Below are 50443 nucleotides of genomic sequence, written 5' to 3' on the forward strand. Positions count from 1 at the left end.
ACAACCCGCTGAAAGCCGGCGGGTCTGGATTAAAGCGTTTACTGCTGCAAGTTCGTCCATCACCTGTATATCAGAGGCGTCAACGTCAAGTCTCGCTCATCAAGACTTCGTCACCAAGGCTTGGTCAAGACTTGATCAAGGCTTGGTCTTCGGCGCGAACCACAGGTTCGAAAACTTTGCATAAGCGAGGAGACCGCCAATCAAGATCGCCAGCACCCCCAGGTAGATCGGAACGGTTTTAACCCATCCACGGCCCACCGAAAACGGAAACTGCGACACATAGACCTGACCGTGGTCGTTCCGTACGGTGACGATCCCAATATATTTTCCCGCTTCGGTGAACACGTGTTCGAAATTCACGGTCCCGCTGGGATAGCGTTTCGCGGGCAGATGCGAAACTGTGAGCGGATCGAGGTTTTCGCTTGATAATTCGTTGTCGGCCAGGACCGGCGTCTTTGCGACGATGCCGCCGACCGTATCCCTGATGACCCGTATTTCCGTGGTCATATCGCGCAGCTCGGTGTCTATGGCGTCGAGCACGATCACGGTTGGCCCTACCACCGGGATATCTTCGCAGAATTCCTGCTGGGTCTGATTTGGCTGATATCCGGTGAAGTGCATGAGGTCGCTCCCGATCCTCAGCACGCAACGATCCTTGTCTAAACTCACCCCGCCATGGGCGTAGGCCGAAGCGCCTGACATGAAAAACGTGAGAAGGAGGCCGCCCGCACCGCGCACATGCATTTGAACAAGCTCCCAAAATGCATTTCCCCCGCCTACGCGCTAAGGCCTAAGCGGGGGAAACAAGAGTTGTTTAACTAACCCACCACATCAAAGCGAAGTTGCTTAGACGGGGAGGAAGGTCGGGATAACGAACCCGCCGGTTTCGATCGGGTAGCGCTCGCCGCTCGGGGTGAAGAAGAACATCAGACCCGCGAAGGAGCTGTCAACGTCATAGGCGAGACCCGAGAGACGTTCCGTGTCCCAACGAGCGTCCTTGATGGTGACGGTGATGTTCTTGGTTTCGCCCGGACCGATCGGAGCGTTGTCGCTCAGCGTCAGACCCTTGTCGGCAAGCAGATAGTCGGGATATTCCGGCTTCTGCGTGAAGACGTCAGGGTTGAGGAAGCGAAGGCCGGCAGTGCCGAACTCGCCGATACGCACCGGCTCCTTGCCGTTGTTGGTGATGATGTATTCAGCCACCAATTCACGGCCGGGAACCTGATAGGATCCGCGAACATACTTCACCTTGAGGCCGCTATCGAGATCCGGAAGAGCGGTCAGGTTACGGATGTTGCCGGCCTGCAGCGGGATCGTGTTCGGATACTGGCTCGAGGTGACCGCGTAGGAAACAATGATGACCAACAAGGTCACCGCGAGAACAACGGCGCCAGCCGTCCGTTCCTGGGGCGAAATGATGGTGTCTTGTTCGCCATTGGCGACCGCATTGAACCGGCCGACAAAGCCGCCCTTCTTGAACCACCAGCCGATGTAAACGGCGCCGGCGAGCATCCACAGGAAGTGCCACACGTAGATCTTGTTGATCCCGTAGGTTTCAAGGTCGATGGTCTCGCCATTCAGCAAGGTGACCGGATTGGTGAAATCCGCCATGCTGCCCTTGATCTCGATATATTGGCCGGGACCGGGGATCGGACCGCCGGTCTCAACCGACAGCTGAACATGAACGTGCCAACGGCCCGGACGGCGGCCGCGGGCCGTCATCGCGAACGCATAGGTCTTCGCCTTGTCGAGAGCGATCGAACGGGGAACGAACTGTTCGCCGATGAAGGAGGTCTTACGAACGGCGACGGGACCGGGCATGCCCATGTTCAAGAACGCGACGCGCGGTTCAGCGACAGCCGCGGGCCAGGCGTTCATGATATGAAGCTTGCCCGAGATCGTGAACTCTTCGTTGACGTTGATCTGCGTCTTGGACCACTTGAGATCGTACCAGTTCAGCGTGCGCATGCGAAGGAACGCCGCTTGCGACTTCTCACCATGCGCCTCGGCCGTACCAGCCGAAGCCATCGAGGCGACGACGCCAACCGCCAGACCCAAGGCGAAGAGCCTTCCGGCCTGGCGCTTGACCTGGTGCGCCAGTGTTTTGAACAACGATGTTTTCATCTAACTCTCCCACACGGCTAAGCCGTGGCATTGTTTGAATTATACTGGCCTTTGGCAGGCCATTTTCTTGGATTTATTAGATCTTGGCCATGTACTTGGTGGTCGAGAACAGCTTGCCGACATACCACCACATGAAGAACACGAGGATCGAGACGAAGCCGGAGAAGAAGGCCGCGACCGGAACGACGTCCTTACCGAAGGTCCTCATCGTGCCGCGCTCGACGATGCGGATATATTCGGGCATCGAGGTGCGGACATACTCGTAACCGATCAGATCGGCGAGGCTCATCACAAGGCCTTCACGCTCCATGGGGAGATGGTACGGGGCAAGGATCGGCCAGTTGGACGGATAGAGGAGAAGACCCCAGCCCATCGCGCCGACGATCATCGTGATGATCCAGCTGCCGCTGATCAGCATGACGAGGTCGAGGAACAGCGCCATCGGAACAAGCGCGGTCGGCCACACGAGGCTGATCGGGAAGTAGGTCCAGCCCCAGAAGTTGACGTAACGGTTGATCCATTCGCCGACCAAAAGGCCGAGAACGCAGAACGTCGCGCCGAAGGGAAGGCGGAAATGCTCCCAGAAATAATAGATGGCGGCGGCGGGGAAGGTCACGAGAACGATCGGAAGAACGGTCGGCCAGAAGCGGCGGTCTTTCCAGTCGATCCAGAAGTCCCAGTCGCCCATGGTGAGCATGGCGTGGATGTGATAGCCGCCAAGAACGATCAGGAACAGCGAAATCAGCAGAAGCGTATCAGCAGCGCTGACGAGGAAGGTCGCCTCGGCACGGTTCTTGAAGGGGGTGCCGGTCACGGGCCAGCTTCTGTCAGCGGCGCCGGCGTCGGCGGCGCGCACCGGAGCGCTGGCTCCAGCTCCGCCTTCGATGCCCGGCGAAGCCGAGATCGATTCGGTCACCGGACCTGCTTTTGTTGGTTTACCTCTAAACATTACTATCCTCCCAATTGCTCCACCGGACTCGACAGCCGGACTAAAGGAGCAAGATTACAGTGACTACAGACGGCGCAAGCCGTATCCAGGCCGGCGGAACCAGCACGCTGATAAATCTGATTTTGAATCTTTAAGAAGCGCGAAGGGTCAACCGGTTCTTAGGTATGCGGCGGACCGGAGAACCGGCCCGCCTCCAATCGGTCGATATTATTCCGCAGGAATGGGGGCGCCTTCGGCGAGTTCCTTGACGCGGCCAAGGACCTGAAGCGACACGCCGAACACGGCGAGAGCGAACCAGCCGAAGAACACGAACATCCAGTGCAGCGGAGCAACGAACAGCTCTTCCATGAACCAGAACGTGTGGCCCCATTCATTGAGCGCGACGTTCGGGAAGATCATGAACGGGCCGACGAAGAGCAGCACGTAGGCGACCGACCAGCCCTTGCAGGCGAAGGTCGGAAGACGGGTGCGGGCGTACATGAAGCCGCCGACGCCGACGATGATGTACATCGGGTAGCTCATGTAGAACTCGATGATGTGGCTGGGCGTGAAATCGTTATCGCGGATAACGGTCTGATGCCAGGTGCCGTCCTGCTCCGTGAAGAAGCTGGCGCCCCAGTAGATCGCCACAGCGTAGACGAGGATCCACGACAGCAGGTTGAAGATGCGGCGCAGTTCTTCACGCGGCGCAACGTTGGCGACGTCTTTGTCGCGGGTCTTCCAGAGATAGCCGACGAGGGCGAGGAAGGAGATCAGTTCGACCGGCTCCTCGATATAGAGAATCGTCATCCAGTAAGTCTGGAATTCGGGGGTGAACGAGTCGAGACCCGCGTACCAGCCGAAATATTGCTCATAAATACGAACGAGCACGTACCAGATGCAGATCGCCGCGGAGCCAATCGCGAGCGGCACCGGATTGAAAATCGGACGCTCGGCGGAGGAGGCTTCGGCCCCCGCGCGTGCGGCTGATGTTTCCGAAATTAAGCTCATGTGTTTTGCCTCTCAGATTTAGAAGAGATTTATTCTTAACATTGGGGATCATTGACCATGACGCCACACGGGCCGGAGTTCTGCCCTCCCAAGAATCCTCGCATTGGCGTTTGTCGCGGTCGATTTGACCGAAGATGGTCGATCGTCCGGCGATACGATTAGAGGCGCGTAATGATATGAACAATACTCTGACAGGCGGGCTTAGATGACCTTCTATCAGGTAGGTAACGACTACCCGAAAGGATTGATTTTGCCTTTGTGCGCTGCACAATTAGGGGCCTTTGTCTAAATTTTCAGCCGCTCTGGCTTCACCCGGCGGCGCCAGTTCGATCCAGCTTTTGGCTTCCTCTAGACGGCTTAACAAGGGCTTTTGCCGCTCAACCAATCGAAGCACGCCCCCATTGCATTGCACAAAAAAATCAATGACCAATATCCCAACCTGCGATAGCGATATTCCCCCGCGCGAACGCAAAAGGAGAAAAAAATCCTGAACACCGCCACGAAATCGCCATTAGCGGCGAAATGCCGCGGCGTTCGCAGTGGCGCTCTCTTCGGTTGTCTCGCCGCCGGCCTCCTTTGCGGGAACGCCGCGGGCGCGACGCCAGGCCGCGAGGGCGCTCCCTGCGCCTATGACGGCGGCAGTCTCGAACAGGGCGAGGCCGATCGTCTCGATATCGGGCTGGTGATGTCGGTCAACGAAAGGATCGATTTGACGCTCGAAGACGGCAGGATTCTAAAATTGGCGGGGCTTGATCCGCCCCGGCCAACCCCGTTGGATCCCTACCTTGACATCATGACGCGAGACAAAGTCGCGGATTGGCTGACCGGCCGCGAGATCTGGTTCCGTCAGGTCGAGGGGCGGCGCGACCGGTGGGGGCGCGTCACGGTCGAGGCGTTCGCGCGCGCCGGCGCGCCGGGATCGCCCATCATGCCGGTGCGCCGAGCCGTTCTCGAAGCTGGCCTCGCCCGGTACGAGGCCGATTCCGCCCGGCCCTGCGGCGCTCAGATGCTGGCCGCCGAAGCTTCGGCGCGCGCCGGCCGTCTTGGACTTTGGGCCGATCCGTATTATGCGGTCCTCAAGCCGACCGACCGCGGAGCGTTTACGGAAAGGGCGGGAACGTCCGTGATCGTCGAAGGCGAGGTGTCGGGCGTCGATGTCGGACGCTATCGCTCGACGCTCTTCTTTGGACCGCGCCGGAGTCGGGATTTCGCCGTCACCGTCGCGCAACGTGCGATCAAGCTCTTCGAATCGGCGGGACTGGATTTAGCCGCTTTAAAGGGCCAGAAGATCCGGGTTCGGGGCCTGTTGGACCTGCGTTTTGGACCGCAGGTCGAAATTTCTAACCCCGATGAGGTCGAGGTGATCAAGACGGTTCAGGGCGATGGCGCGTCAGACCCCTCCGTCGAGCGGCGATGAGACGGCCGCCGCGTATTATTTGAGAGTGTCAATGACTGCCGTTGTGTCAAATCTATGGTCGAGGCTCCGCTCTCCTCGAGAGCGGCGGCTTAGCCCGGGATCAGCGATCGCCTTCGCGGCCGCGCTGACCTTGACCGCGTGCGCATCGCTGGAGCCGCCCGGCAACGAACCGATGAATGCGGCCCCGACCCCGCCGCTGCCGCCGCCGCGCGCGGCGGGCCTCGAGACCAAAACCTCCGCCGAACACCGGCGGATGGTCGCTCTCTTCAATGGCGAATATAAATATCCCTCCGCAGAGCATTACCTCAATAAAATTCTGGTCAGGCTGGCGGACACGGGGGAAACCGCGAGCGACCCCTACCGCGTCACCATCCTGAATTCGCCGATCGTGAACGCCTTCGCCCTCCCGCCGGACAATGTCTACGTCACGCGCGGCCTTCTGGCGCTCGCCAATGACGCGTCCGAGGTCGCCGCGGTGATGGCGCACGAGATCGCCCATATCACGGCCCGGCATGCGCTCCGCAGGGAAGAGGAAGAAAAGCGCGCCGCCGTGATCAGCCGCGCCGCGAGCGTCATCCAGAACAAGGAGAAGAGCGAAGAGGTCGAGGCTACGGCGCGCAGGACGATCGCCAGCTTCTCCCGTCAGCAGGAACTGGAAGCCGACGAGATTGGCATCAGGGCGATCGCGCGGGCGGGCTTTGATCCTTATGGCGCGGCGAGGTTCCTGAGCGCCCTCGGCCGTTCGGCCGCGATGCGGACGTCGCTGATCGGCCAGAACGCCAGCGCCGACCGGCCCGATATACTGGCGACGCATCCTTCCACCCCGGAGCGCGTCACCCAGGCGATCGCCGCCGCCCGCCAGATCTCGGCTCCCGGCATCGGCGCGACGGATCGGGCCGCCTATCTCGCGGCGATCGAAGGCATGGCCTTCGGCGACGATCCCTCCGAAGGCGCCATTCGAGGACGACGCTATGTGCACGGGCGTCTTGGCTTCGCCTTCACGGCGCCGGAGGGCTTTGTTCTCGAGACCTCATCCCAGGCTGTTCTTGGCGTCGCCGGCGGCGGAGCTGAGGCTTTACGGCTTGACACAGCCAAGGCTCCGCCGACCGTGACGCTCGAAACCTATCTCGCGTCGGGCTGGATCGAAGGCCTCCTGGCAAGCTCCATCGAAACGGATTCCGTCAACGGCGCGCCGGCGGCGATCGCGACGGCGCATGCGGGAGAGTGGAGTTTCCGCGTCGCCGTGATTCGCCTCGAGCCCACCGAAGTGTACCGGCTGATCTTCGCGACGCGAACCCTCGGCGCGGAAAGTGAAAAGCGCTTCCGCTCCGCGCTCGACTCCTTTCATCACGCCTCGGCGGAGGAGATCCGCGCGGTCCGGCCGCTGCGCGTCGGAATCGTCACGGCGAAGGCCGGGGAAGACGCCGACGCCCTCGCCGCCAGAATGGCGGTGCCCGATCGCCAGCTCGATTTCTTTCTGCTGATCAACGGCCTCGAATCGCAGGCCGCGTTGCAGACCGGCGAGCGCTACAAAATCATTACCGAGTAGAAATTCAGGGGTGTATCGACCCTCGCCCGAATGACGACGGGCGCGCCGCCCGCGGCCAGACGCGATTGATTCTGTGCTAATAGTTACGCTAAGCATGACCGAATCGCGGATCGTGGACGCTCGAGAGAAGCCTTGGAACGCATGAAATCGAAAAGACGCGTCCCATGCGGCTGATCTGGCTGTTGCTCCTTGTTCCGTTCGCCGCGCTGGCGTGGGTTCCGTTTTACAACCGGATTTCACCCGAAGCGTTCGGATTTCCGTTTTTCTACTGGTACCAGTTGGCGCTTGTGCCGATCACCTCCGTGCTGACCTGGATCGTCTACCGGCGGACCCGCCATGACCGCTGAGATGAATTACCCGGCGCTTGCGGTTTTCCTGTTTTTCTTCGGCCTCGTCACGGTCATGGGCTTCCTCGCCGCCCGCTGGCGGCGGCCGAAGACGCTGGCGCATCTCGACGAATGGGGCCTTGGCGGGCGCCAGTTCGGCACCTGGATCACCTGGTTCCTCGTCGGCGGCGACATTTACACCGCCTATACGATGATCGCCGTCCCGGCTCTCGTCTATGCGGTCGGCGCCTACGGCTTTTTCGCCCTGCCTTACACGATCATGATCTATCCCTTCGTTTTCGTCGTCATGCCGCTGCTGTGGAAGAATGCGAAGGACAATGATTACGTCACCGCGGCGGACGTCGTGCATGGCCGGTACGGCTCGCGTCCGCTCGAACTCGCGGTGGCCCTGACCGGCGTGATCGCGACAATGCCCTACATCGCGCTTCAGCTGATCGGCATGGAGACCGTGATCCACGCCCTGGGCCTCAAGGGCGAGATTCCGCTTGTCCTCGCGTTTCTGATCCTCGCCTTTTACACTTATTCATCCGGCCTGCGCGCGCCGGCCCTGATCGCCTTCGTCAAGGACATCATGATTTATATCGTCGTGATCGCGGCGACCGTGCTGATCCCGGCGAAGCTTGGCGGTTACGGCGCCATTTTCCACGCCGCCGACGCCGCCTTCAAGGCCAAGGGATCGGGCGGCATCCTGCTTCAGCCAGCGCAATTTCCGGCCTATCTCAGCCTCGCATTCGGCTCCGCGCTGGCGCTTTTCATGTACCCGCACGCGATCACGGCGGTGTTCGCCAGCTCCGGCGGCGACACGATCCGCAGGAACGCCATCCTGCTTCCGGCCTATTCCGTCCTGCTCGGCCTGCTCGCCCTGATGGGTTACATGGGCCACGCGGCGGGGCTGAAGCTCGCGAACAACAACGACGTCGTTCCGGCGCTTTTCCAGTCCTTGTTCCCCGGCTGGTTCGCGGGGTTCGCCTTCGCGGCGATCGCAATCGGAGCGCTCGTCCCGGCGGCGGTCATGAGCATCGGCGCGGCCAATCTGTTCACCCGCAATTTCTGGAAAGCCTATGTCGACCCCGAGGTCTCGCACGCGGGGCAGACGAAGGTCGCCAAAATAACCTCGCTGCTCGTCAAGGCCGGGGCGCTTCTCGTTATCCTCTTCCTGCCGACGCAATTTGCGCTCGATCTGCAATTGCTGGGGGGCCTTTGGATCCTGCAGACCTTCCCCGCCGTGATTTTCGGGCTTTACACGGGCTGGTTCCGGGCGGGCGGCCTGCTGGCGGGCTGGGCCACGGGTTTTTTTGGCGGCACCTGGCTGATCTGGCTGAACAATTACAAACCCTTGCACACCCTCGCGTTCGGCGACGCGAAGATCACCCTCTACTCGGGCCTGATCGCACTCGCCGCCAACATCGCCGTCGCCATTGTCGTCAGCGCGGCGCTCAGGTTGCGGCCGGAGCCGATTCCGGCTCCGCTCAAGGATTCTCGCTTCAAGTAAAGCCCCCGCCACCACGCCGCTTGCCTGGCCGCGGGTGACAAACCCCAGGGCGCAAGTTCGCTTTAATTTAAGGCCTTCATGCTATCTTCCCGATTCGGCGCATAGGAGAAGCGGCGGAGCCATGACCGAAAACGAGCCTTTAACGGCGGATTCGCTCTCCTGCCGGTGCTGCATCGTCGGCGGCGGCCCGGCGGGAATGATGCTTGGCTTGCTTCTCGCCCGCGCGGGGATTGATACAATTGTGCTCGAAAAGCACGCCGATTTCCTGCGCGATTTTCGCGGCGATACGATTCACCCCTCGACGCTCGAGGCGATGAACGACCTCGGGCTTCTCGACGAATTCCTGAAGCTGCCGCATCAGGAAGTCCCGCTTCTTTCGGGCAAGATCGGCGATGTTACGATTCCCCTGGCCGATTTCTCCCATCTGCCGACGCGAGCGAAATTCATCGCGATGATGCCGCAATGGGATTTCCTCGATTTCCTGGCGGAAAAAGCCAAACGCTACAAAACCTTCCGGCTCCTCATGTCCACGGAGGCGACCGGTCTTGTCGTCGAAGGCGGCGCCGTCGTCGGCGTCAATGCCAGGACAAGAACCGAGACAAAGGACGACCTTTTGACGATCCGCGCGGATCTGACCGTCGGCGCGGATGGGCGTCATTCGATCGTGCGCGAGGCGGCGAGCTTCACGCCGCACAACATCGGCGCGCCGATGGATGTGTTCTGGTTCAGGCTTTCGCGGAAAGCCGGCGACCCCACGGAATCGTTCGGGCGAATCGACGCGGGACAGATTTTGATTCTCATCAATCGCGGCGAACATTGGCAATGCGCCTACGTCATCGCGAAAGGCTCGGCCGAGAGAGTGAAAGCGGAGGGAATCGGGTTTCTTCGCGCGCAGCTTTCAACCCTCGCGCCCTTTCTTTCTGACCGCAGCGAAGAATTGCAGAGCTTCGACGACGTCAAGCTGCTGACCGTCGCCGTCGACAGGTTGCCGGTCTGGAACAGGCCGGGCCTGTTGTGCATCGGCGATTGCGCGCACGCGATGTCTCCGATCGGAGGAGTCGGCGTCAACCTCGCGATCCAGGACGCCATCGCGACCGCGAATCTTCTGTCCAGACCATTGCTCGGCGAGGGGCCTCTTTCGAACGAGACGCTGGGATTGGTTCAGGCCCGCCGCGAACGGCCAACCAAAATCACCCAGGCGATCCAGGTCTTTATTCAAGACCACTTTATCTCAAGAGTGCTGGGCGCGACTGGAAAGATCGCGCCGCCGTGGTTCCTGCGCCTCTTTATCCGTTTTCCGATTCTTCGCCGGTTGCCGGGCCGCATGATCGGGCTCGGCGTTCAACCCGAACGGATCCATTCGCCGGAGGCGTAAAAGCCACGCTTCAGGCGACGCAATGAGACGCCGGGAGACCGGGCAAGACCGCCGCGCGCCCAAAAATCGGGATCGGTCTGGCCAAGACCACATTTAGGCCATGAGAATGAACTAACGCTCGATGGCGTAAGGCAAAGCTCGGACGTAGCCAGCTTCAGCGATTTGACCTGTTCAGGCAAGTTTCGTTGGAGTAACGTGAATAATTCAAAGCACATCAACCTGGTTTTCGATTCCTAGGTAGAGTTTTCCTTCCGGATTCGGCTGAGTTTCAAACGTCGTTTTTTCTAGATCGGCCTGGAGCATCCCTTGATCGAGTCGGCGCAGGCCCGCGTGTCGAGCCGGAACCCAAAAACAGCCGCGCTGGCGCGCCGCGTCGCCGCTTTCGCCGTCGCGGCCCTCCTGTGCGGCGCGACGCAATCCGCTCGGGCGAACCCCTCTCTCTTGATCGACGCCGACACGGGCGCGGTCCTCTACCAGGATCACGCGACGCAACCCTGGTATCCTGCGTCGGTGACGAAACTTATGACCGTCTATGTCTCGTTGCAGGCGGTTCGCGATCATAAGATCGGTTTTGACACTCCGCTCGTCGTGTCCGCCCGCGCAGCGTCCATGCCGCCCTCGAAAATGGGATTTCGGCCCGGCTCGATGGTGACGCTCGGCAACGCCTTGAAAATGCTGATGGTGAAGTCGGCGAACGACGTCGCCATTACCATCGCCGAGGGCGTCGCCGGATCGGTCGAGGCCTTCGCCGAGGAAATGAACGCCTCGGCCGCATCCCTTGGTCTGGCTCAATCTCACTTCGTCAATCCGAATGGCCTGCCAGATCCCAACCATGTGTCTTCGGCGCGCGACCTCGCCGTCCTTGCGCGCGCGCTGTACCTGACCTTTCCCGATCAGGCGGATCTTTTTGGAATCGGGGCCTTGCGGCTCGGAAACAAGATCATCGCCAATCATAACAACCTCCTCGGCCGGTATCCGGGCGTTGACGGGATGAAGACGGGCTTCACATGCGCCGCCGGATTCAACGTGGTCGCAAGCGCCAGTCTCGGGGGCCGGCGCCTGATCGCGGTGGTTCTGGGCTCGCCCACCGCCACCCAGCGCATGATCAAGACGGCGGCCTTGCTAGACCGTGGATTTGCTGGCGTCGATCAGCCGACCTTGTCGCTGGCGAGCCTGCCGCAGCAGCAGGGAACGGCCGCGCCCGATATGCATGATTCGGTGTGCCGCGCTCGCGCCAGGGCGATCGCCGAATCCTCCGCCGAGGTGGAGGCTCTCATGGCGCCGCTGGCGGCCGCCAAGGCTCAGGATTTCACCGCGCCCGACCGCACCTATTTTTATAATTCCCGGGCGCTCGCCGGACTCTCGCCCATGGCGAGCCGGATCGCGATGACCCCGCCGACGCCGTTCGAGCCCGTTCCCGTCTTCGCCGGCCCGCCGGCCGATTACGCAGGACCGATCGCCCAGCCGCGCCCGCCGCATTCTCCCATAGGGACGCCGGGACCGGCGATCGCCTACGCCCCGAGCGACCCGCAGACGCTCGAAGGGAGCGTCGCTCCCCTCGCGTCCCGACCGGACGCGCTTCCCATGCGCCGCGGCAAGGCCAGGGGCGCCGCGGCCCTGGCGCATCTGCCGCCGCCGATGCCGGCGGCGTCTTCGACCAAATTAATCGAAGGCGACGATGAATCCGGGGCCTCGGCCGCGGTGAAGACATCGCAAACAAAGGCGGTCAAGGGCCGGACCGCCAAGGGATCCCGCCAAAAGCCCGCGCCGCATGTCGCCTCGAAGGCTCATGTCCCCTCGAAAATTCATGGCGTGAGCAAGGCCGCCGGCGCGGCAGGCAAGGCGAAGGCGTCGAAAATCGAAAAACATGCCAATAAATGAGGCGCTTGCTGCTTCTCCTGATCTAGTCGGTCGACGAAGCTCCCGCCCGCCGCCGCCCCTTCCGCTGACGCTCATCACCGGTTTTCTCGGCGCGGGAAAGACGACGCTGCTCAATGGCCTGCTGCGCGATCCGCGCCTCGCCGACACGTTGGTCGTCATCAATGAATTCGGCGAAATAGGCCTCGACCATTTGCTGGTCGAGAGAAGCGGCGACGGCATGCTGCTGATGAATTCGGGTTGCCTTTGCTGCTCGATTCGCGGCGATCTCATCACAACGCTGGAGGATGCTCTGCGGCGGCGCGACAATGGCCGCATCGCGCCGTTCGAGAGGGTTGTGATTGAAACCACAGGTCTCGCCGATCCTGCGCCAATCCTTCATACGATTATGACGCACCCCTATCTAATGCTGAGATTCCGCCTTGACGGAGTCGTCACCCTTGTTGACGCCGTGAATGGAGCCGCGACGCTTGACGCCCACGAAGAGGCGGTGAAACAGGCGGCTGTCGCCGACCGGATCGTTCTGACGAAGACGGATTTGTCGGGCGCCTGCGATCAGAACGGTTTGCGCCGCCGCCTCGCGGACTTGAATCCGGGAGCTGGCGTCTTCGACGCCGCCAAGGGCGAGGCGACCGCGGCGGTTCTTCTTGACTGCGGACTCTATGACCCGAACCGCAAGTCTCTCGATGTGCGCCGATGGCTGAACGCGGAAGCGTTCGCCGCGAACGCCCATCATGATCATCATCATAATCATGGCCATGCGGCGAGCGGAAATGATCATGGCCATGATCACGCCGCCAATCAAAGTGACGTCAATCGCCATGACGAACGCATCCGGGCCTTTTGTCTTCGCCGTCAGCCGCCGATCGACCCGGCCGCCTTCAACATCTTCCTGGAACTGCTGCGCGCCGCGCATGGGCCGGGCCTGCTCCGGGTGAAGGGCGTCATCGCCCTCGCGGACGATCCCTTGCGGCCGGTCGTGATTCATGGCGTGCAGCATGTCTTTCATCCCCCCGTGCGCCTTGAGGCATGGCCCGACGAGGACCAAGACACCCGCATCGTCTTCATCTTGCGCGATATGAGCCCGGATTTTGTCGAACGGCTTTGGAACGCCTGTTCGGGAGCTCCGGGGATCGACGACGCGGACGGCGCCGCCCTCGCCGCGAGCCCCTTGACTCCTTCCCGGCGCGGGCTTCTCGCCTAATAAGCCGTCGCGCCTTGAATAAAAGTTCGGGCCGATTACTTTATGGCAGTCTCCTCTTGAATCGCTGAGGCATGATCGAAAAGCAGCGGATCGACAAATGGTTGTGGTGCGCGCGCGTTGTAAAATCGCGAAGCCTCGCCGCCCGGCTGGTCTGCGACGGTCATGTCCGCCTCAATGCGAGGCGGATCGAAACCGCGGCTAAGCCGGTGCACCCTGGCGACATCCTGACAATCGCTCTCGATCATCAGGTGCGGGTTCTGAAGGTCGTCACTTCGGCCTCCCGCCGCGCCGCATTCCCTGAGGCGCAATCATTGTTTGAAGACTTAACCTTCGCTCCGTCGCCCGAGACCTGAGCCCGCCGTCACGCCGCCCTTTTTGTACTGCGGCGTCAAATGTTCAACGTCGCGGCTCAAGCCGGACAGCGAAGATCCTTGATTAACTGAGCCAAAAGCGCTAGTGAACGGTCCCTGCGATGCTTGGCGTTAGCAGAAAAAATAACTGAATCAATCAGTTGCGGCTAAACGTCTTCCGCCGGCCCCCAGTCGGGCTGCAAGGTGGGCGGCATCGCTATCCCGCTGCGGCAAAATCGGCGGCCTCAGCCGGCCAAAGGAGCCAGTCATGACCTATGTGGTCGTCGAAAACTGCATCAAATGCAAATACATGGATTGCGTCGAAGTCTGCCCGGTCGACTGCTTCTATGAAGGCGAAAACATGCTCGTGATCCATCCGGACGAATGCATCGATTGCGGCGTTTGCGAACCGGAATGCCCCGCGGAGGCTATAAAGCCGGATACAGAGACGGGACTTGAGAAATGGCTTCAGCTTAATCTGGACATGTCTCAAAACTGGCCCAACGTCACGGTCAAGCGGGACGCACCGCCGGACGCCAAGGCTTTCGACGGCGTTCCAGGCAAATTCGACGCCTATTTTTCCCCGACTCCAGGGCAAGGCGATTGAGGCAGGGCGATTGACGAAAAACAATTCGCCTCGTTCAACCAAAGGCAAGATGAATTCCGCCGTTGAAAAAAGCAACATGTCTTTGATTTTCACCCTATTCCGTGTTATATAGGTTTTGTGCCCTCTCTGTAGAGGGGTGGGCGTTTGACCGACGTCCTCATCCTCATGGGGGCCCCACGAGACGCAAGATGGCTTTTTCTTGAAGCAATTGCGCGGCGCCGGGGCCTTATTTTCTTTTGATCTTAAGTTGAGCCAATCAACTAACCATTAGGAGTTCTTCGTTTCCCGCCTTTCCAGAGTGGGAAATCGAGTTCTCTGAGCGGCGGAAACTTCGCCGTTTATAGACGCCCCGTCTCCAAAGCGGGGCAACAAAAGGAGCGCTTATGGCGTCCGTTAAAAAGAGCGATAATCCGTCTGCGACCGTTAAGCCGTCTGCGACAAAAACGCCCCTCCGTCGGGGCGAAAGTCTGAAGCGAACGCCAGCAAATCCAGCGACAATCGCCGCCAGGGAAGCGATCGAATCGAGATCAAAGCCGCGCGCTCAAGCGGTCCGGGCGAGTGGACAGCATAGACGCGATAAGTCCGATTCCAAGGGCGGGACAGCCGGTCTTCCCGTTAAGGGCGGCGGTAAAGACGCAGGCGTCGAGACCCTGGTGAAGGCCGAATCGGCGAAGGCGGCAAAGGCGAAGGCGGCGAATAGCGGCGCCAAATCAGGCGTTCGTTCAGACCCTGTCGTAGCTGCGGTTCGAATTGGGGCGAAGAACCTCCAAGGCCGCGTCTCCGGGAGAAACGTTGAATTTAGAGGGGTCGAGAACATCTCTCCGGAGTCCGGCGACGGATCTGCGGCGAGGTTAAAGGGCGCGGTCGCCGTTGCGCCGCTGAAAAAAGCGTCGCTTCACAAAGCGCCGGCAAGGCCGCATGGAACGGCTCGCAACGTTGACGAAGGAGACAAGACAGCCCTCCCTGCGACCACAGCGGACGCCCCGGCGGTTGCTCCGCTTGTCGCTAGGCAGAAGCAGACTTTGAACCCGGCGGCGATCTCCGGATCGGTTGCCGAAACCTTAAATTCGACCTCCGGGTCAAGGCTACACGATCGGACGACGGTGACAAAAAAAATCGAGAAGAAAAAAACTGGTGAATCGACGGCTTCCTCAGTCGAGCCGGCAATCGAGGCTGTGACACCGAGCCCGGCGCGCTCGAAGACGCCCGTTCGCCGGGAGTCCAATGTCGAATCCCTGATCAAAACGCAGAAAGAGGCGACGAAAATACGAACAGCGCCTCCGGCCGACGTTCAATCGCCTGTAATGGCTGACGATCCCGTATCCTCCGTCTCCGGAGAAGCTGCGATCGACTCTCCTCTCGTCGACAAGCCGGTCGTCCCCGCCCGCCCCGCAAAGACCCCGAGCGGCGCCCGGCAAGGATTCAAGCCCCTGGAGTATATCGTCTACCCCGCCCATGGCGTCGGTCAGATCGTCGCGATCGAAGAGCAGGAAGTCGCGGGCTTCAAGCTTGAGCTTTTTGTGATCATTTTTGTCAAGGACAAGATGATCTTGAAAGTCCCCGTTCCAAAAGTGGCGAGCGTCGGGATGCGGAAGCTCGCCGAAGCCGACGTCGTCAAGAAAGCGCTCAATACCTTGGCCGGCCGGGCGCGCATCAAGCGCACCATGTGGTCGAGGCGCGCCCAGGAATACGAGGCCAAAATCAATTCGGGGGATCTCGTTGCGATTTCGGAGGTCGTTCGTGATCTCTATCGGTCCGAGTCACAGCCGGAACAGTCCTACTCCGAGCGTCAGCTTTATGAGGCGGCGCTTGATCGGATGGCCCGGGAAGTGGTCGTCGTTCACAAGTTGACGGAAACAGAATCCCTCAAACTGATTGAGAGCCAACTTCAGAAGGGCCCGCGCCGCGGCAAGGCGGAAGACATCGAGGGTGACGACGCCATTGAAGAAGCGGCCTGACCGCCGCTTTCTTCGCTGACGCGAGTCCCGTGTCGAGCCTGTTTTTCTGTGCGCCCCTACGGCGACCAGTTTCGAGTCGGACCGTCGCCCTTGAAGTCAGGGCGGCGGGGGCCATATGATTTAAGACGGAAGGCGCAGAAATTTTCGTTCCCGCAGAGTGGGGTCGCGATTTCCGCAAAAGCCTGCGCACATACAGCGCTCAAGATCGATTGTTCCAGAAACCTAGATCAAGCTTTCCGGCGCGTTTCTGAGCGGCCGGGTCTTGTTGCTGTCAGGATCATTGAGACGGGAAAATCTGAATGACTGTCGGTCGCCTTGGCCAAGATCATGATGTGAACAAAAGATCAACACTACGGTGCGAGACTTAAAAGTTCGCAGAACGCGGGTCGCATGACCGCAGAGGAGACATGTTGATGTTCAACGAAACAAAAAACGAGTCGGCGCTGCTGACCAGCGATCAGCTTGCGCGCCTGGGCGGCGGCAGAGTCGCGTATCTGAAGCCCATTCGCTCGGAGGATTTGGTCAAGCTCCTCCCACAGGCGCCCGAGGTTCAGCCGGGGCTGCAGCTCTTCGCCCTGCTTGGCGCGGACGGAAGCCCGATCGCCGTGACCGACACCCGCAACGCGGCGCTCGCCAACGCCATCGAGCAGGAACTCGAGATGGTAAGCCTTCATTAGGGGAGGCCAAGCGTTTCAATCGCGAGGCGGCGCCTCCTCAGATGTAGTCAAAATTGTGGCGGAATATCGGATATTCTTTTCGGGTCGTCATTGGGCGAGCGCTTTGACAGATTGGCGACTTTTTTATCCTTGGCGCGTTTTCTCCAACCATTTAAGGTCTCGCGTGTAAGATCATGCAGGTGTAAGGTCGCGCACGAGCGATTCGGTGATTTGTCATTGACCACCCAATAGGTCTCTAGCGGCAATTGGTCGTGAGTAGGCCTTTCCGCGTAAACGACAGTAGAACGTTTCGGGAGCTGCAAATATAATTTGATTTTTGATCGCATGCATGCTTGTGATCGACGACGGTAAAACACATAACGCCTGCCCACGTTCGTTGCGGATCAAATGAATGGCCGGGCCATGGTGGCGGTCAATGAGTTGCGGGGCAATGAATTCGGTCAGCGCGTTCGGCGACCGAGTTGTGTTCTTGCAATCTTGCCTTGTTAAAGTTGCTTGGGCCCGGAATCCTCCCGTGCAAGGTTCTAGCGCGCCGGTAAAGAACCCCTCCCGTCGAGATGAACTTGAAACTACAACAGTAAAACGACAACAGCATTGAAGATGCGAAATCCTCGGTCCCGAAACGCTGACTCGCAACGAGCATCGAAATAACGGGGAAACAATCTGAACCAGCGCGCCGACTCGATGCAAGATCGAGTTCCGCACTTTCCTTGTGATCTGCGCGCCGTCTTTTTAGTGGACAAAAATGTTCGTGGACAAAAAATGAAACGTCAGCCCAAGCCTTTTTCGGTCGAGATCAAGCGATCGCGCCGCTCCCCCGGCGCACCCGCCCCGTCGCAGGCCAGCGCGCTTGAACTGGAGATCGACGAAGCCGCACCGCCGCAATTCACGCAGCGCTCCGCAGAATCCGATCTCGTCGTTCCCGCATTTTTGCAGACGCCGAATGGAAGCAGACGGCTTACATCCAAGGAAAACTCGGACGCGGCGGCCAAAGATCGCGACAAAGTCTTCGCGTCCCTTCCCGCTCGACAACCAAGCGACGCCGATCAATCCGGCAACCGGACTGCTCCCAGGGTCTTGCAGAGTCTCGTACAACCGGAGATCTCCGATCTCGCGATCGAGGCCAAGCCGATGAGGCGCGTGTCGGCAAAAAAAGGAAAAAGCGATAAGCCGATTGCCAGGAAAACCCCCGCGACGTATGAGCCAAACGCCAGCGTCATCAATATCGCAAACCGCGAACCCACTCCAAGCCGGAAGCCCGCTTCCGTTCGGGTCGCCGACGAGGCTTCCGACGCCAAACTCATAACAATCCAGACAGCGCCTCAGCTGACCAGACCGCGTGTCTTCCTCGGCCGCGCGGACGCATCGACGCTTCCCCCGGGCCAGCGCTGGAAACGCCGGCTCCACCCCCGAGCCTGGTAATTCACCGCTGCGGGTCTGATCAGGTTTGTTCAGCGTCGCGGGATCGACGACGTCAGATCCCAATCTCTTGGATTTGCTTCTGGAACAAAGGCCCCGTCCTCGCGCAACGTTCCGCCTACAGGCTCGGGAGGGATAGGCGCCCGGTCGATCGCTGCAGGCCGCGCGGCATAGGCCGACGGAACGCTTGCAACCGGAACACTTGCAACAGGCGCGGGTCCCGGTCCCGCATGCGCCGTGAGCGCGCCATCAGACGGAATTTTTCCCTGCGCCATATCCACGTCATCGTCGAATTCGGGCGCATCCGGCAAACTGTCGCGCGGATTTTGCGGGGCCGGCGCGATTTGTGGTTCCGGCCGGCAGATTCGGCGCGGGCCAGACGATGAGTTTCCGTGCATCGCCAGGTCGAAATGGATGTGGTTGTAGTGGAAAACGTTGGCGCCTGGTCCCAATACGGTTGTGAAATGGGCGCATCCGCCCGCGTGCACATCTTGCAGAAAAGCGCGCGCCTGATCGTCGCCGCGCGTCCAGTCCCGCACGATCAGGATCTCGCGTCCGTCGGCGAGACGAAAGCCGCCGATATCGAGGGCGTTGCCGAAGGCGTGTTCCGAAATTCGAGCCCCGCGCTGATTGTTCATCGAGCGGCAACTGTAGGCGCCCATCGAATCGATTTGCGCCACCGGCTGCCCGAATCGCGCCAACGCCGCAGGCTGCACAACCGTGCTGATCCAGCCATTGAGCGCGGCGATCATCGGGCAATCGAGAATGGCGTTGGTGTTAATTTTGACGGTCCCCTCGAGCAGCGCGCTGACCCTGAACGGCCGCGTCAACCCGCAAATGCCGGGACCGTCAATTTCGCGCGCCGGCTGGACGAATTGCGAGACGCGGATCAAATTCTGCGCGATGCAAGCGTTTTCGGCCTGGCTTCGCCAGGCTGGCCGGCGGGGCCTCTCGTAGTTCGAGCAGCCCGCCAGGGTCAAGATGAACGCCGTCAGGGCGGCGAGAGGCAGGAGACGAGGCGCCATCGCGCAGATATGCGCGGAAAATGTTAAGTGGCGCTAAACCATCGAGGTTAAGGATGTCGTAACGCGTCTTGACCCCAAGGGCGGCGCCAGGACGAAGCAATTGCCGACATGCCAAAGATTGAAGTGACGAAAGACATCGCGCTCGAGGAGTCCGAACTCGAGTTCTCGTTTCTGCGCGCCAGCGGCCCCGGAGGTCAGAACGTCAACAAGGTCGAATCGGCCGTGCAGTTGCGTTTCGATATCGCCAATTCTCCGTCCCTCGGGGAGGCGGTCAAGCGCCGTCTGGAGCGGCTCTCCGGACAGCGCTGCACCCGAGAGGGCGTGCTGGTCATTTTCGCGCAGACGCACCGCTCGCAGGACTTGAACAAGAAAACCGCGCTGGCGCGGCTGATCGGCCTGATCGCCGAGGCGGCCGAAAAACCCAAGCCGCGTATCAAAACACGCCCCAGCCTTTCGGCGCGCAAACGCCGGGTCGACAAAAAGGTGCAACGCGGCGAGACCAAGAAGCTGCGCAATTCTCCGACCGAGTGACGCGCCGGCGCGTTCATGCAATGTTACGCGGCGCCCCCGGTTCCCTGTCCGGATTGCCGCTGCGCCATGAAGCGGTCGAATTCCTCCCGATCCTTCGCCCGCCGCAGATTCTCGATATACGCGCCGAATTCCCGCTCCGCCTGAACGAGTTTGTCGCGCTCCTCCTCAAGCCGGGCCAGTTCGGACGACCGCCAGTCATCGAAGGCGGAATTCCCCGTCGGGCCCATCGCGGAAGAGCGGCAGTTCGTCCACCACGAGCTGCGCCAGGCCCCGCCCTGCCCATAAGCAGAGGTCCAGCCTGATCGCCCGTCCCATTTTGCCTGCGCGTAGGACACGAGGTCGCCCTGATAGCCGCTGTTCTTCTGCCAGATCTTCCATCCGATGACCGCGAGGCCGATCGGCCAGAACAGGACGAACCCGAGCACCATCGCGACGATCTCGGCGGGGGTCCATCCCGGACCGCGGCGGCATCCGCGCCACTCGTCGGGTCTGCCGGCCCCGCTCGAAAACGGTTGATAGGAATGTCCTGTCTCCGCGCTCATTGATATGCTCCATGATCGCGCGCCGACGAATTCTTGGCCTTGGCGCGCGAGCATAATATACGCCGCCCGCAATCTTCTTCGAGGCGCCGGCCATCACTTTATTGCGATGCCGATGACTTCATGCTGCCGAACGAACGAGCTCAAGCAGCTGACGGTGAATCGCGTCGTTGCCAGCGCAGACGGAGCCTTTGGCCAGCATGTCAGGACCGCCGTCCGCGTCGGTGACGAAGCCGCCGGCTTCCTTAATGATAATGATCCCGGCGGCGATGTCCCAGGGCTTCAGGTTGCGCTCCCAGAATCCATCGTAACTGGCCGAGGCGACGAAACAGAGATCGAGGGCGGCGGCGCCGAGGCGACGGAGATTTCCGGCGCGTTTCATCACCGCCGCGCACTCCGCCATGAAGCGGGGATGGTCCTTGAGTTTGCCGATATGGGGAATGCCGCAGCCGATGAGCGCGTCGGCCATGTCGCGCCGCGCCGCGACCCGCAGACGCCGGTTGTTGTAATAGGCGCCCTGCCCTTTTTCGGCGATGAACAGATCGTCGTTCGCCGGATTGTAGACGAGGCCGGCGACGATCTGGCCCTCGCGCGCAAGCCCGATCGAAATCGCGAACAGGGGCAGCCCGTGTAGGAAATTCGTCGTTCCGTCGAGCGGATCGATATACCAGGTGTGGGTCTTGTCGGCCCCTTCGACGATGCCGCCCTCCTCGAGAACGAATCCATAGCCGGGGCGGGCTTTGGAAAGTTCCTCGAACAAGACGTTTTCGGCCCTCCTGTCAGCGAGAGTCACGAAATCGCCCGGACCCTTCACCGAAACCTGAAGGTTCTCGACCTCGCCGAAGTCGCGTTTCAAGCCGCGTCCGGCCTTGACGGCGGCCGCCTTCATCACGTTCATCAACGCGGACCTGATCATGCATTCGCCTCGCTCGAATTCAAAAAGCCGGCATGCCCGATGGAAATTCAGGACATGCCCTCCCCGCCGCGACCTTCAGTCGGCCCGCCGCATATAGGCGACTTCGCTGGTGTCGACGACGATCCGTTCGCCACTGGCGATGAATGGGGGCACCAGGATGCGCAGGCCGTTCTCAAGCACGGCGGGCTTGTAGGACGAGGCCGCGGTCTGGCCTCGCACCACGGGATCGGCCTCGACGATGGTCAGCGTGACATAGGCGGGAAGTTTGATGCTGATCGCGCGCCCGTCATGCATCTGCAAAGTGACCTTCATCCCGTCCTGAAGAAACGCCGCGCGTTCGCCGACCCAATCCGCGGCGAGTTCGATCTGCTCGTAGGTCTCAAGGTCCATGAAAACGAGCGCGTCGCCCTCCTTGTAAAGAAAGCTGAAATCCTTGAGTTCGAGATCGATCGCCTCGACCGTCGCGTCGGCGCGGAACCGTTCGTTGAGCTTGCGCCCGTCGATCAGGTTCTTCAGTTCGACCTGGTTGAAGGCGCCGCCCTTGCCCGGCTTCACGGCGTTGGTCTTGACCGCGACCCAAAGCCCGCCGTCGTGCTCGATGACGGCGCCGGGCGAGATCTGGTTTCCGTTGAGTTTGGGCATGAAAGGGTTTGCTCCGGGGACTGGGGCAGGAACTGGTGCAGGAACTGCGCTCGAAGCCGCCAAGTGCCCGTTCGGCGCGCGATCGTCAACCCGCGCGCAGGCGTCTTGCAAGCCTTCCCCTCGAAGTCTCAAGACTTAGGTATATTTACCTTAAGCGCCAAATCTTCGAACTGTCTTTTGCAGGATTTGGCGATTGACCTGCGACCTGGAAGCGAAACCTCCGAGCGGCGGACTCTTTCGAAAGCGGAAACAGCTGCTGACGAGCATATTACGAGAAGGGCGATAGGATTTCGAACTTCTCATCATGAAGGAGATTGAGGCTTTCTGGAAAAAGAGCATTAACTTACATCATGATTTCGGCGTCGCCCTTAGAGCGTTTCCGGCCGAATGTGATCATTCGGTCGATCAGAAATCGCTCTGGATTCAAAAGTTTGAGCATAGTCTTGTCGATTGGATGGTTTCACTCCAATCGGAATACGCTCTAAGCGCTTGCAGAGTTCGCGACCAGCCGCATCGTTTCCCGGAAAGGCAGGGCTTATGCAATGGATGATCTACGGCGCGAATGGATACACGGGGGAGCTGATCGCGCGCGAAGCGAAAAGGCGCGGCGCCGCTCCGGTTCTTGCCGGCAGAAACGGCGTCAGTATCGCCGCCCTTGCGACGGAATTAGACCTTCCCTCGAAGGTGTTTTCGCTCGACGCGCCGACTGACCTCGCGGCGGCGCTGGACGGGACTGGTCTTGTGCTGAATTGCGCCGGACCGTTTTCGAAAACCGCCGTCCCGCTCATGCGGGCCTGCCTCGCCGCCAGGGCCCACTACCTCGACATCACCGGCGAAATCGAAATCCTGGAGGGCGCGCACCGCTTCGACGCGGAGGCGAGAGCGGCGGGCATTATCCTCTGCCCCGGCGTCGGATTTGACGTCGCCCCGACCGATTGCGTCGCTCTCATGCTCAAGACGGCGTTGCCGGACGCGCATGAGCTCGCGCTGGGCTTCGAGACCGCTCACAAGATGTCGCAGGGCACCGCCAAGACGCTCATCGAGTCGCTGGGAAAAAGCGGCAAGGTCCGGCGCGACGGCAAGATCGCCGATCTGCCGATCGGTCAAGGATTCCGTCAGATCGACTTCGGTTGCGGCGTAAGGCGGGCGATGCCCATTCCATGGGGCGACGTCGCATCGGCCTATTACACCACAGGCGTCCCCAACATCATGGTCTACACGCCGATCTCGCCGGCGCGGCTGGCGATCGCGCGGCTGACGAATGTATTCGGTTTCGTCATCCAGCGGCCGCGCGTTCAAGCCTGGCTTGCGGCGCGCATTGAACACAATGTCGTAGGACCGGACGCGGCGGCGCGCGAGGCGAGCCCGACCTGGATCTGGGGCGAAGCAAGGACTCCGGGCGGACAAACGCGGGAAGTCCGCTTCCAATGTTCGAACGGCTATACGTTCACCGTCTTCAGCGCATTGGCGATCGTCGAACGGCTGCTCGCGACAGAGTTTCCGCCCGGCTGCTGGACCCCCGCCGCGATCATGGGACAGGAATTTATCCTCAGTCTGCCGGGCACGACGAAAATCGATTAGAACCCCGCGCTTGGCGCCTCTGCCGCGCCAGCGAAAAAATTGCCGTGGAAGCCGAACGGAATGATGTGCGGCGCATAGGCGCGGGCTTGCTCCTGCAAAGTCGCGGCGTCGAGCACGGCCAGAAAAGACCGCCCCTCGTTGGCGTCGAGAACGACGGTCAGGACGACGCCGTCGTCCTCGCCCCGCCCGTCGGGAGCCGCCACGAACACGGGTTCGCCCGGATAGGCGCCTGCTTCGCTCCAATGCGCCGCCTCGCCGGTTTGAAGATCGCATTTCGTGACGCGATCCATGAAGTCCTCTCCGGCTTGCCCCGCGCCCCAGACGAACCGATAGGCGCGACCGGCGCGGCGCTCGTCGAACCGCGGCATCTCCAACGGCGCCTCTGACAAGATCGTCCTTGTCACGGCGCCTGGGTTCAGCGGAATCCGGAATCTGGCGAGACGGCCCATCGCCTTGACGCCCGCCCGCCGCAAACGATCGAGAGAGAGGCTGGCGACGATGGCCGCGTCGGAATAGGCGACGAGATCGAGCGCGAGGTCGCCGTCCTCCTCAAAGGCGTTGACGAGATGGAACCCGAAGCAGGGATCCGTTTCGGCGCGACGGACGATGTCGCCCGATTCCTTGTCCACGATCGTGAACTTCACGCCGCGCTCGGGCCGCCAGCGAAGGTTGTCGATGAAAGCCCCGCCGCTGAACAGCAGCCGCAGGGGGAGGACCACAAGGGGAAATTCGGCCAGAATCAGGTAGCGCGCGCTCATGCCGAAACTGTGGATCCAGACAGGCTGATCCGTTTCGATCTCCGCGACGAGGCGGCGCGTCCGCGATCCGGCGGCGACGCTGGTGAACCGGTAAAGATTGCGACGTCCGAAAGCCGTTTCGAAATTATAGATCAGACGCCGCTCAGCGTCCCAAAGCGGATGGGCGGTCGTGAGCTGGCTGCCTATGTCATCGGTCCATTTGAATTCGCCGTCGGCCTCGAGCGTGCGCGGATCGAACCTGACCGGATGCGGCGTTTCAGTCAGCGCCACGAGATCGCCGGGACCATAGGATATGATGTTCACGCTGCCGTTGTCGGTCATCTCGGTCGACGCCGCGCCGGACAGTCGCGACCAGAACGTGCGGCGGCACGCGGTCCCGAACTCGTCGCGGGCGATATGGCCCGCTTTTACCGATGCGAGGAAAGCTTGGCTGTGGAGAAAACGGTTGCTGTATCGAACGGCGCCGTCGCGTAGCTCGAATTTGTGCAGCATCGCCAACCCGTCGAACCAGTGACGGTAAGCGTCCTTCCCCACCTCGAACCTCGCCGGGCCGGTGCGGAACAATCGGCCGTTCAGCCATGGCGGCGGTCTGCCGCGCCAGGCGAGTTCGACATCCTGTCTCTCCTGCGCCAGCGTCTCGAAACCGACGCGAAAGCTTGTTCTTGTCGCGGACGAGGTCATGGCTTGGCATCCGGGCGCCCGTGTACGCTACCATTGCCCAGTGTTCGCTTCCATTGCAATGCCTAGTTTCACTCAGGCGGCGCAAACAATAAGCCTTTCGGCGCCGGTCGCGAGGCGCGCCCTGAAGCGCAAAAGAGCCGCCGAACTTCAGCGGAAGAACGACAATCAATGAGCGCCGGCGACTGCGCCGAAGTTCGTGACGAGGCTCAGCATCAACAGAACCCGCGAAAGCGTTTTCGGGAGCGATGACGGCGCGCTTTCCGAACCACTTGAACTGCCGCACGGACCAGAAATGCACTGCGCGCGCGATCGCGACGTCATCCATTCTCAAGACCTCTGTTGTTGGTTTTGACGCGCTCGTATGTCTGAATGCAGACGTCTTTGTCTGGATGCTAACGTCATTGTCTGATGCAAGCGCCGCCAAAGATCTCTCGAACCTCTTATTGCGCACTCTGTTTTAATAATTCTAATTAAACAACATTATGTAAGGCAGCGTTCTAGCTACAAATGTTGTGATAGCTGCTGCAATGCATTGTTTTCGTCTTTCGAAACCTCTAAAGACTCTTTGCGCGGCACGAGCGAGCTCATTCGGCTACGGAAAAGCGGCGCAGGCGCGAAGAAGGTTTGACACCCATGAACCAGGCGGCATCGGCTTTGAATCGTTTCAGAGGCGGCGAAATCGGCGCAATCGGATTGTTGGCCGCGTTCGCACTTTTGTCCGTCGATATCGCACTCCATGCGTACACAACCGCCTATGCGTTTCATTGGTGGATTTTCGCGGCCGCCAGCGCCGGCGCGATCTACATGATTTACGATCGCTCCGCCACGCGTCCGCTTGCGCTTCCCCCACGCATGATCGACGGCCGTCCAAACTACAATTTCGCGCCTGTGAAATTTGCGGCTATAGCGGCGATTTTCTGGGGAATCGCCGGTTTCGCGGTTGGCCTTTATATCGCGCTCGAACTGGCCTTTCCGGCGCTCAATCTCGACATCCCCTGGATCGGCTTCGGACGTCTGCGGCCCTTGCATACGTCGGCGGTCATTTTCGCGTTCGGCGGCAATGTTCTGCTCGCGTCGTCCTTCTATATCGTTCAAAGAACCTGCCGCGCGCGTCTCGCCGGAGACCTTGCGCCCTGGCTGGTCGTCCTCGGCTACAATCTGTTCATCGTGATCGCCGGCACCGGCTACCTTCTTGGCATTACGCAAGGTAAGGAATACGCAGAGCCCGAATGGTACGCTGATCTTTGGCTGACCATCGTCTGGGTTGTCTATCTGCTCGTGTTCGTCGCGACTCTGCTGCGGCGGGAGGAGCCGCACATCTATGTCGCGAACTGGTTCTTCCTTGCTTTCATCTTGACCATCGCGATGCTTCACGTCGTCAACAACGCCGCGATCCCGGTGTCGCTCTATTCGTCGAAGTCCTATGTCGTCTGGTCCGGCGTTCAGGATGCGATGGTGCAATGGTGGTACGGCCACAACGCCGTCGGGTTTTTCCTGACGGCGGGCTTCCTTGGGATCATGTATTATTTCATTCCCAAACGCGCCGACCGGCCGATCTATTCATACCGGCTTTCCGTCATCCACTTCTGGTCCCTGATCTTCCTTTACATCTGGGCCGGTCCGCATCACCTTCACTACACGGCCTTGCCGGATTGGGCCCAAACCCTCGGGATGGTCTTTTCGGTCATGCTGTGGATGCCGTCCTGGGGCGGCATGATCAACGGTCTCATGACCCTGTCCGGCGCCTGGGACAAGCTGCGCACCGATCCGGTCCTGCGCATGCTCGTCGTGTCGGTCGCCTTCTACGGCATGTCCACTTTCGAGGGGCCGGTCATGTCGGTGAAGTCGGTGAACTCGCTTTCCCATTACACGGACTGGACCATCGGCCACGTCCATTCGGGGGCCATGGGGTGGGTCGGCTATGTGTCGTTCGGCGCGCTTTACTGCCTCGTGCCCTGGCTCTGGAACCGCTCCAGGCTCTACTCCCTGCGCCTCGTCAACTGGCACTTCTGGATTTCGACGATCGGCATCGTCCTTTACATCACGTCAATGTGGGTCGCCGGCATTCTTCAGGGGCTGATGTGGCGCGCCTACACAAGCCGCGGCTTTCTTGAATATTCATTCATCGAAACGGTCGAGGCAATGCACGTCTTCTATATGATCCGCGCGATTGGCGGAGGGCTCTTCCTGGCCGGAGCCCTCATCATGGCCTGGAATCTCTACAAAACGATCGTTTCGCCCGAGACCTCCCCTCTTCCCTCGGCGGCCCCGTCGCTCGCGGCGGCAGAGTGAGATTGACCATGTCCCTGTGGAACAAATCCGTCATCTTCGAAAAGAACGCGCTGATCATGCTGATCGGCGTCCTCATCGTCGTCTCGATCGGGGGATTGGCTCAGATCGTGCCGCTGTTCTATCTGAAAAGCACGATCGAAAAGGTCGATGGCGTGCGGCCCTATACGCCGCTCGAACTCGCCGGTCGCGACATCTACGTGCGCGAAGGCTGCTATCTGTGCCATTCGCAGATGATCCGCGCGCTGCGCGACGAGGTCGAACGCTACGGGCATTATTCGCTCGCCGCGGAAAGCATGTACGATCATCCGTTCCAGTGGGGATCGAAGCGCAACGGACCGGACCTCGCGCGCGTCGGCGGCAAATATTCAGACGCGTGGCACCAGCAGCATTTCAACGATCCCCGCTCCCTTGTTCCGGCCTCGATCATGCCGGGTTATCCCTGGCTCGCCACGACGGAACTCGACTACAGGCATATCTCGGAGAGCATGAACGCGCTTGCGAACGAGGGCGTGCCATACACGCAAGAGATGATCGAAAAGGCCGGGCTGGATCTGGAGGCGCAAGCCAAGGACGGCTCGGCGGGTTCGTCTGACCTTGCGAAGCGCTATCCCAACGCCATCTCGCGGAATTTTGGCGGACAGGCCGGCGCCGTGACGGAGGCGGACGCCGTCATCGCCTACCTCCAGATGCTCGGCACGCAGGTTGATTTCAAAATCTACGACGACAAAGCCAATATTCGGTAAGGCCAAGAACATGGATCTCGACGCCCTTCTTCATGATGTGGATTTCCTGACCCTGATCGCCCTTTGCTTCGTCTTCACGGGGATCGCCGCCTACGCCTTCTGGCCGGGATCGCAGGCTGCATTCGACGAAGCTGCACGCCTCCCGCTCAAAGAGGACTAAGAGACCATGTCCCCCGACCCGAAAACTCCAGTGAAAATCGATGCGCTCAGCGGCGTCCCGACAACGGGGCACGACTGGGACGGCATCAAGGAACTCAACACGCCGCTGCCGCGGTGGTGGGTCATCATTTTCGTCGGAACGATCGTCTGGTCGATCTTCTATGTCATCGCCTATCCTGCGATTCCCCTCCACTCATCGTTCACGAAGGGCGTCCTTGGCTGGAGTTCGCGAGGCGCCGTCGGCAAGGACATCGCCGCGCTTCGCGCCACGCGCGGTCCGATGACGGCGGCCCTGGCCAAGGCCTCTCTGCAGGCCATTGAAAAAGATCCCGGTCTGCTGGAATTCGCCCGCGCGCAAGGCAAGGCGGCGTTCGCCGACAATTGCGCGCCGTGTCATGGCGCGGGCGGAGGCGGCGGCAAAGGCTATCCCAATCTGAACGACGACATCTGGATCTGGGGGGGCGCGCTCGACGCCATCTTCGCCACCATCAGCCATGGAATCCGCTCCGGCGACCCGCAGGGACACGACAGCGCCATGCCGGCCTTCGGCCGGGACGGCGTGCTGTCGAAAGCGGAAATCTCGAACGTCGCCGATTATGTCCACACGTTGTCGGGCCAGCCCGCGGAGCAAGGGGCGAGCGTCGCCAGCGGCGCCAAGCTGTTCGCGGAGGATTGCGCGCCCTGTCACGGCGTCAAGGGCGCCGGAAACCAGGAACTCGGCGCGCCGAACCTGACCGCTCACGGATCCCTTTACGGATCGGACAAGGAAATGATCGTCCAGACGCTCACGAACGGGCGCGGCGGCGTCATGCCGGCGTGGAGCGGCCGTCTCGATCTCGCGACTCTCAAGGCGCTCACGGTTTACGTCCATACGCTCGGCGGCGGCCAATGACCCGCGGGAGGCGCGAAAGCCAACAATGAGCCTCAGGCAACAACAATCGCGCGAAATGGCGCTGGAGGCGGCCGGCGGCTCCTCTCCGATGCATGCGCCGCGGCAGCAGATCTACCCCCAAAGCGTTTCCGGCGTTTTCCGCAACATCAAATGGGCTCTGCTCGTCGCGACTCTCGCCGTTTACTACCTGCTGCCCTTCGTGCGCTGGCATCGAGGGCCTTCTGAACCTTCGCAGGCGGTTCTCGTCGATCTCGACCACAGCCGGTTCTATTTCTTCTTCATCGAGATCTGGCCGCAAGAAGTCTATTATTTCACCGGCCTGCTCATCCTCGCCGCGATGACCCTGTTTCTCATGAACGCGGTCGCGGGCCGTCTCTGGTGCGGTTATCTGTGCCCGCAGACCATCTGGACCGACCTGTTCCTGCTCGTCGAACGCTCCATCGAAGGCGATCGCCGCGAACGGATGAAGGCGGCGGAGGGTCCCTGGACGCGCCAGCGATTGACCAGAGCCGTCAGGAAGCACGCGACCTGGCTGCTGATCGCGTGGTGGACCGGCGGCGCATGGGTGCTCTATTTCAATGACGCACCGACACTGGTTCGGCAGCTCGCGACGTTCACCGCGCCCCCGATCGCCTGGATCTGGATCGGCATTCTCACCTTCACGACCTATTTCCTCGCCGGTCATATGCGTGAGCAGGTCTGCACCTACCTCTGCCCCTGGCCCCGCATCCAGGCGGCGCTGACCGACGAATGGGCTCTCAACGTCGCCTATCGCTATGACCGTGGCGAACCACGCGGATCCGCCAAGAAGAACGACGCTCTGAGGCTCGCGGGCGCGCCGGCGGGCGATTGCGTCGATTGCCATCAATGCGTCGCCGTCTGCCCGACCGGAGTCGATATCCGCGATGGCCTGCAACTCGACTGCATCCAGTGCGGCCTTTGTATCGACGCCTGCGACGCCGTTATGTTGAAGGTCGGCCGTCCCGAACGGCTGATCGCCTATGACACCGACGTCAACATCCGCCGCCGCGCCGCCGGTCTGCCCGGCCTGCCGACGCGATTCGTGCGGGCGCGAACCGTGCTCTACGCCGCGATGATCGCCATTGTCGGATCAATCATGTTGTACGCGCTCACGACCAGGGGATCCCAGGGACTCGCTGTGATGCATGATCGCAACCCTATGTTTGTGCAATTGTCGAATGGCGCGATCCGCAACGCCTACACTGTGCGCATTTCAAACAAGAATACCGAGCCCCGCCGCTTCATGATCAATGTGGGCGGACTGGAAGGCGCGCAAATCGAGGGGATCGGAGCGGCCGTGGAGAAAGACGGCGCTCTGATCCTGACAGCCGGTCCCGATCAGACTCTCGAAACGCGGGTTCTCGTGACGGCGCCTCTCAACGTTCAATTGCCGCCTTCGCAGAATATCGTATTCTCGATGGTGGATCTCAAAACCTCCGAAACCGTCAAAGTCGCCGATCATTTTCTTGCGCCCTAGAGTATATTCAAGAATATGCTCACGCTTTTGAATCCGGAGCGATTTCTGATCGACCGAATGATCACATCCGACCGGAAAGCGCCCTAGCATCCTTGGAGATCAGCATGTCTTCGGTCTCGATCAAATCGTCGTCCCCGCACCCATTGCAGGAGCGTCCCCTGACGGGCCGCAAGGTGCTTGCGATGCTGATCGGTTTTTTCGGCGTGGTGATCGGCGCGAACATGGCCCTGATCCATTATGCGACGTCAACATTCGCCGGCCTCGAAAGCGATAGCGCCTATAGCGCCGGCATCGCCTACGGCCGCGAGATCAAAGCCTCGCACGCGCAGGACAAGCTGCATTGGAAGGTCGACGCCGCGATCCGCAGAGACTCCTCCGGCACTCTTGAAGTGACCATAAAGCAGGCCGATGAATCGGCGTCGCCGACTGACGGACTGTCGGCGCTCGTTCAATTTGAGCACCCCGCCAACCGCAGTCGCGACCGCAGCGTCGCCCTCGCGCAAGCCGCTCCGGGAATCTTCACAGGCGCGCTCGATCTCGATCCCGGACGCTGGGATCTCGTGATCGATCTGCGACGCAACGGCGAAACGATGTTCCGCTCTAAAAACCGGGTCGAGGCGCCGTAAAGAGCGTTACGGAGTTCTCATGGCTGACACGTTCGATTTGTCGCATTTCGTCATGCCCGCCGAGGATCAGACGGCGCGCATTGATCTTGCGATCGAAGGAATCGACTGCGCCGCGTGTATCGATGACATCGAAGGCGGGCTGAGGCGGCTGGCCGGAGTGGAACGCGCCCGCCTCAATTTCAGCAACCGGCGGCTGTCCGTGACATGGCGCGAGGGCGAAACAGGTCCCGCGGAGATCATCGCCGTTCTGGCGAGGATGGGTTACCGCGCTCATCCTTTTCGCGCCCGGGATATCGAAGACGAGGCGAGCCGCCAGACCCGGCATCTGATGAAATGCCTCGCGGTCGCGGGTTTCGCGGCGATGAACGTCATGCTGCTTTCCGTGCCGGTCTGGCTCGGAAGGAGCGACGACATGACTCCCGAGACGCGCGATTTCTTCCATTGGCTGTCGGCGCTGATCGCGCTTCCGGCGGCCGCCTATGCCGGACAGCCGTTCTTCGCCAGCGCGCTGCGGGGACTTCGCGCGAGGTCCATGAACATGGACGTTCCGATTTCGCTCGGCGTCATTCTGGCGCTGGGCATGTCGCTCGTCGAGACGATCAATCATGCGGATCACGCCTATTTTGATTCCGCCCTGATGCTGCTGTTCTTCCTGCTGTGCGGGCGCTATCTCGATCACGCCATGCGCCGCAGGATGCGGATGGCGGCGGGCAATATCGCCGCGCTCAAGGGCGAAATGGCGCATCGGCTGAGCGATGACGGGACGATCGTCACGATCAACGCGGAGGCGGTGCGTCCGGGCGACCTCATCCTCGTGCAGCCGGGCGAAAGACTCCCCGCCGATGGCGAGGTTCTGAGCGGTCGGTCCGATGTGGACGAGGGTCTGATCACCGGCGAGACCGCGCCCCGGCCCGTCCTTCCCGGAACGACGGTCTACGCCGGAAGCCTGAATTACGGCGGCGCCCTGACGATCCGCGCGGGCGCCGCGGGCGGGGGCATGCTGATCGACGAAGCCGAGCGGCTCGTCGCCGCCGCCAGCGAGGCGAAATCGAAATATGTGCGGCTCGCCGATCGCGCGGCCCGCCTCTATGCGCCGGTCGTTCATGTCACGGCGGCGCTGACGGCGATCGGCTGGCTGGCCGCTGGCGCCAGCGTTCACGATGCGGTCGTCACCGCCATCGCCGTTCTCATCATCACCTGCCCGTGCGCGCTGGCGCTCGCCGTTCCCGCCGTGCAGGTCGTCGCATCGGGCGCCCTTTTCAAGGCGGGCGTCTTCCTCAATTCGGGCGACGCGATCGAGCGGCTCGCCGGCGCCGATACTCTTGTCTTCGACAAGACGGGCACGCTGACCTTGCCCCAGCATCGAGTCGCGAATGCGGCCGCGATACCGGCCGATCTCCTTTCGATGGCCTCTCGCCTCGCCCTTTCCAGCAGCCATCCTCTCGCTATGGCCGTCGCCGGAGAAACCCTTGGCCAGGCTCCCTATTCCGGCGTTGAGGAAGAGCCCGGACAGGGCCTCAGCGCGATCGTTGACGGAATCGAGGCCCGGCTCGGCAGTCCCGCGTTTTGCGCGGCGGAAGCGCTCGCGCGCGACGCCGGCTTCGACGCGCCGGACGCCTCCGTCATCTGTTTCCGGCACGGCGCCCGGAACGCCGCTCTGATCGTGCGGCAGGGCTTGCGATCGGACGCCGCCGAGACGACGCGCGGGCTCGCCGAAGCGGGCTATGAACTTCACATTCTTTCGGGCGACCGTCGCGCGGCGGTCGCGGGCGTCGCCAACGCGCTCGGAATCGGTGCGTGGCGCGCAAGCTGCAAACCGGCGGACAAGATCGCCTATATCGAAGCCCTCAAAGCCGGAGGCAGGAAGATCCTCATGATCGGGGACGGGCTCAACGACGCGCCGGCTCTCGCCGCCGCCGACGTATCGATCTCGCCGGTCACCGCCGCGGATTTCGCGCAGGCCCAGGCGGATCTGGTCTTTCTGGGGGAAAGGCTCGCGCCTGTCGCCACGGCCCTCGCGGCGGCGCGGCGCGCGCACGCGCTGATGCGGCAGAATCTCTGGCTCGCCGTGATCTACAATTGCATCGCGGTTCCGCTCGCCATCGCGGGTTTCGTCACGCCGCTGATCGCGGCGGCGAGCATGTCCGCATCCTCGGTGCTTGTGACGCTGAACGCATTGCGGGCGTATGACGCGCGGGCGCGAGGCGCTGCTCCCGGAAAGCAGGCGCCCGGAACCGTACTTGAGCCAAGCGCGGAGACGCCATGAACGTGCTTGTCTTTCTGGTTCCCGCCGCTCTGGCGCTCGGCCTGACCGGGCTCTGCGCCTTTTTGTGGTCGCTGAAAAGCGGCCAGTACGAAGACATGGAGGGCTCCGCCGCTCGCATCCTGTCCAACGAAGACCTGGAAAAATGACGTTTCCAGCCCCTTCCACGCGCACGCTTCGAGCCGGTCAGATCGCCTGTTCCTGCCCTTCTACGGGGGCGGACATTCTGGATGGCGGCGGCGGTCGCGGCGGCCTTGCCTCTATGGCGGCGGGATTTGCGTTCGCCGTCCTGTCGCAGATCCTCGCCAACACGATGCTTCCGCTCGGCGGCGCTTTCCTGTCGTCCGACCCGTCTCTGGCGACCATGCCTTACGCGGCTTTTCTCGTCGGCGCGGCGGCCGCGACTTTTCCCGCCTCGCTGCTGCTCGACGCCTTCGGACGCCGCGCCGCCTTCGCGCTTGGCGCAAGCCTTGGCGCCGCCGGCGGGCTGACGATTCTCTGGGCCCTGGCGCATCATCAATTTTTCACCTTCGTCCTCGGCGCGTTCTGGCTCGGGATCGCCAACGGGTTCAGTCTTTTTTACCGGCACGCCGCGGCCATGCTGGCGCCGGGCCGCCCGGCCGCCGCAATCGCCGTGGTTTTTGGAAGCGCGGCGGCAGCCGGTTTGCTGGCCCCGACGCTGGCCGCCCTCGCGGAACAGATCGCGGCGCCTCATCTGTTCGCGGGACTGGCGGGTCTTTCCACAATCGCTCAACTGTGCGCGCTCATCGCGGCGATGCGATTGCCGCCTCGAACGAGTCCGCTGGAGCATATTCCGATCGGATTGAATCCATCCAATCGACAAGAATATGCTCGAGCTTTTGACTCTGGAGCGATTTCTGATCGATCGCATGACTTCATGCGATCGGAAAGCGCTCTCGAACATCAAGTCGCGCCAAACCGCCCATTGGATTGGCGGGTATTCGCTTGCGCGTCAATTGCCGGAGGCCTCGCCTGGTTCGCGATGGCGGCCCTCATGGCGGCCGCGCCGCTCGCGATGGCGGGCTGCGGTTTCGCTTCGACGATTGTGGTCGGCGCCATCGCCTGGCATGTCGTGGCGATGTATGCGCCTACGCTGATTTTCGCCCGGCTGCCGTCGGGACTGGCCCCCGCGTGGCCAGCATTCGCAGGCGCCATCGTCGTCGCGCTGGCTGCGGCGCTCTTTCGATTTTCAACAACACCGGCGTCCTTTTCGGCTTCGCTCGTCCTGCTGGGCATAGGATGGTCGTTCGCGACGACCGGCGCCACGCTCTGGATTCACCGGGGCGGACATCCGGGACCGTGGGTTTTGCCGGCGCATGATTTTATCCTCTTCGCGAGCGCCGTCGCCGGAGCGGTATTCGCCGGCAGGATCGTGTTTTAGGCGGTGAAACGCGGCGCAAAGCGATGGAACCCACATTCAGTCCGATCGGACCGGGGGAAGCGCTCCGGTGCGACTTCACGCCGCGCAGACCAGGGTCTAGATCTGTTTATCTACTGAAATAAAATAGTATTTTGGTTTTGCCCCTCATTCGGATCCCGCCTATTCATTGTGCATCGCACAATAATTTTACTGCAACGCAATAAAATGACCACAGATCCGGGGTAAGCTCTTGCTCATCGCCAGATCGGATGTGTCGGGGGCCACGCCCCGGACCCAATTCGACTGGCCTCATAGGAGTAGGAGGCCACACATGCTCAGACACAGGACCATCGCCGTCATCGCCGTCGCCGCCGTATCGATGGCCGCGACCGCGGCCATGACCCGCGCCGCCGATCCCCTTTCCGCAGCGGTCATGACGCCGATGCAGGGGATCAGTTTCGACATCGGGACCAAACGCGCGGTGAGTTATTTCCTCAGCGACGCCGACGCCTGCCAACTCACCGTGACGCTCGCCGAAACGAGGGGTGACAACGTAGTCAACAGCGCCACGGCCATGCGGATGACGGTCGCCGTCGAACCCGGGAAGGTCGCGCATCTCGACACCGCCGCGGGCAAGGGGCTCGACTTCAAGTGCCAGGCGGGGGCGAAGCAGATGAACGTCAACGAGTCGGACCTCGCCGCGTACTAAGAGCGCTTTCCGACCGAATGTGATCATTCGGTCGATCAGAAATCGCTCCGGATTCAAAAGCTTGAGCATATTCTTGTCGATTGGCTTAATTCACTCCAATCGGAATATGCTCCAGGGATCGCGAGGCGCTTTGCTCATCGCATCACGATAACCTGGTCGCCGCCGCGCCTTTTTGCGCGGACGCCGGAGGGCGCAGTTCGCCCTCCGGTCGTGCGGGGCGCCCGCCGGATCAAGAAAATATAACAATGAGCCAAGGATTCCCTCCTCGAAGGAAATCAATTGTAAGTGCGCGCCGCCCAGCCGCAGGCAAGCCGTTAAAACGTTAGGCGCCGCTCCAGCCACGACGCCGCCACCCGGTCATGCCACGGCACGCGGCCGCCCCGGCTGTGAAAGCCCAAATGGCCGCCGTGCGGACTGAGCAAAGCCTCGATCATCGGCAGGCGCGGCCAGTCGACCGCCGTGTAGCAGCCGGCCGGAATCCAGGGATCGTCGAGCGCGTGCAGAATCAAGACCGGACGCTCGATCGCCGCGAGGAAACGCCGGGCGGAATTGCTCTCGTAATAATCGAGCGCGTCTTTGAAGCCAAACCGCGGCGCGATGAAGCAATCGTCGAACTCGAAGACGCTGCGGGCGGAGACGATGGCGATTCGCTCATCGGCGCTCAGCACCGCGCCCGGAGCCAGGGCGTCGCGTTTCATGGCGGCGAGCACATAGCGCTGGTAGAACACGTTTCGCGGGGCCATCATCCGCGCAGCGGTCGCGGCGAGGTCGATCGGGGCGGAAACGGAGATCGCGGCGAGGACCGGCAGTCCATGACCGCCTTCGCCCATGAATTTCAGCACGAGATTGCCGCCGAGCGAATGGCCGAGGAGGACGATACCTCGCCGTGTCAGATCGTCGGGGAGGCCGCGGAGAGCCTGCGACAAGTCCGCTGTTCGACCGGCGTGGTAATGGCCTGCGGAGGTGGCGCGCGACGGACCCGCGCCGCGCAGATTGAGGCGCAGGACCGGCCAGCCCTCGGCCACAAGATGGCGCGCCGACTGAACCACATAATTGCTCGTCTCCGAACCGGCGAGGCCGTGCGCCAGTACGACGAGGGGACGGGCGGCGGCCACCCCGGCCGGACGATCGAGCCGGGCCGCCAGCCGATCGCCGGCGGAGACCTGGAGCAGCCGCCGCTCGCCGCCCGACAGATCCGGCGGGCCGCCGCAAATAATATTGCGCAACGTCTGCAGATCGCCGCCGAACCAGGGCGCGCGCTGCCGGAACGGCGGAAAATTCGAACCGGCCTCCTCATCATCATCTTGCATATGCAGATGCTTTCCCCCGGACGCGGGCCAAGCTTCCTGGCGCCGGAGCAAAACGCGGAACCACGCTGGCGGTCACGTGAAGAACATATATATATCCCTGCCTGAACAATTGCCTTGCCGCGACGGCGATCCGGCGAAAAAATTTAAAAGAGGGTATGGATGGACGAGGCGGCGCGCGAAAAACCGCAAAGGGATCCTCGGGGCTGGCACGCGATGTCCTTCGAGGAGGTCGCGAAACAGCTGAACGCCAACCTTCGGGCGGGTCTTGATAAGGGCGAGGTGTCGGCGCGGCTCGATAAATACGGAGCCAACCGTTTGCCGGAAGCGGGCAAGCAAAGCTCGTTCATGAAATTCCTGGCGCAGTTCAACAATATCCTTGTCTACGTCCTCCTTGGCGCCGGATTCGTGAAAATGATGCTCGGCCTCTGGGTCGACGCTTCCATCATCCTCGCCGTCGTCTTTATCAATTCGCTGCTTGGCTTCATCCAGGAAGGGAAGGCGGAGAAGGCGCTGGATTCGATCCGCGACATGCTTTCCGCCGAAGCCAGAACCCTGCGTGACGGCGAGGCGCGCATGATCGCGTCGGAACAGCTCGTGCCCGGCGATATCGTGCTGCTCGAATCCGGAGACAAGGTTCCCGCCGATCTCCGGCTGATCGACGTCAAGAATTTGCGAATGGAGGAGGCCGCGCTCACCGGCGAGTCCGTGCCGACGGACAAATCCATCGAACCCGCCTCCGCGGACGCGACCGTCGGGGACCGCCACGGCATGGCCTATTCCGGCACGCTCGTCGTGTCGGGGCGCGGGACCGGCGTCGTCGTCGCGACGGGCAGCGAAACGGAGCTTGGACGCATCAACCAGATGCTGGCCTCGGTCAATGCGCTTGAAACGCCGCTTCTGCGCCAGATCAAGAAGTTCGGCTACGTCATCACGGCCGTGATTTTTGTGGTTGGCGCCATCGTGTTCGCCTACGGCCGCTGGGTCGAGGGACTGCCGTTCGTCGAGATTTTCCAGGCGGTCGTCGGCATCGCGGTTTCGGTCATCCCCGAAGGCCTTCCCGCCATCATCACCATCACGCTGGCGATCGGGGTGCAGCGCATGGCGCAGCGCAACGCCATCGTGCGCCGGCTTCCGGCGGTCGAGACGCTCGGATCCGTGTCGCGGATCTGCTCCGACAAGACCGGCACGCTGACGCTCATGGAAATGATGGTGGTGTCGGCCGTCACCGCCGAAGCCGCCTATACAGCCACGGGAGATGGTTACGCCCCGGAAGGAAAGGTGCTCCGAGACGGCGAGCCCGCAGGGAAAGACCCGGTTCTCGACCTGATGGGCCGCGTCTCGTTGCTGTGCAACGATGCGGAGCTGCGCCAGAAAGAGGGCGTCTGGAAAGTTGAGGGCGATCCCACCGAAGGCGCGCTTTATCCCTTCGCCGCCAAGCTTGGTCTTGACCGGCGCGCGGAGCAGGAGGCCTTCCCCCGGCTTGACCTCATTCCGTTCGAATCCGAACACAAATTCATGGCGACCCTCCATGGCGCGAACGCAGGCGGGCAAATGCTCCTCGTCAAGGGCGCGCCGGAGGTGATCCTCGACCATTGCGACCGTCAGCAGACCGCGGGCGGCGAGCCGCAACCGATCGACCGTGATCATTTCATGAAAGCCTCGGACCAACTCGCGGCGCAGGGGGAACGCGTGCTGGCGCTCGCCTGGCTCGAAAATCCCGGAATCGCCGCCGGGAGCCTGTCCGCCGCGGATCTGCCGCGAACCCTGGTTCTGCTTGGTTTGATCGGCCTTCTCGATCCCCCAAGAAAGGAAGCGATCGAGGCGGTGAAGGAATGTCACGCGGGCGGCATCCGCGTGACGATGATTACCGGCGATCACAAGATCACCGCCGCCGCCATCGCCAAAATGCTCGGCATCGGCGACGGAGTGACGGCGGTCACAGGCGCCGAGATCGAGCGGATGGATACGGCCTCGCTTCAGAAGACGGTCCGCAACGTCGATGTTTTCGCGCGGGCCAGTCCCGAGCACAAACTCCGCCTCGTCAAGGCGATGCAAGCAAACAATCAGATCGTGGCCATGACGGGCGACGGCGTCAACGACGCGCCCGCGCTCAAGAAGGCCGACATCGGCGTCGCAATGGGAATCAAGGGCACCGAAGTGACCAAGGAAGCGGCCGAGATGGTGCTCGCCGACGACAATTTCGCCTCGATCACCGCCGCTGTGCGCGAAGGGCGCACGGTTTACAACAACATCGAGAAGGCGATTCTTTTCATGTTGCCAACGAACGTCGCTCAGGCGGCGGTCATCATGGTCGCTATTTTCCTCGGGTTCACCCTGCCGATCACGGCCCCCCAGGTGCTCTGGGTCAACATGGTGACGTCCGTCGCGCTTGGACTTGTGATTTCGTTCGAGCCGCATGAACGAGGCGTGATGCGCCGCCCGCCCGCCGCGCCCGGACGCCCGATCCTGAACGGCTTCGGACTCTGGCGGGTCATTTTCGTCGGCTCCGCCCTGCTCGCGCTCACCCTCGCCGCATTCTTCTGGATGAAGTCCGACGGCGCTTCGGACGCGCTCGCCCGGACGGTCGCCGTCAACACCCTAACGATAGGCCAGGTGTTTTATCTTCTGAATTCGCGCTTTCTGCGCGAGTCGTCGCTTTCGATCAAGGCGCTTTCCGGCAACAAATACCTGCCGATGGGCATCGGCGCCGTCGTTGTCTTGCAGCTTCTGTTCACTTACGCGCCTCCCTTGCAATATCTGTTTGGCAACGAAGCGATCCCGCTGGCCGTCTGGCCGAGGCTTTTTGCCGGCGGCTTCTTGTTCTTCCTCGTCGTGGAATTCGAGAAACTCGTCATACGTCTGCGGACGCCATCGCCAGATGCAGCAGTGGAGGCGCAGGCGCAAGGCGCAGGCGCTTTCCCGCTCTCCGCTTCACCGCCGGCTCAGGCGAAGAGGCCGGAGCGGCGGGAGGCCGCGCCCCTCGCTTCGAAAGCCGCCGAGCGGAATTCTTTCGAATGGGCCGTTCCGCTTGTGTTGATTCTGGGCCTCACGGCGATCGCCTATTCCTTATCCTGACGCGAAGGAGGAGGTTCGCGCTTCAAGGCGCGATCCTCACCATTCATACTCGGCGCCGGCGCCGACCGAGGCGCCCCCCGTCGCGTCGATGGCTCCTTTCGCCTTCAGCTGCTTGAAGATCGTCACGCTCATTCCGACGCCCGTCTGCGTCGGGGTGGCGCCGGTATGGACGCCAAGGCTGACCCGGTCGCCGAGAAAGTTGCTCAGGGGGTTGTTCGAGGCGTTCCCCACGCCAAGGCCCAGCGAACGGCGCAGCCCCTCGAAAGCGCCGTTGCCGCCCGAATAGATCGCCATCGCCTGCGCCAGCGACAGCGCCTGCGTCGGCGAGAGCTGACCCGACGGCGCCCCGAACAGCAGCCGCGAGAGGATTTCGTCCTGCGGCAGATCGGGACTGGAAGTGAAAGTGAATTGCGGATCAGCCGGATCGCCCATGATCGCGATGCTGACGGAAGCGCCGCCCGCCTGCGTCGTCGCCAGAAAGTCGAGATGGGGCGAGAGGTCGCCGGCGAAGACGAGGTTCGCCCGCGTGAAATCGAGGTCCGCGGTCAGAACCCTGAGATGTCCGCTCACCAGATTGAATGAACCGACCGGCTTTGGATCCGCCAGCGTCCCGGTCAGCCGCAGGTGGCCGCCGAGTTGCGCGTCGAGACCGCGTCCACGCACGCGGATCCGCCCCGGCACGTTTATGGCGAGATCGAGCGTCGCGTTGAAGGCGCGCGCGTCCCGGCCGCGCCTGTTTTGCGCGGCGATCGCAAGCCGGGCTGCGGCGGCCGGCGGAGGATCGATATGGCGCGCCCCGGGAAGCGGCTGCAACTGGGCCGCCAGACGTTCCGGGATCGAAATGTCCAGCGTCTTGACATTGACCGCGCCGCCGATGCGCGGACTTTTCGCGAGCGGCCCCGAAACATCGAGGTCGAGCCCAAGGACCGCCGTCGCGAGCGCGCTCTGGACAATCTCGGCGTTCTCGCTGCGGATACGGATATCTCCCGGAAATCCGCCTGCCGGATCGAACCGGAACGATCCAAGGGCCGTGATCGACCCGCCGTTGCGCGTCGCGGCCGAGGCGCTTTCGATATTGATCCGGTCTCCTTGCGCGATGAGCCGGGCGCGAATGGCCTCCAGGCGAATGCCGAGAATCGCATCCTGGAACGAACCGTTGGCGAGAGCGATCGATCCTGACGCCAGCGGCTGCCGCACGGTTCCGCGCACCCCCGCGTCCACGACGATCGAACCTGAAAAGCGCCGCCCCGAAGCGGACAATGATCGATTGAAAAGGCCGGCGTCGAGATTGCCCTTGAAGGTCAGATCCAGCGGACCCGCACCGTCGAGAGGCGCGCTCCCGGAGAGTCTCAGCCGGCCCATCTGGCCCGGCGCAAGCGTCGCGTCGAGAATTGTCCGTCCGCTCTCGAATTTGCCGGACGCATCGACGGCGGCTGGCGGAAGCCCGGCTCCTAGCGTTTGCGGCGAGGCGAGGCCGGCGATTTTCAAGCGATAGGTTCCCCACGGATCAGAAGGGGCGCCTTTGATTGTGGCCTCGCCGTCAAGGGTTCCCGACAGCCCAAGGCCGGGCGAAACCACATCGAGCGCGGAGAGGGGTACGGCGCGCGCAATCGCCTTGAGGTCCAGAAGATCGCCAGCGCGCCCATCGAGCGTCAGCCGCCCGCCACCGAGCTTGAAAGCGATATTGCGCAGATCCGCGCCGCCGTCCCTGATGATGATCGTCGCTGGCCCTGCGAGACTGATCCTGTCGCGTCCGCGCGCCGCCTCGAATTTTGCGATTTCCATGCGGACCGGGGCCGATGGGATAAGCTTTCCGCGCGCGTCGAGGCTGAAGCCCCTGGCCAGCGCCGTCAACGAGATGTCGCTGGCTCCCGCTCCACGCTCAGCCCCGTCCCTGGCGTCGAACCGGATTTTCGAAAAACTCTCGCCGCCGAGGCGCGCCTGATCGGCTGTGAGCGAGCCGGCCACCGCGGGGGCGCGGTAGATATCGGTGAAGACGAGGTTCGCGGCGAGCCTGTCGAGACCAAATCCAAATCCCTCGATCCGCTTGGCGTTGGCCTTGATCGAGGCGTCCTGCCGCGCATCGGCATGGGTGAAGGTCACGTCGGCGTCGAGCTCCCCCGAAAGCTTCTGCAACGCCAGAGCGGACAGATCGTCAAGATCACGGGCGTGGATCGTAAACTGGCCCGCCGCGAAATGGGCCGGGTCGAGCGTCGCGCCGCCCTGCGCCGTGACCGAGCCGATCGCGATATCGACTCCGTCGAGGATCACGCCGCCCGCGGAGGGCCGCGCGACATGCAACGAACCCCGCGCAGGCTTGCGGTCGATGTCGGCGTCAAGGGTCACACGCGCCTCGGGCGCGTCGCGAAGGTTCGCGGCGTCGATTTGCAGGTCAAGGCGCGGGACCGGCCGCCCGATCATCGTTGCGTCCCGCACCTTGATCGCCGCGCTGGCGCTCGGCCGCTGGAGCGCGCCCGTCACATGCACGGCGGCTTCGCCGCGTCCGGAGACGCGCGCGTCGGCCTTCGCCAGATCCGGGACGGTCAAAAGCGCGGTCAAATCAGCCAGAGCCGGGGTCACCGCGCCGTCGATGCGGGCGCTGGCGTTGGGGCCAATGAGGCGCAGGTCGGAAAACCCGAAGCCGCCGTCGGCGTCGAGCCGTGCGCCCCCGGCCAAAGTCAGCTTGCCGCCATAAAGGCCGTCCACTGGCGCAATTCCAGTCGCGAAGCGATTGGCGCTGGCGTCGATCTTCGCCGCAAAGCGGTTCGCGCGCGGAACGCCTTCGATATCGGCCTTCAGCCGCGCCTCGCCTTTGAGGGCGAGCCCCGAGATTCCTCCGAAACGCGCGAGATCGGGCGCGAAGGCCTCGAGGCGCCCCTGCAATTCGGCGGCGCCCGCGCGGCCCTGGAATTGCGCTGTCACGGTTTGCGATCTGACCTCCAGGATTTTGAAATCGACGGCGCCCTTCGTCGTGCAGACGCCCTGGGCCGTCAAAGCGACGTCGCCGCCGATTGCTTGCGCCAACGCCCGGTTCGACAGCGCGAGACCCTTGACCCTGGCGTCGGCGGCAATGTGCAGCAGCGTCGCCGAGCGCGTGATCGAGCCGTCCGGCTGCGCTTTCAACGACGCCTCGAGGCGGCGGAACGAGGCGGTCGGGAGTCGGGTATCGTCGGCTTCGAGCGTCGCGTCGATCGCCGGAGAATCGAGAGGGCCGGTGACTTTGGCGTCGAAAGCGAGCCGCCCGATCTCCGCGTCCTTCAGCGAAGTGCCGGTCCCCGAGTTGGGCGCGTTTTTGGCCAAAACCCTGATGTCGGCGATCTGGTCCGCCGAGATCTTGCCGGCGATATTCAGCGTCGCCGCCGCCGCGTTGAGATCTATCCCCCCGATGTTGATCGCGCCGTTGTCGCCGAAGAAGACATCGCCGGTCAGCCTGGTCGTCCCGGCGAACACCGGCGCCGCGATCTCCGGCAGCATTCCCGAGACCCGCGCGGCGAGGTCGAGGTCCAACCTGCGCCCCTCGCCCTCGCGCTTGAGGACCGCATCGCCGTTTGCGCCGATGCTGGGACCGGCGTCGAAGACGAGCTTCGCGGCGAAGGCGTCGAGCGCGCCGGAGCCGTTGATGTTCAGAGTGACGGGCGGTCCCCCCGGAATACGACCCAGTTCCGAAAGAATGCCGCCCGCCGGTTCGTCGAGCTTGACGGCGAGGTCGAGGCGCTGCGTCTCCGGCACGAGATTGAGCTGCACATTGAGCACCGCCGGGCGGTCGAGCCTCTGCGCGTCAAGAATGAGCTGAAGCCCTTCCGAGGGAGGCCCAAGCTTCGCAATGCCGCCAATCGAGAAGCTCGCCGCAACGCCAAGGACGGGCTGCCCGAGATCGGCGCGCGCCAGCGAGAATTGCCTGATGTCCACGCGCAGGGGCAATTCGGGCAAGAGCGGCTGCTGTTCGCCAGAGACGGGCGCCTCCGCCGGAATCGGCCTGCGGGCGACGTTCATCTGATCGATGTCGAGCTTATCGATCTCGAGCCGCCGCTGCAGCAGGGCGAGCCGCCGCCAGACGATGCGTATGCGGTTGACGCTCAGCCAGACGCCGTCGCTGTCAGCGATCCTGAGATCGCGGACGGTCGCATCGGACGAGAGGGCGCCGTCGATTCCGCCGATTGAGACCCGGCTCGCCGGGGTCGAGAGCGCTCGCGAGATCAGATCCGCGAGAACGCCCTTTTCCTCTTCGGCGGCATAGCTCGCGGCGGCGAAAAGCCCGAGCCCGGCGAGGGCGAGGAGGCCCGCCGCGACGAAAATCATACGCCGGACTGCGGTTCGGAGCGGAGAAGGCCAGATGCGCGCCATCAGAACGGCTGTCCAATGCTGACATAGAAGACGACCGGATAATCGTCCGGACGCGGATCGAGCGGGCGCGCGACGTCAACCCGTAGCGGTCCGATCGGCGTATAATAGATCAGCCCGACGCCCGCCGACATCCGGGTGTCGCCGGAGCTTCCGAACGGCAGCGATCCCCGGAAGGCGCCGCCGACATCGAAGAAAGGCGCGACGCCGATCGTGTCTGTGACCTTGATGCGCGCCTCGAGCGTCGCGTTGAAGGCGCTCAGACCGCCGATCGTGTAGCCAAGCGGCGTGGACGGGCCGACAGTCTGATAGCGGAAGCCGCGAATCGTCGCGAGGCCGCCCTCGTAAAAGCGGTAGTTTGCCGGAATGCCGGGCAGGCCGCCCGAATTGCCGAAAATGGAGCCGAAGCCGGCGCGGGCGGCGATAATATACTGGGCGTCGTCGTCAATGGCGTAATAGGCCGAACCTGTCAGACTGGCCCTGGTGAAGCCCGATTCGCCGAAAAATGAGGGGTAGGGCGTGGCCAGCGCCGTGACGCGAAAGCCCTGGCTCGGATCGAGGAGCTTGTCGGTTCCATCATAACGCAGCCCAAGCGGGATGCCGAGGAGCGTGTAATTGACCCGGCCGAGCGCGTCGGTCGCATCGCCCTTTTCGAATTTCACGCCCGCCTGCGCCGACAATGTCTCGTCGATGCGGTAGCGCAACGCGGCCGTGCCCCCGGCGAGCTGATCCACATAGCCGCCAAAGCTGCCGCCGCCGGAACGGTTCTCCTCGGCCATGCCGTCAAGAAGGAAATCGGCGCGGGATCCATAAAGAGCGGGCTTCATGAAGCTCAGCGCGACGCGCCCGCCAAGTCCCGCGCTGTCGAAATTCTGGACGCCGTGGAAACTGTTGTAGCTATTGGCCGTGATGCCGTAGATGGGCGGCGCGTAGAACACATCGCCTTGGAGACGGAGACTTTCCGCAGCGCCAAACAGATTGCGGTTTTCGTAATAGAGGCTGCCGGTTGGCCCGTCGACCGTGGAATAGCCGGCGGTGAAGCCGATGAGATTGTTGGGGCGGTCTCCGACATCGATGAAGATCGGCAGGTTTCCATTGGCGTCCAGCCGTTCGCCCTCGCGGATGCGCACCGAGCCGACCGCCGGGATCGAACTGATCGCGCGCCTTGTGTCCGCAATCGCCTTCGGCGTATAGGGCTGGCCCTGTTGCAGGTAAACGAACGAATTCACGATCGCGGGGTCAAAGCCGCCGGGGCCATTGATCGAGACCGCGCCAAAACCCGCCGTCGGCCCAGGATCGACGGCGTATGTCACATCCATGGTCAGCAGGACGTGGTTGACCGTCGGATGGGGCAGCGGGGCGGTGACGAGGGGATGGGATTGCGCCCGAAAAAAGTCGATCAGCCGCGCATTGGCGGCGCGCAGATCGGCCGCTGCGGCGGGATCGCCGGGTTTGAGCTTCAGGATGCGCGGCGGCAAAATCTCCGGCGGGAACGGCGCGCCGGTCGACGCATCTACGACGGCGACGTTCCGCAGGCGGAACAACGGCCCCGTCTGCGCCGTGATCGTGATGGGAACGGCGGCGCGGTTCCGGTAGACGTCCGCCGCGCTGGCGAACTGATCTGCGCCCACGGGAAGCTCAAACCGGGTTCCTCCAACCGCGGCGAAGATTCGCGCATTGTAATAACCGGCGCTCCACAGCGCATCAAGCATGGGCGCAAAATCGGCGTTGAGCCGTTGCGCCAGAGCCTCGCCGTCCTGCGGCGGATCCTGCCTTAATTTGTAAAGATTGGAGCTGTCCCGCAGCGAGCCCTTGACGCTGTCCTCGCCCTCGACGGCGAAGTCCATCTGATAGGGCAACGTCTCGGGCGACGGCGCGGGGACCGAATCCGAGCCGAACAGGCCAAAAAAATCAAACGCCGACGCGGACTCGGCCTTGAGCAGCGCGCCTGTTGCGGCGGCGCCGATCAGAACAAGGCTGATCAGGGAGCGCGCTCCTGCCCTTCGCTTCACCCGACGCATCCATTCCAGCATACGCAAACACAAGCCTAAACTTCGACGATCCGCCGCCGCCTTATCCGTTCATGCAGGCCAATTATGGACGGAAAGCGTCGGCGGCGGGTTAACGCCCCAGTTTGCGCTGGATTTCGCCAATGAGGTTAATCGGAGGACCCGCCATTTGCGCCAGGAATCCCGAGCGCGCGGAGGCCGCTCGGTTCGGCTCCGTCATGGCGGATTTTCATCGAGCTGAAAAGGAACAGGAGCCGGCGGCCTTCGCGCCGCCTCGACCCATGAAATGAACCGGAGCCGTTCGGCGGCGCCGGCGTTCCTGATCTCCGCCCGCCACAGGGCGAAGCGCGGAGCATAAATTTCCTTCAAATGTGAAGAAAACCATGCTCCGAGAACTTGAGCGTCCAGATTTTTCTAATCGTTGTCGCCGTCATGATCCCAGTCGTGGCTGACGGCGAACAGGTCGCTCAGGACCAAGACGCCGGGATCGCAGGCATGGTTGAGACAAGGAAGACCGAAGCCGCCCTCGATCGTCTTCAAGAGCGAAAAATGAGTGTTGAACGCCGTGTTCGTATGATGACGGACGCCATAATTCGTCTCGACGATGAGCAGGACCTTGTTGACATTTGGCGTGGCGCTGTAATCGTTCTCATCCCACACGACGACAATCGCGTTCCTGCCCTCCCGCCAGGACGTCGACTTGTGGATCGTCTTCACCAGCCGCTCGACCTCGACGTCGCCCCGGTAGATCAGTGCCGGATTCAAGCCGTCCTGCGTTCCCTTGTCGGAGGGATCGTAGTTACAGAAAGCGCCGGCGTTGCCCCGGCCATGCTGATCGTTGCACTGATTCGGCGCGATAAGAGAAAAAGATGGAACCTCGCCCGAGCCGAGGTCCGCGTAAAGCCCGTGCGGCCCATCGAAGTCCGCGATTTGAGCAAGACTCAACTTCGAATTCGCACCGTCCTGAATGTTTTTGAAATACGCGAACGGATTGTGCTTCACGGCATAGAGATACACAAGACTGCTTGACGTCAGCGGCGGAGTTAGGGCCGGTTTGATCTGGGTGAAATCGGTCTTGTTGGTATAGACGCCGTCGCTGACGTTGACGCCGTCCGCGCCCGACAGCGGAAGATTTTCCTGATAGGACTTCCAGGTCCGGCCGGCCGCGACCAACTGATCGGCGATCGTTTTTCCAGAAATATTCTTGGCCACAGGAATGGAATGAATCCCATCGATGTTGGTCACCGACGTGGCGGGAGGCTCTACCTCATTCGTGGCGTCGAACAGGGTTACGGCGGCGTCCGCGCCGGACCCGTGGATTGGGCAAATCACTCCGGTCGCGGGATTATCGGTCTGGACGACTCCCGTTTTGAGGTTGGGTTGGCAGGCGACGCTATGCCAATCCGGATAATTGTCAGACAAGTTGCCGAAATTCGAACCGCCGACGATCTCCAGGTAGTTCGTCAGGCTTGGATGGCCGACCGCGAAATAATTGGTCGCGGAATTGGCGCGCTTCGCATATGTGTTGATGAACGGCGCGTTGGGGTTTCCGACGATCTGATCGTAACCGTGATTCTCCATGATGATCAAAAACACATGATCAAGTCGCGGTATGTTCGCCGGGACCGGCCCTTCGGCGGCCAATGCGGCTCCCCCCAAAAGGGACATGAACAGAGTAAGGCCTTTCGCGGCGGTTTTCATGTTGGACTCGGCTCCCACTTGACGTCTTACAGGCGACGTTCGGGGGCGGGGCAGCGCCCGAGCCCGAACCGCCCTCGCCGTCCCATACGAATTGGACAAGAAACTATTGTGTCAGGTTGCGGATAAGTAAGCGGGGACTCGAGTTAAGACGTCCGCGGCGATCCTGCGGCACACTGTAGATTGCCGCACTGTAGATTTATGAGTGCTATTATTTGTATAATTACGACCAAGAGCGGCGTGGGCGGAAAGCGTCTTGACAAGCAATGATCTCATCCGCGCTTTAAAATTTCCGCGGCCCTTGTATAACCTCCGTCACCGCCGTCGACGAAATGAACGTGCGACCCGGTCGCCGCCGAAGTCACGAGGCAGGTCATCAAGGCGGACTCGGACACATGCGCGCCAAACCGGATTTCGCCCGCCTCCGCGCGCCGGGATAGTTCGGCGCGGATCAGCGTTATGCTGTCGGCCGGGCAATCGAGAACGAAGCACAGGCGGTTGTCGAAAAACGAAAAGTCCGTATTTCTGATGAGCAATTCCCGGTAGGCCAGGGGGTCGAACGATCCGATCGGGATGTTTCGCGAAATGAAGAACCACGCCGCCAAGGTTTCGGCGAGCACGCGCGCGGCCGCGAGAGCGAGCGGAGCGCCTTTGCGCCGCGCCCGCGCCTCCAGGATATAGCCTTTTGGAGGCCAGCGGATGGCGAGTGTTTCATCGCGGACGGGGCGTGGGTTTCCCATGGCCGCCGCGATTTTGACGACATCCGCATAGACCTCGGCGAAGACGCCGATTTCTCCGGCGGCGATGATCGACATCATGCTTCCGCGCCGGGAGCGAAGTTCCTCCCAGCGGCATGACAGCCCCGATAGATCCAGATCGCCGCGATCATCGAGAGCGTCCGGAATGGAGGCGGCGGCATGGAGCGCATTCTCGCCGCCGCTTTTGACCGCGGCCTCAAGAAGTTCGACCCCGCCGCCGAGAAAGACGCCGAACGCATTGCCCGGCGAGGGCTCGTAGCGGCCGACAAGCGCCTCGGCGCCCGCGCGCCGGATCTCGCGAACGCTGAGCAGTCCTACGCGAAGATCAAGCGAGAATTCCCGTCCAATCAATCCGCGCAATCGCGCTAGCACAACGCGTGCGTTCTCCACATGCGAGGGAGGGATCATGACCACGGCGCCGTCGCCGCCGAACAGGAACGGCAATTGAGCGGGCGCGCAAAGGTTCTTCAGCGCGGCGATCGAGGACGCCGCGACGAAATTGACGGTCTTATAGAGGCCGTTCGAAATGGCGTCCGTCGAATTGCGCACGTCCGTCACCGCGAGGCGCCAGTCGTCCGGGGCGCGCCGGTGGGCGGCGGCGCTGAACGTCCCGTCAGGGGTCGTGAATGGCGGCAGATCCTTGAAGAAGGCGTCGCCGGAATGAAGAGAGGCGTCCAAGGGCATGCCCTTCTGCTTGTCTGCCGTGATGCGCCTGGCTCTGGCGTCAGGCCACAGAATAATTACAATGAAGCTCCCGCGCACGGGGCTCATTCAAACCGAGCAAGATAGGACGCAAACCGAGCAAGATCGGACGAACAAGGATCGGACGAACAATGTCAAACGCCTCCGCCCTCAGCGACCTCGACGCGCGCATCGCCGCCGTCCGGGAAAACATCCGGGAAGTCACCGAACAGGCCGCGGCCTATTCGGGCGCCGCGGACGAGGAGAGAAATGCCGACCGCATCGCCGAAATGGAAAGCCATCTGGCCGAGCTTCTGAAGGAGCGCGAGGATCTGGGTAGGGCTGCGATTTAGGCGGAGCGAACGCCCGCCGCCGCAATGAAAAAAGGCCCGCACGCGGGGTTTGCGCGCTCAGCGTTTTCCCCGGCCGGGCCGCGCTGTGGTCTCCCGGCTTCACCGCCACGCCGGAAGGGGCCGACACCGAGCATTTCGTGTTGCCTCGTGACCTTTACCCGAAAGGTGTCTCGTTCGGAGGGCAGCTGGAAACCTTTAGCCCTGACGCCGACCCTCCCGGCGGCGGTATAGGCCGCGTCCGAAAATTGCCAACAGAGAAATGATGATATGGACGCTTCGTCGTCAGCAAAATGGTTTGCCGAATTTAACGTCAAAAACAAGACACTGGTGCTGATAAGATTAATGTTCGAATTTTCTCTCGTGACCAGAGATATCACGTCGTCGCCATTGGAGAGCGGGGCTTGTCGTAAGCTGCACGGGATTGGGGAAATGGAGCATGTCATCACGTCCTATCTTTTATCGTTAAATTGCGACGACGCCGAACGATATGCCGACAACGACTTGATAGAATTATTGTTTGCAATGCCGGGCGATTACAGGCTTGAAGGCGCTGACCTTGCCCCCTCGAACGCCCTAGTTTTGAACTGGAGTTCAAGACGGGGAGATTGAGATGAAGAAGAGCCGCTTTTCGGAAGAGCAGATTATT

Annotated in this window: 41 protein-coding genes; 27 read left to right on the forward strand and 14 right to left on the reverse strand. The window is 62.0% G+C overall.

Features of this window, described 5'->3' with window-relative positions:
- Positions 1–135 precede the first annotated feature (135 nt).
- The 4 genes from BM177_RS09950 to amoC form a co-directional block, all read right to left on the reverse strand.
- Positions 136–744 (reverse strand): hypothetical protein, encoded by a 609-nt coding sequence (locus tag BM177_RS09950; protein WP_091681682.1) that lies wholly within the window; start codon positions 742–744, stop codon positions 136–138.
- Between the two features lie 102 nt (positions 745–846).
- Positions 847–2124, reverse strand: coding sequence for a bacterial ammonia monooxygenase, subunit AmoB (gene amoB / locus BM177_RS09955; RefSeq protein ID WP_091681684.1), 1278 nt, complete (start codon positions 2122–2124; stop codon positions 847–849).
- A 76-nt stretch (positions 2125–2200) separates the two neighbouring features.
- Positions 2201–3040, reverse strand: coding sequence for a bacterial ammonia monooxygenase, subunit AmoA (gene amoA / locus BM177_RS09960; RefSeq protein ID WP_425284387.1), 840 nt, complete (start codon positions 3038–3040; stop codon positions 2201–2203).
- Between the two features lie 240 nt (positions 3041–3280).
- On the reverse strand, positions 3281–4063 hold the full coding sequence (gene amoC, locus BM177_RS09965) for a bacterial ammonia monooxygenase, subunit AmoC (RefSeq protein WP_091681690.1): 783 nt from the start codon (positions 4061–4063) through the stop codon (positions 3281–3283).
- Between the two features lie 685 nt (positions 4064–4748).
- On the opposite strand from amoC, the gene BM177_RS09970 reads away from it, so the two are divergent.
- The 12 genes from BM177_RS09970 (at position 4749) to BM177_RS10025 (ending at position 18339) form a co-directional block, all read left to right on the forward strand.
- The gene (locus tag BM177_RS09970; RefSeq protein ID WP_091681692.1) at positions 4749–5480 is read left to right on the forward strand and encodes a thermonuclease family protein; all 732 of its coding nucleotides are present in this window, start codon (positions 4749–4751) and stop codon (positions 5478–5480) included.
- Positions 5481–5511: 31 nt separating this feature from the next.
- Complete coding sequence (locus BM177_RS09975) at positions 5512–7029, forward strand: M48 family metalloprotease (RefSeq protein WP_091681833.1); 1518 nt, start codon at positions 5512–5514, stop codon at positions 7027–7029.
- Between the two features lie 146 nt (positions 7030–7175).
- Positions 7176–7376, forward strand: coding sequence for a DUF3311 domain-containing protein (locus BM177_RS09980; RefSeq protein ID WP_425284388.1), 201 nt, complete (start codon positions 7176–7178; stop codon positions 7374–7376).
- Positions 7366–8868 (forward strand): monocarboxylate uptake permease MctP, encoded by a 1503-nt coding sequence (gene mctP, locus BM177_RS09985; RefSeq protein ID WP_091681697.1) that lies wholly within the window; start codon positions 7366–7368, stop codon positions 8866–8868. Before BM177_RS09980 ends, mctP begins: the two co-directional genes overlap by 11 nt.
- 121 nt (positions 8869–8989) lie before the next feature.
- Positions 8990–10243 carry an FAD-dependent oxidoreductase gene (locus tag BM177_RS09990; protein ID WP_091681700.1) on the forward strand — a complete coding sequence of 418 codons (1254 nt, stop codon included), beginning with the start codon at positions 8990–8992 and terminating at the stop codon, positions 10241–10243.
- A 306-nt stretch (positions 10244–10549) separates the two neighbouring features.
- Positions 10550–12124 (forward strand): D-alanyl-D-alanine carboxypeptidase family protein, encoded by a 1575-nt coding sequence (locus BM177_RS09995; RefSeq protein ID WP_244532242.1) that lies wholly within the window; start codon positions 10550–10552, stop codon positions 12122–12124.
- Positions 12111–13325 (forward strand): CobW family GTP-binding protein, encoded by a 1215-nt coding sequence (locus BM177_RS10000; protein ID WP_091681703.1) that lies wholly within the window; start codon positions 12111–12113, stop codon positions 13323–13325. The genes BM177_RS09995 and BM177_RS10000 overlap by 14 nt, the downstream gene beginning before the upstream one ends.
- 71 nt (positions 13326–13396) lie before the next feature.
- Positions 13397–13678 carry an RNA-binding S4 domain-containing protein gene (locus BM177_RS10005; protein WP_091681706.1) on the forward strand — a complete coding sequence of 94 codons (282 nt, stop codon included), beginning with the start codon at positions 13397–13399 and terminating at the stop codon, positions 13676–13678.
- 265 nt (positions 13679–13943) lie between these two features.
- The gene (fdxA, locus tag BM177_RS10010) at positions 13944–14282 is read left to right on the forward strand and encodes a ferredoxin FdxA (protein ID WP_091681708.1); all 339 of its coding nucleotides are present in this window, start codon (positions 13944–13946) and stop codon (positions 14280–14282) included.
- Between the two features lie 1304 nt (positions 14283–15586).
- Positions 15587–16240: a CarD family transcriptional regulator gene (locus BM177_RS20605; RefSeq protein WP_091681838.1), complete on the forward strand. Its 654-nt coding sequence runs from the start codon at positions 15587–15589 to the stop codon at positions 16238–16240.
- A gap of 413 nt (positions 16241–16653) precedes the next feature.
- The gene (locus BM177_RS10020) at positions 16654–16917 is read left to right on the forward strand and encodes a BQ00720 family protein (protein ID WP_091681840.1); all 264 of its coding nucleotides are present in this window, start codon (positions 16654–16656) and stop codon (positions 16915–16917) included.
- 762 nt (positions 16918–17679) lie between these two features.
- Positions 17680–18339: a hypothetical protein gene (locus tag BM177_RS10025; protein WP_091681711.1), complete on the forward strand. Its 660-nt coding sequence runs from the start codon at positions 17680–17682 to the stop codon at positions 18337–18339.
- Between the two features lie 29 nt (positions 18340–18368).
- On the opposite strand, the gene BM177_RS10030 is transcribed toward BM177_RS10025, so the two are convergent.
- Complete coding sequence (locus BM177_RS10030) at positions 18369–19361, reverse strand: extensin-like domain-containing protein (protein ID WP_091681713.1); 993 nt, start codon at positions 19359–19361, stop codon at positions 18369–18371.
- Positions 19362–19469: 108 nt separating this feature from the next.
- Between BM177_RS10030 and arfB the strand changes: the two genes are divergently transcribed.
- Positions 19470–19892: an alternative ribosome rescue aminoacyl-tRNA hydrolase ArfB gene (gene arfB / locus BM177_RS10035; RefSeq protein WP_091681715.1), complete on the forward strand. Its 423-nt coding sequence runs from the start codon at positions 19470–19472 to the stop codon at positions 19890–19892.
- Positions 19893–19915: 23 nt separating this feature from the next.
- On the opposite strand, the gene BM177_RS10040 is transcribed toward arfB, so the two are convergent.
- The 3 genes from BM177_RS10040 to efp form a co-directional block, all read right to left on the reverse strand.
- Entirely contained in the window at positions 19916–20434 is a 519-nt protein-coding gene (locus BM177_RS10040; protein ID WP_091681843.1) for a DUF2852 domain-containing protein, read from the reverse strand.
- A gap of 118 nt (positions 20435–20552) precedes the next feature.
- Positions 20553–21347 carry an inositol monophosphatase family protein gene (locus BM177_RS10045; protein ID WP_091681717.1) on the reverse strand — a complete coding sequence of 265 codons (795 nt, stop codon included), beginning with the start codon at positions 21345–21347 and terminating at the stop codon, positions 20553–20555.
- A gap of 75 nt (positions 21348–21422) precedes the next feature.
- Positions 21423–21989, reverse strand: a complete 567-nt coding sequence (efp, locus tag BM177_RS10050; protein ID WP_091681719.1) for an elongation factor P — start codon at positions 21987–21989, stop codon at positions 21423–21425.
- Between the two features lie 537 nt (positions 21990–22526).
- Here efp and BM177_RS10055 point away from each other — a divergent pair.
- Positions 22527–23570, forward strand: coding sequence for a saccharopine dehydrogenase family protein (locus tag BM177_RS10055; protein WP_091681721.1), 1044 nt, complete (start codon positions 22527–22529; stop codon positions 23568–23570).
- On the opposite strand, the gene BM177_RS10060 is transcribed toward BM177_RS10055, so the two are convergent.
- Positions 23567–25009 (reverse strand): carotenoid oxygenase family protein, encoded by a 1443-nt coding sequence (locus BM177_RS10060; protein ID WP_091681723.1) that lies wholly within the window; start codon positions 25007–25009, stop codon positions 23567–23569. The two genes, BM177_RS10055 and BM177_RS10060, sit on opposite strands and share 4 nt — an antisense overlap.
- A gap of 633 nt (positions 25010–25642) precedes the next feature.
- Here BM177_RS10060 and ccoN point away from each other — a divergent pair.
- The 10 genes from ccoN (at position 25643) to BM177_RS10115 (ending at position 35572) form a co-directional block, all read left to right on the forward strand.
- Complete coding sequence (ccoN, locus tag BM177_RS10070) at positions 25643–27301, forward strand: cytochrome-c oxidase, cbb3-type subunit I (RefSeq protein WP_091681728.1); 1659 nt, start codon at positions 25643–25645, stop codon at positions 27299–27301.
- Between the two features lie 8 nt (positions 27302–27309).
- The gene (gene ccoO / locus BM177_RS10075; RefSeq protein WP_091681732.1) at positions 27310–28044 is read left to right on the forward strand and encodes a cytochrome-c oxidase, cbb3-type subunit II; all 735 of its coding nucleotides are present in this window, start codon (positions 27310–27312) and stop codon (positions 28042–28044) included.
- Positions 28045–28054: 10 nt separating this feature from the next.
- Positions 28055–28204: a cbb3-type cytochrome oxidase subunit 3 gene (locus tag BM177_RS10080; protein ID WP_091681734.1), complete on the forward strand. Its 150-nt coding sequence runs from the start codon at positions 28055–28057 to the stop codon at positions 28202–28204.
- Positions 28205–28210: 6 nt separating this feature from the next.
- Positions 28211–29095, forward strand: a complete 885-nt coding sequence (gene ccoP / locus BM177_RS10085) for a cytochrome-c oxidase, cbb3-type subunit III (protein WP_091681736.1) — start codon at positions 28211–28213, stop codon at positions 29093–29095.
- Between the two features lie 25 nt (positions 29096–29120).
- The gene (gene ccoG, locus BM177_RS10090) at positions 29121–30593 is read left to right on the forward strand and encodes a cytochrome c oxidase accessory protein CcoG (RefSeq protein ID WP_244532243.1); all 1473 of its coding nucleotides are present in this window, start codon (positions 29121–29123) and stop codon (positions 30591–30593) included.
- 104 nt (positions 30594–30697) lie between these two features.
- Positions 30698–31219 (forward strand): FixH family protein, encoded by a 522-nt coding sequence (locus BM177_RS10095; protein ID WP_139223584.1) that lies wholly within the window; start codon positions 30698–30700, stop codon positions 31217–31219.
- Positions 31220–31238: 19 nt separating this feature from the next.
- Positions 31239–33485: a heavy metal translocating P-type ATPase gene (locus BM177_RS10100; RefSeq protein WP_091681740.1), complete on the forward strand. Its 2247-nt coding sequence runs from the start codon at positions 31239–31241 to the stop codon at positions 33483–33485.
- Positions 33482–33631 carry a cbb3-type cytochrome oxidase assembly protein CcoS gene (gene ccoS / locus BM177_RS10105; protein ID WP_091681742.1) on the forward strand — a complete coding sequence of 50 codons (150 nt, stop codon included), beginning with the start codon at positions 33482–33484 and terminating at the stop codon, positions 33629–33631. The genes BM177_RS10100 and ccoS overlap by 4 nt, the downstream gene beginning before the upstream one ends.
- Positions 33628–34884, forward strand: coding sequence for an MFS transporter (locus tag BM177_RS10110; RefSeq protein ID WP_091681744.1), 1257 nt, complete (start codon positions 33628–33630; stop codon positions 34882–34884). Before ccoS ends, BM177_RS10110 begins: the two co-directional genes overlap by 4 nt.
- Before the next feature lie 310 nt (positions 34885–35194).
- The gene (locus BM177_RS10115; protein ID WP_091681746.1) at positions 35195–35572 is read left to right on the forward strand and encodes a hypothetical protein; all 378 of its coding nucleotides are present in this window, start codon (positions 35195–35197) and stop codon (positions 35570–35572) included.
- A gap of 314 nt (positions 35573–35886) precedes the next feature.
- Here the strand turns inward: BM177_RS10115 and BM177_RS10120 are convergent, their stop codons facing one another.
- Positions 35887–36882: a YheT family hydrolase gene (locus BM177_RS10120; protein ID WP_091681749.1), complete on the reverse strand. Its 996-nt coding sequence runs from the start codon at positions 36880–36882 to the stop codon at positions 35887–35889.
- 159 nt (positions 36883–37041) lie between these two features.
- On the opposite strand from BM177_RS10120, the gene BM177_RS10125 reads away from it, so the two are divergent.
- Positions 37042–39957, forward strand: coding sequence for an HAD-IC family P-type ATPase (locus BM177_RS10125; RefSeq protein WP_091681752.1), 2916 nt, complete (start codon positions 37042–37044; stop codon positions 39955–39957).
- Between the two features lie 36 nt (positions 39958–39993).
- Here the strand turns inward: BM177_RS10125 and BM177_RS10130 are convergent, their stop codons facing one another.
- The 4 genes from BM177_RS10130 to BM177_RS10145 form a co-directional block, all read right to left on the reverse strand.
- A complete protein-coding gene (locus BM177_RS10130) occupies positions 39994–44301 on the reverse strand; it encodes a translocation/assembly module TamB domain-containing protein (RefSeq protein ID WP_091681754.1) in 4308 nt (1435 codons plus the stop codon).
- A complete protein-coding gene (locus BM177_RS10135) occupies positions 44301–46310 on the reverse strand; it encodes an autotransporter assembly complex protein TamA (RefSeq protein ID WP_175492560.1) in 2010 nt (669 codons plus the stop codon). Before BM177_RS10135 ends, BM177_RS10130 begins: the two co-directional genes overlap by 1 nt.
- A gap of 411 nt (positions 46311–46721) precedes the next feature.
- Positions 46722–48008, reverse strand: coding sequence for an alkaline phosphatase family protein (locus BM177_RS10140; RefSeq protein ID WP_175492561.1), 1287 nt, complete (start codon positions 48006–48008; stop codon positions 46722–46724).
- A gap of 269 nt (positions 48009–48277) precedes the next feature.
- On the reverse strand, positions 48278–49441 hold the full coding sequence (locus BM177_RS10145; protein WP_175492562.1) for a DUF3095 family protein: 1164 nt from the start codon (positions 49439–49441) through the stop codon (positions 48278–48280).
- 155 nt (positions 49442–49596) lie between these two features.
- On the opposite strand from BM177_RS10145, the gene BM177_RS10150 reads away from it, so the two are divergent.
- Positions 49597–49797, forward strand: a complete 201-nt coding sequence (locus tag BM177_RS10150) for a hypothetical protein (protein ID WP_091681763.1) — start codon at positions 49597–49599, stop codon at positions 49795–49797.
- 267 nt (positions 49798–50064) lie between these two features.
- On the forward strand, positions 50065–50406 hold the full coding sequence (locus BM177_RS10155) for a hypothetical protein (RefSeq protein WP_091681765.1): 342 nt from the start codon (positions 50065–50067) through the stop codon (positions 50404–50406).
- Positions 50407–50443: the final 37 nt, after the last annotated feature.

The organism is Methylocapsa palsarum, from assembly GCF_900114285.1.
Classification (GTDB): Bacteria; Pseudomonadota; Alphaproteobacteria; order Rhizobiales; family Beijerinckiaceae; genus Methylocapsa; species Methylocapsa palsarum.

What these genes read in the sequence shown, in the direction of transcription:
- BM177_RS10040 (WP_091681843.1), bottom strand. Translation starts at nt 20,434, where the DNA reads ATGAGCGCGGAGACAGGACATTCCTATCAACCGTTTTCGAGCGGGGCC.
- BM177_RS10055 (WP_091681721.1), top strand. Translation starts at nt 22,527, where the DNA reads ATGCAATGGATGATCTACGGCGCGAATGGATACACGGGGGAGCTGATC.
- BM177_RS10100 (WP_091681740.1), top strand. Translation starts at nt 31,239, where the DNA reads ATGGCTGACACGTTCGATTTGTCGCATTTCGTCATGCCCGCCGAGGAT.
- BM177_RS09975 (WP_091681833.1), top strand. Translation starts at nt 5,512, where the DNA reads ATGACTGCCGTTGTGTCAAATCTATGGTCGAGGCTCCGCTCTCCTCGA.
- BM177_RS10115 (WP_091681746.1), top strand. Translation starts at nt 35,195, where the DNA reads ATGCTCAGACACAGGACCATCGCCGTCATCGCCGTCGCCGCCGTATCG.
- BM177_RS10110 (WP_091681744.1), top strand. Translation starts at nt 33,628, where the DNA reads ATGACGTTTCCAGCCCCTTCCACGCGCACGCTTCGAGCCGGTCAGATC.
- fdxA (WP_091681708.1), top strand. Translation starts at nt 13,944, where the DNA reads ATGACCTATGTGGTCGTCGAAAACTGCATCAAATGCAAATACATGGAT.
- BM177_RS09990 (WP_091681700.1), top strand. Translation starts at nt 8,990, where the DNA reads ATGACCGAAAACGAGCCTTTAACGGCGGATTCGCTCTCCTGCCGGTGC.
- BM177_RS09970 (WP_091681692.1), top strand. Translation starts at nt 4,749, where the DNA reads ATGTCGGTCAACGAAAGGATCGATTTGACGCTCGAAGACGGCAGGATT.
- BM177_RS20605 (WP_091681838.1), top strand. Translation starts at nt 15,587, where the DNA reads ATGGCTGACGATCCCGTATCCTCCGTCTCCGGAGAAGCTGCGATCGAC.
- BM177_RS10030 (WP_091681713.1), bottom strand. Translation starts at nt 19,361, where the DNA reads ATGGCGCCTCGTCTCCTGCCTCTCGCCGCCCTGACGGCGTTCATCTTG.
- efp (WP_091681719.1), bottom strand. Translation starts at nt 21,989, where the DNA reads ATGCCCAAACTCAACGGAAACCAGATCTCGCCCGGCGCCGTCATCGAG.
- BM177_RS10025 (WP_091681711.1), top strand. Translation starts at nt 17,680, where the DNA reads ATGAAACGTCAGCCCAAGCCTTTTTCGGTCGAGATCAAGCGATCGCGC.
- ccoO (WP_091681732.1), top strand. Translation starts at nt 27,310, where the DNA reads ATGTCCCTGTGGAACAAATCCGTCATCTTCGAAAAGAACGCGCTGATC.
- BM177_RS10150 (WP_091681763.1), top strand. Translation starts at nt 49,597, where the DNA reads ATGTCAAACGCCTCCGCCCTCAGCGACCTCGACGCGCGCATCGCCGCC.
- mctP (WP_091681697.1), top strand. Translation starts at nt 7,366, where the DNA reads ATGACCGCTGAGATGAATTACCCGGCGCTTGCGGTTTTCCTGTTTTTC.
- arfB (WP_091681715.1), top strand. Translation starts at nt 19,470, where the DNA reads ATGCCAAAGATTGAAGTGACGAAAGACATCGCGCTCGAGGAGTCCGAA.
- BM177_RS09950 (WP_091681682.1), bottom strand. Translation starts at nt 744, where the DNA reads ATGCATGTGCGCGGTGCGGGCGGCCTCCTTCTCACGTTTTTCATGTCA.
- BM177_RS10140 (WP_175492561.1), bottom strand. Translation starts at nt 48,008, where the DNA reads ATGAAAACCGCCGCGAAAGGCCTTACTCTGTTCATGTCCCTTTTGGGG.
- BM177_RS10020 (WP_091681840.1), top strand. Translation starts at nt 16,654, where the DNA reads ATGTTCAACGAAACAAAAAACGAGTCGGCGCTGCTGACCAGCGATCAG.
- ccoP (WP_091681736.1), top strand. Translation starts at nt 28,211, where the DNA reads ATGTCCCCCGACCCGAAAACTCCAGTGAAAATCGATGCGCTCAGCGGC.
- ccoS (WP_091681742.1), top strand. Translation starts at nt 33,482, where the DNA reads ATGAACGTGCTTGTCTTTCTGGTTCCCGCCGCTCTGGCGCTCGGCCTG.
- BM177_RS10125 (WP_091681752.1), top strand. Translation starts at nt 37,042, where the DNA reads ATGGACGAGGCGGCGCGCGAAAAACCGCAAAGGGATCCTCGGGGCTGG.
- BM177_RS10060 (WP_091681723.1), bottom strand. Translation starts at nt 25,009, where the DNA reads ATGACCTCGTCCGCGACAAGAACAAGCTTTCGCGTCGGTTTCGAGACG.
- ccoN (WP_091681728.1), top strand. Translation starts at nt 25,643, where the DNA reads ATGAACCAGGCGGCATCGGCTTTGAATCGTTTCAGAGGCGGCGAAATC.
- BM177_RS10095 (WP_139223584.1), top strand. Translation starts at nt 30,698, where the DNA reads ATGTCTTCGGTCTCGATCAAATCGTCGTCCCCGCACCCATTGCAGGAG.
- BM177_RS10000 (WP_091681703.1), top strand. Translation starts at nt 12,111, where the DNA reads ATGCCAATAAATGAGGCGCTTGCTGCTTCTCCTGATCTAGTCGGTCGA.
- BM177_RS10045 (WP_091681717.1), bottom strand. Translation starts at nt 21,347, where the DNA reads ATGATCAGGTCCGCGTTGATGAACGTGATGAAGGCGGCCGCCGTCAAG.
- amoB (WP_091681684.1), bottom strand. Translation starts at nt 2,124, where the DNA reads ATGAAAACATCGTTGTTCAAAACACTGGCGCACCAGGTCAAGCGCCAG.
- BM177_RS10130 (WP_091681754.1), bottom strand. Translation starts at nt 44,301, where the DNA reads ATGGCGCGCATCTGGCCTTCTCCGCTCCGAACCGCAGTCCGGCGTATG.
- ccoG (WP_244532243.1), top strand. Translation starts at nt 29,121, where the DNA reads ATGAGCCTCAGGCAACAACAATCGCGCGAAATGGCGCTGGAGGCGGCC.
- amoC (WP_091681690.1), bottom strand. Translation starts at nt 4,063, where the DNA reads ATGAGCTTAATTTCGGAAACATCAGCCGCACGCGCGGGGGCCGAAGCC.
- BM177_RS10120 (WP_091681749.1), bottom strand. Translation starts at nt 36,882, where the DNA reads ATGCAAGATGATGATGAGGAGGCCGGTTCGAATTTTCCGCCGTTCCGG.
- BM177_RS10080 (WP_091681734.1), top strand. Translation starts at nt 28,055, where the DNA reads ATGGATCTCGACGCCCTTCTTCATGATGTGGATTTCCTGACCCTGATC.
- BM177_RS10005 (WP_091681706.1), top strand. Translation starts at nt 13,397, where the DNA reads ATGATCGAAAAGCAGCGGATCGACAAATGGTTGTGGTGCGCGCGCGTT.
- BM177_RS10155 (WP_091681765.1), top strand. Translation starts at nt 50,065, where the DNA reads ATGGACGCTTCGTCGTCAGCAAAATGGTTTGCCGAATTTAACGTCAAA.